The following is a 55,385-nucleotide window of genomic DNA, read 5'->3' as shown; positions in this document are numbered from 1 at the left end:
GAGCACGTCGCGCGCGGCGCGCTTGGTGCCGACGAAGAGGATCTTGCCGCCGTTGGCGGCCAGCGAACCCATGAAGTTGACCGCCTCTTCATACAGCGGCAGGGTCTTCTCCAGGTTGATGATGTGGATCTTGTTGCGGTGGCCGAAGATGAAGGGGGCCATCTTGGGGTTCCAGTACCGGGTCTGGTGACCGAAGTGGACACCGGCTTCCAGCATCTGGCGCATCGTGATCTTGCTCAAGGTATTGCTTCCTGTGATATCGGGTTGGGCCTCCACGCATCCCACGCGACAACCTGCCAGGCAGGCACCCAGTCGCATGTGTCGACGCGTGTGTGAGCAGTGGTTTCGGCGGACGATCTCGGACGACGGACACAAGGCCCGTGCGCGAGAGTCAATCGCGACCGGCGCGTATCTTGGAGGTTTGACCTGAAAAACGACAGCGAAAAACCGCAGTCTTTCGCTTGGCAAGCCTGCCTCGCACCCTCACATGAACGGGCGAAGGGTCCATGCAGTTTGCGGCAACGCGCCGCATTTTATAGCATAGGCGGCTCACTACGAGCAATTACCGATACATTCGGTCCCGCGCTGCCGAGGCATCGCGGTGTTCCCGGGGACGGCGTGAACGGTCCCCGGCGCCTCGCCATTCCGGCTCGTCCGAGCCCGGGCGTCCTCCGCCGACACAAGCCCGCACCCGGCACCTGGCCGATGGCCCCCTGAAGAAACCGATTATCATTTTTACCTGGACTCCAGCGACCAGCCGATGAGTGTGCCGATCAAGACCCCAGAAGAAATCGAGAAGATGCGTGTCGCCTGCCGGCTCGCTGCCGACGTGCTCGACATGATCGAGCCGCACGTCCAGCCCGGCGTGACCACCGAAGAGCTCGACCGCATCTGTCACCAATACATCACCGAGGTGCAGCAGGCGATCCCCGCGCCGCTCGACTATCACGGCTTCCCCAAGTCGATCTGCACCTCGGTCAACCACCAGGTCTGCCACGGCATCCCCGGCAACAAGCGCCTCAAGAAGGGCGACGTGGTCAACATCGACGTCACCGTCATCAAGGACGGTTTCCACGGCGACACCAGCAAGATGTTCTTCGTCGGCGAGCCCTCGATCCTCGCCCGCCGCCTGGTCAACGTCACCCGCGAGGCGCTGTTCGTCGGCATCGACCAGGTGCGCCCCGGCGCCACCCTCGGTGACATCGGCCACGCCATCCAGCGCTTCGTCGAGGGCAAGGGCTTCTCGGTGGTGCGCGAGTACTGCGGTCACGGCATCGGGCGCGGCTTCCACGAGGACCCGCAGATCCTTCACTACGGCTCGCCCGGCACCGGCCTGGAGCTGCGCGAGGGGATGATCTTCACCATCGAGCCGATGGTCAACGCCGGCAAGCGCCACATCAAGCAGCTCCCCGATGGCTGGACCGTGGTCACCAAGGATCGCAGCCTCTCGGCACAGTGGGAGCACACCCTGCTGGTCACCAGCGACGGCAGCGAGATCCTCACCCTGAGACGCGAGGAGCGCGAGGACTGAAGCCATGAGCGACACCGCGCCCACCCCCGCCCCACCCCAGACGCCCGACCCGCAGCCGCACCGCGCTCGCATCGACAGCTACCGGGAACGACTCAGGGCCGGGCGCGAGTCGCTCTACAGCCGCTTCGACCAGGGCACACCGGTCACCGAACTGGTGCTCGCCCACAGCGACCTCATCGACGGCGTGCTGCGCGACCTCTGGACCGAGCATCTCGGCGACACCGAGAGCGCGGCGCTGGTCGCCGTCGGCGGCTATGGCCGACGCGAGCTGCAACCGGCCTCCGACGTCGACATCATGATCCTGGTCGCGCCCGACGCCGAGTCCCGCCTCTCGACCCAGCTCGAGATCCTGCTCACCCTGCTGTGGGACATCGGACTCGAGGTCGGGCACAGCGTGCGCAGCATCGATGACTGCGTGCGCGAGGCCGATCAGGACGTCACCGTGATGACCAACCTGATGGAGGCGCGCCTGCTCGCCGGCGGCAGCGCGCTCTATGCCCGCATGCTCGAGGTCACCAGCCCGGCCCAGCTCTGGGACAGCGCCCGCTTCTTCGCCGCCAAGACCGCCGAGCAACAGGCGCGTTGGGAGAAATACGGCGGCACCGCCTACAACCTCGAGCCCAACATCAAGGAGAATCCCGGCGGGCTGCGCGACATCCAGATGATCGCCTGGGTGGCCAAGCGCCACTTCGCCGCCAGGACACTCCACGACCTGGTCCGCCACGACTTCCTCACCGAGGCCGAGTACCACACCCTGATCGAGGGCCAGGCGCTGCTGTGGCGCATCCGCTTCTCGCTGCACCGCCTCGCCGGGCGTCGCGAGGACCGACTGCTGTTCGACCACCAGCGCGCCCTGGCCCACGCCTTCGGCTTCTGCGACGGCCCCAACAACCTCGCCGTCGAGCAGTTCATGCAGCAGTACTACCGTACCGTGCAGGAGCTCAATCGTCTCAACGAGATGCTGCTGCAGCTGTTTCGCGAGGCGATCCTGCTGCGCGACGCGCTCGGCCCGCCCATCCCCATCAACCGTCGCTTCCAGTCGCGCAGCGGCTATCTCGAGGTGGTCAACTCACGGGTCTTCCAGCGCTACCCGCTGGCGCTGCTCGAGGTCTTCCACCTGCTCCAGACCCGTCCCGAGCTCGAAGGCATCCGCGCCAGCACCATTCGCCTGATCCGCGAGAACCATCACCGCATCGATACCCGCTTCCGCAACGACCTGCGCGCGCGCAGCCTGTTCATGGAGATCCTGCGCGAGCCCAACGGACTGACCCACGCGTTTCGACGGATGAACCGCTACGGCGTGCTCGCCGCCTATATCCCCGCCTTCGCCAACATCGTCGGGCGGATGCAGTACGACCTGCTCCACGTCTATACCGTCGACGAGCACACCCTCACCCTGATCCGCAACCTGCGTCGCTTCGCCATCCCCAAGCACGACGCCGAGTTCCCGCTGTGCAGCGCCATCGCCCGGCGCATCCCCAAGATCGAACTGCTCTATCTCGCCGGGCTGTTCCACGACATCGCCAAGGGGCGCGGCGGCGATCACTCCCAGCTCGGCGCCCGCGACGCCTGGGACTTCTGCCAGCAGCACAGCCTCAGCGCCTTCGACAGCCGTCTGGTGTCCTGGCTGGTGGAGAACCACCTGGTGATGTCGATGACCGCCCAGCGCAAGGACATCAGCGACCCCGAGGTGATCCAGACCTTCGCCGAGCGCATCGGCGACCCCAACCGGCTCGACTATCTCTACCTGCTCACCGTCGCCGATGCCCGCGCCACCAACCCCGAACGCTGGAACGGCTGGAAGGACGCGCTGCTGCGCGAGCTCTATCACGGCACCCGTCGTGCCCTGCTGCGCGGACTCGACAACCCCCAGGCGCAGGACGAACTGATCCAGCAGAAACAGGTCGAGGCGCTGCGACTGGTCGCGCGCTACGGCGCCGACCCCGAGGCCTGCCGCCGGCTGTGGAGCAAGTTCAGCTTCGACTTCTTCCTCCACAACTCGCCCGACGAGATCGCCTGGCAGAGTCGCCAGATCCTCTGCTCCGCCCCCGAGACCCTGCCACTGACGGTGATCCGCCCGGTGACCGCGCGCGGAGCCAGCGAACTCTTCATCTACACCGCCGACCGCACCAACCTGTTCGGTCGCACCACCGCCATGCTCGACCAGCTCGGACTGAGCATCATGGACGCGCGAGTCATGACCACCGACGACGGCATGGCGGTGAGCAGCTACCAGGTGCTCGACCAGGGCGGCAACCCGGTCGACGGCGCACTGCGCATGGAAGAGATCCGCACCGCGCTGACCGAGGAGCTGCGGCACGAGGAGGACAGCGAGATCCGCGTCGCGCGCACGCTGCCGCGCCGTCACCGCTGTTTCCCGGTCGACACCCGGGTGAGCTTCTCCACCGACGAGCCCAACCGCCGCACCATCATGCGCCTGAGCACCCTCGACTGCCCCGGCCTGCTCGCCGAGGTCGGTGCGGTGTTCCGCGACTGCGGGGTACGGCTGCAAAACGCCAAGATCGCCACCGTCGGCGCCGAAGTCGACGACGTCTTCTTCATCACCGACACCGACGACACCCCGATCACCTGCGAGAACGCCCTCGCCTGCCTGCGCCGCGAGGTGTGCAAGCGTCTCGAACAACACACTCGGGACGAGCGCTGACCCAGGCGGCCAGCGGGAGTTTGAACCACAAAGACACGAAGACCGCAAAGGGATTTGGATATGCAAGACGCCGACGCCGCTGGCGGCTGGTGGCTGGCGGCTGGTGGCCGCTGACCGCTGACCACTGGCCGCTTTCCCCTTCGCGTCCTTGGCGGCTTTGCGGTTCAATCCGCTGACGGCGGCGCCCCCATGGAGCCGCCCCCGCCCTTGGCCTATACTAGACGCTTTTTCCCAGCGCCCAACGTGTCCATGCGGCCCGTCGGCGAGCAGGCCTCTTGCCCCTATGAACCCGGATCTGGACCGTCTCCAATCCTATCCCTTCCAGCGTCTCGCGGCCCTCAAGCAGGGGCTGGAGCCGCCGGTCGACCGCGATCACATCGCACTCTCGATCGGCGAGCCCAAGCACCCCACGCCGAGCCTGGTCAGCGAGGCGCTGATCGCGCACCTGCACCGACTCTCGGGCTATCCCACCACCCGAGGGCTGCCGACGTTGCGCGAGGCGATCGCCGACTGGCTCGGCCAGCGCTTCGCCCTCGGCGCGACGGTCGACCCCGAGCATCAGGTGCTGCCGGTCAACGGCACCCGCGAGGCGCTGTTCGCCTTCGCCCAGGCCTGCGTGACGCGCACCACACCGGCCCCGCTGGTGCTGATGCCCAACCCCTTCTACCAGATCTACGAGGGCGCGGCGCTGCTCGCCGGCGCCGAGCCGTGCTACCTGCCCTGCACCGCCGAGACCGGGTTCCTGCCCGATTTCTCGGCGGTCGATGCGGCGACCTGGGAACGCTGTCAGCTGCTCTATCTGTGCTCACCGGGCAACCCCACGGGCGCGGTGGCCGACCGCGAGACCCTGGCCGAGCTGATCGCCCTGGCACACCGCCACGACTTCGTCATCGCCTCCGACGAGTGCTACTCCGAGCTCTATCTCGACGAACAGGCGCCACCGCCTGGGCTGCTGGAGGTCTCGGCGGCGATCGGCAACCCCGATTTCTCGCGCTGCGTGGTCTTCCACAGCCTCTCCAAGCGCTCCAACGCGCCGGGGCTGCGTTCGGGCTTCGTCGCCGGTGACGCCGAGGTGATCGAGCGCTTCTTCCTCTACCGCACCTATCACGGCTGCGCCATGCCGCTGCACCATCAGCACGCGAGCATCGCCGCCTGGCGCGACGAGACGCACGTGCGCGAGAATCGCGCGCGCTATCGCGAGAAGTTCGCCGCCGTCGCCGAGGTGCTCGACGGCGCGCTCCCGCTCAGTCTCCCCGAAGCGGGCTTCTATCTCTGGCCCGAGACCCCGATCAGCGACACCGAGCTGGCGCGCCGGCTCTATGCCGAGGAGCACGTCACCGTGCTGCCGGGCAGCTTCCTCTCGCGCACCGTCGATGGCCACAACCCGGGCGAGCGGCGTATCCGTCTCGCCCTGGTGGCCCCGCTCGACGAGTGCGTCGACGCCGCCCGACGCATCCGCCGCTGTCTCGCGCGACTGTGACCCGGCGCACCCGACCGAATCCGTTCCAACCTTCAGCAACGAGAGAACCGAACCCATGACCGAGCAACAATCCATCATCGTCGAGGCCTTCGAGCGCCGCGCCGAGATCACCCCGCGCGCGGTCGAGACCCATGTGCGCGACGCCATCCAGGACACCATCGAGCGGCTCGACCGCGGCGAGCTGCGCGTGGCCGAGAAGCGCGACGGCGACTGGGTGGTCAACGACTGGGTGAAGAAGGCGGTGCTGCTGTCCTTCCGCATCACCGACAACGAGTTCATGAAGGGTGGCTTCACCAACTACTACGACAAGGTGCCCTCGAAGTACGCCGACGCCAACTCGCGCGAATTCCGCGCCGGCGGGGTGCGCGTGGTGCCGCCGGCAACCGCGCGCAAGGGCGCCTACATCGCCCCCGGCTGCGTGCTGATGCCCTCCTACGTCAACATCGGCGCCTATGTCGACTCCGGCACCATGGTCGACACCTGGGCCACGGTCGGCTCCTGCGCGCAGATCGGCAAGAACGTGCACCTCTCCGGCGGCGTCGGCATCGGCGGTGTGCTCGAGCCGGTGCAGGCCGCGCCCACCATCATCGAGGACAACTGCTTCATCGGCGCGCGCTCGGAGATCGTCGAGGGCGTGATCGTCGGCGAGGGCGCGGTGATCTCGATGGGCGTCTATATCGGCCAGAGCACCAAGATCTACAACCGCGAGACCGGCGAGATCTGCTTCGGCCGGGTGCCGCCCGGCGCCGTGGTGGTCCCCGGCAGTCTGCCCGCGAAGGACGGCAGCCACAGCCTCTACTGCGCGGTGATCATCAAGCAGGTCGACGAGAAGACCCGCGGCAAGGTCGGCATCAACGAGCTGCTGCGCGACATCTGATGACCATCGTGCTCTACGGTATCGCCAACTGCGATACCGTACGCAAGGCACGCGCCTGGCTGCAGGCGCGTGCCATCGATCATCGCTTCCACGATCTGCGCGCAGACGGCATCGACCCCGAACGGCTCGACACCTGGCTCGAGACGCTCGGCTGGGAGCAGCTCATCAACCGCCGCTCGGCGACCTGGCGCCAGCTCCCGCCCGAGCAGCGCGCCGATCTCGACACGACGCGCGCCCGCGCGCTGGTGCTCGCCCACCCCACCCTGATCCGCCGCCCGCTGCTCGAGCACGGCGCGACCATCCGGGTCGGTTTCAGCGCCACGGACTACGAGACCTGGTTCCAGCAATGACCCTCTCCCCCACCCTACAGCTCGCCCACGAGCTGATCGCCCGCCCCTCCGTCACCCCCGACGACCAGGGCTGTCAGCAGCTGCTCGCCGAGCGTCTGACCGCGCTCGGCTTCCGGATCGAGACGATGCCCTGCGACGGCGTCACCAACCTCTGGGCCCGTCGCGGCGACCAGGGGCCGCTGTTCTGCTTCGCCGGGCACACCGACGTGGTGCCGCCGGGGCCGCTCGAGCAGTGGGACTCGCCCCCCTTCGAGCCGAGCATCCGCGACGGCCTGCTCTACGGGCGTGGCGCGGCGGACATGAAGGGCTCGATCGCCGCCTTCGTCTGCGCATTGGAGGCGTTCATCGCGCGTCATCCCGATCACCACGGCTCGATCGCGTTGCTGATCACCAGTGACGAGGAGGGGCCTGCGACCGCAGGCACGGTGGAGGTGATGCGCCGGCTCAGGGCGCGCGGCGAGCGCATCGACTATGCGCTGGTCGGCGAGCCTTCGAGCAGCGCACGGCTCGGCGACACCATCAAGAACGGTCGACGGGGGAGTATCAGCGGCTTTCTCAAGGTGCGTGGCAAGCAGGGACACGTCGCCTATCCGGCACTGGCGCGCAACCCCTTCCACGAGAGCGCCCGGGCGTTGGCCGATCTCGTCGCCGAGGTGTGGGACCAGGGCAACGCGCACTTCCCGCCGACCAGCCTGCAGATCGCCAACCTGAACATGGGCACCGGGGCAGAGAACGTGGTGCCGGGCGAGCTCTGCGCACAGTTCAACCTGCGCTTCTCCACCGAACTCGACGCCGCCACCATCCAACGCCGGGTAGGCGCCATCCTCGACGCCGGCGGCTTCGACTACACGCTCGACTGGCGACTCTCGGGCGAACCCTTCCTCACCCCCAGCGGCGCCCTGGTCGAGGCCGCGCGCTCGGCGATCGCCGAGCACTGCGGCATCGCCACCGAGCTGTCGACCGCCGGCGGCACCTCAGACGGGCGCTTCATCGCCCCGAGCGGCGCCCAGGTGGTCGAGCTCGGCCCGCGCAACGCCACCATCCACCAGGTCAACGAATGCGTCGGGGTCGACGAACTCGACCTGCTCAGCGACGTCTACGCCGGCATCCTCGAGCGCCTGCTCGGGGACGCGGACTGAGGCTTCGGCAGGCAACAGCGGCGGGCGCGTTCAGGGCGCCAGCCGCTGCTGCGCCGCCTCCGGCAACACGATGTTGAGCTCCAGCACCTCGTGGGCGTCTTCCTGCTCGTAGTTCACCGAGACCGCGTTCATGTCGACATCGACGTACTTGCGGATGACGTCGATGATCTCCTGCTGCAGCTTGGGCAGATAGGAGGGACGGTCGCGTGCGGCTCGATCGTGCGCCACCAGGATCTGCAGCCGTTCCTTGGCAACGTTGGCGGAGCCCTTCGGCTGCGAGGAGCGGAAGTAGTCGAGTAGGCCCATGGGTCACCCTTTGAATAGACGGCTCAGGAAGCCCTTCTTCTCCGCTTCGGTGAAGCGGTGCGGGATATCCTCCCCAAGATAGCGCGATACCGTGTCAGCGTACGCCTGGCCGGCATCACTGTCATGGTCGAGGATCACCGGGATACCGGCATTGGAGGCGCTCAGCACCGCCTTGGACTCGGGGATCACCCCGATCAGGCTCAGCGACAGGATCTCCTGCACGTCCTCGACACTGAGCATGTCGCCGTTGTCGACCCGACGCGGATCGTAGCGGGTGAGCAGCAGGTGCTCGCGGATCGGCTCATCGCCGTTCTCGGCGCGGCGCGACTTGCTCGACAGGATGCCGAGCATGCGATCGGAGTCACGCACCGAGGAGACCTCGGGATTGGTGACCACGATGGCGTCATCGGCATAGTACATCGCCATGGTCGCGCCATGCTCGATCCCGGCGGGCGAGTCGCAGACGACGAAGTCGAAGCTGTCGGAGAGCTCCTCGAGCACCCGGCCCACCGCATCCTTGGCCAGCGCATCCTTGTCGCGGGTCTGCGAGGCCGGGAGGATATAGAGATGGTCGCTGCGCTTGTCGCGGATCAGCGCCTGGTTGAGGGTTGCTTCCTCCTTGATGACATTGACGAAGTCGTAGACGACACGTCGCTCGCAACCCATGATCAGGTCGAGGTTGCGCAGTCCCACGTCGAAGTCGACCACCGCCGTGCGCTTACCCTTCAGGGCCAGCCCCATGGCCAGCGCAGCAGCAGTGGTCGTCTTGCCGACCCCGCCCTTACCCGAGGTGATTACGATGATTCTCGCCAAAGTTGCAGCCTCCTAATGGGGAGTGTTCCGTTTGTCGGTCCCCGGATCGATTCACAGTTTCTCGATGCGCAGGATCTTCTGATCGAGAAAAATCTGCACCGGGACCCCCTGCAGCTCGGCGGGGATGTTCTCGCTCACCCGGTAGTGGCCGGCGATGGCGACCAGCTCGGCCTGCAGGTCCTGGCAGAAGATTCGCGCCTCCAGGTCACCGTTGACACCCGCCATCGCGCGACCGCGCAGCGGGCCGTAGACATGGATGTTGCCGTCGGCCATCAACTCGGCCCCGGAGCTGACCGCCCCGACCACCGAGAGGTCGCCGCCGGCGGCATAGTGACGCTGTCCGGAGCGCACCGGACGGGCCACCAGCATCGAGGCGTGGACCGCCTCATCGGCGGCGGCACGCTCGGCGTTCTCGGCGTTGGCGGGACTCGGACGCGCGGCACGAGAATAGGTCTCGCCCAGCACCGCCAGCTCCATGGTCTCGGCGCTGGCGTGCTGCGCCTTGCTGCCGCCGCGCACACCGAAGGGGATCATCCCGTAGCCACGCAGCAGCCCCACCAACAACGGGAACTCGACCTCGCCGCCGGCAAAGTCGCCGAGATCGATCACGATCGGGGTGTTGCGGAAGAAATCGGGGGCCTGGCCGACCTTGGCGCTGAGTTGATTGGCCACGGCCTCCATGTCGTCACCGAGCAGTCTGAAGATCGGCAGGGTGAACCCCGCCGCCTTGAGCTCGAAGGCCGCTGCGGCCTCACCTTCGAGCGATTGTGGATTCGCTGCCATAGTGTGATCTCGAGCGTCTCGCGCCCCCAGGTCTCCATGCTGTAGTCCCGCCGGCCGCTGCAGCGCGGACGACCACCCTGTCGAGCGGCAATGCTACCCGTTCGACGCGCGCCGGCATAGAGTGAGAGGGACGAACCGTCGCCACGCGCCCGCCAGTCGGCGGTGTGACGCGACGCCACCTCCCGTCAGCCCATCGCCCTCAGCCGGGCGGCCATTGCAGCGCGCGACCACCGAGCACATGCAGGTGCAGATGGAACACCGTCTGCCCGGCACCGGCGTTGCAGTTGATCACGGTGCGATAGCCACCCTTGGCGATCCCGGCCTGCTCGGCCACCTTGGCGGCGACCAGCAACAACTTGCCGAGCAGCTCGGCATCCTCCGCACCGGCCTCGCTGAGGGTCCGGATCGGTTTGCGCGGGATCACCAGCAGATGGGTGGGCGCCTGCGGGTTGAGGTCGCGGAAGGCGACGACGTCCTCGTCCTCGTAGACGAGGTCGGCCTCGATTTCACCACGGGCGATCTTGCCGAAGATGGTATCGGTCATCCTGATGTTCGCTCCCAAGATCGAGATATCGCCCCGCTCGGGGCGGATGACCGGCGCGGCACTGGCCCGCCGGTCCCTTCAGAAGGCGCGGCGCCCGGCAAGGGCGAGCGCCAGGGTGCCACCGTCGAGCGCGTCCAGATCGCCGCCCAGGGGCACGCCCTGGGCGATCCGGGTGACCGCAACACCCTGCGCCGCGGCCAGCTCGGCGACGAACTGGGCCGTCGCTCCGCCCTCGACCGTGGGGCTGATGGCGAGTACCAGCTCGCGCACCCCGCCCTCGGCCAGCAGCGCCTCGAGCCGGTCGAGCCCGAGCTCGGCCGGACCGATGCCGTCGAGCGGCGAGAGCCGCCCGCCGAGGACGAAATAGCGCCCGCCGAAGTCGGTGGCCTGTTCGATGGCGACGACCTCGGAGGGCTGCTCGACCACGCACAGCAATCCGGCATCGCGACGGGGATCGGCGCAGATCGCACAGCGCTCGCGCTCGGTCAGGGTGCGGCAGCGATCACAGTGGCCGATGCGGGTCATCGCCTCGGCCATCACCCGCGCCAGCCGCGCCCCGCCCTCACGATCACGCTCGAGCAGGTGGAAGGCGATGCGCTGCGCCGACTTCGGCCCGACCCCGGGCAGACAGCGCAACGCATCGATCAGCTGATCGAGCAGGGCCCGCTCGCTCATGCGCGCTCGACCAACGGGCTCAGAAGGGGAACTTCATGCCCGGGGGCAGCGGCATGCCGGCGGTCACCGACGACATGGTCTCCTTCATCTTCTCGGCGACGCGCTGGGTGGCGTCGTTGATCGCCGCGGAGATCAGGTCCTCGAGCATCTCCTTGTCGTCGCCGAGCAGCGAGGGATCGATCTCGACGCGCTTGGCCTGGTACTTGCCGTTCATGGTCACCTTGACCATACCGCCGCCGGCCTCGCCGGTCACCTCTTCCTCGGCCAGACGCGCCTGCGCCTGCTGCATCTCTTCCTGCATCTTCTGCGCCTGCTTGAGCAGGCCACCGAGTCCAGCTTTCATCTTGGATCTACCTCGTTGACGGATGATTGGGGACATCGCGCCCCCGGCAAGGGACAGCGCATGACGGAGCGCTGGCCCGGGGCGGTGTGCGCGTCGCGACCGGACGCAAGGATACATGGCTCGAGCGGACGCGGGGAGGCATGACAGCGGCCAGCGCCCGGCATGCGCGGACTCAGCCCTGCGGCTCGATACTGCCCGGGACCCAGTCGGCGGCGAACTGCTCGCGCATCCGCTCGGCCACCGGATCGGCGTGCATCGTCTCCTCGGCCGTGCGCTGACGCGCCTCGGCCTCGCGCACGCGGCGCTGGGCGAGCGTCTCCTGTTCGGGGCGGGCAACCTGGAACTCGAGGCGCACCGGTTCGCCGAGCGCGGCCTCGAGCGCCTCGCGCAAGCGACTCTCGGCCGAGGCCACGCGCAGATGCTCGACCGCCGGGTCCAGACTCAGCAGCAACCGGCCATCGGCCCAGTCGAGAAAACCACAATTGTGCGCCAGCTCGCCGGCGATACCGCGCACCCGCAGCCCGGCGACGAGTTGCTGCCACTGCGCCGAGGAGCCGAGATCGGCACGGGCGGCGGCAGGCGTGGGCGGCGGCGCAACGGGCTCGGGCGCGGACGGCTCGGGGGCCGGGCTCGGGTCGGCGACCTCCCAAGGCGGCACACCAGCGGCGGGCGCACTGCCCGGCGAGGGCGCAGCTGGCGGCGCCGCGACGGGCGCAGGCGCCGATGGCTCGGGAGCCGGGGGCGGTGCCGGGGCGGCAACCTCCCAGGGTGGCGTGCCAGAGGCGCTCGAGCCACGGCTCGGCGCTGGCGCGCTCGGACGGGGCGCGGCCTCGGGGACGGGGCGCGGATCGGGCGCCCGCCGCGCGGCAGGCGCGCCATCGGGCTGCCCGGCGGGCGAGGCGGGGCGGAAGGCGAGCGCGCGCAGCAGCACCATCTCGAGTCCGGCGCGCGGGTCCGGGGCGAGGGCGAGATCGCCCTGCCCGGTCAGCGCGACCTGGTAGTAGAGCTGCACATCCTCGGGCGAGAGGCGCGCGGCCAGGGCGCGGAGACGGTCGCCATCGGGATCGTCGGCGGCGAGCAGCTGCGGCACCTGCTGGACCAGCGCCAGACGATGCAGCAACGCGATCAGTTCGCGCAGCAGCTCGGCGTAATCGGGGGTGAGCGCGGCGACGCGCTCGACCTCGGCGAGCAGCGCGGCGCCGTCGCCACCGGCCAGCGCCTCGACCAGCGCCAGCACCACCTCGCCATCGAGGGTGCCGAGCATGGCGCGCACCTCGGACTCGACCAGCCGACCGCCGCCGAAGGCGATCGCCTGATCGAGCAGGCTCAGCGCATCGCGCATGCTGCCGTCGGCGGCGCGCGCGAGCTGGGCCAGCGCCGGCGTCTCGAATCCCAGCCCCTCGGTCTCGAGCACATGACGCAGGTGCGCGCCGATCTCATCGGGCAGCAGGCGGCGCAGGTTGAACTGCAGGCAGCGCGAGAGCACGGTCACCGGCAGACGCTGCGGATCGGTGGTGGCGAGCAGGAACTTGACGTGCGGCGGCGGCTCCTCGAGCGTCTTCAACAGGGCGTTGAAGCTGTGCGCCGAGAACATGTGCACCTCGTCGATGAGATACACCTTGCAGCGACCGTGCGCCGGCGCATAGGGGACGTTGTCGAGCAGCTCACGGGTCTGGTCGACCTTGGTGCGCGAGGCCGCGTCGACCTCGATCAGATCGACGAAGCGCCCGGCATCGACCTCGCGACAGGTCGCGCACCGACCACAGGGGTGGGCGCTCACGCCCTGCTCGCAATTGAGCGACTTGGCGAGGATGCGCGCCAGGGTGGTCTTGCCAACCCCGCGGGTACCGGTGAACAGATAGGCGTGATGCAGCTGGCCGCGATCGAGCGCATTGGCGAGCGCCCTCACCACATGCTGCTGGCCGACCATCTCGTCGAACGACTTGGGGCGCCACTTACGGGCGAGCACCTGGTAGGACATGCGCGACTCGAATCGGTCGAAACTCTGTTGCAGGGCGCGCACGCTGGCGAGCGCGGGGAGCTTCCTAAGGGTGGCGTCTGGCGTCGCGGACCGAGGCCGGCGTCAGCGCGGAATCTGGGGCGGCAACCCGCGCCAGCCACACCCCGGCACACGCTTCAACCGCTGCGGCTGCTCCCTTCCGGGCCTGACCGGGTTCACGATCTCACGTTGCGAGGGGACCGACACGGGTCACCATAACGCTCTTGCAGCCATCAGACGATGACGACAAGAGCACGAGAGATTAACAAAGTGCGCCACGGAAGACAAACGGCATACCAGCGCCCAGCTGACGCCGACGGGTTGAACCACAAAGGCGCCAAGGCCGCAAAGAGGTGTGAGGGCTGTCAGCCTCCAGTCATCAGCCGCCAGTGGGCGCTTGCTTTCAACCGTCGTCATCATCGGCCGGCCGCCTCTTCACTGGAGGCTGACGGCTGGTGGCTTTTTCCCTTCGCGCCTTTGTGGTTCAACCTTCCCCATCCTCATCTCGGCAAGCGCGCGCGGCGCTGCTAGAGTGGGGCGAGTTCCGCAACCGCCCGACTCCGACCGCCATGCGCCCGATCTTGCTGACCCCACTGCTGTTCGCATTCGCCCTGCCCGCGCCGAGCCTGGCGCAGGAGGCGGAGACCGATGCCTGGGAGCGCGCCCAGAGCACCGCCGCCGCGTGGTGGCAGCGCTCGCGCGAACTCGCCGACCAGGCGGCGGCCGACGCCCGACGACTGCTCGGCGATGATGACGACGATCTCGGTCGTGCCTGGGAGCGGGCGCGCCCCGAGCTGGAGGAGGCGCTGACCCTCACCGAGCGCCAGGCGACGCTGCCCGAGCGCGCCTGGTTCGGTCCCGACCGCGACTCCAACCAGACCGAGATCGACGCCCTGCTCGATCGTGCCGTCGCGCTGCTCTCGGTCTCGCCGGCGCTCGCCCAGCGCGCGCGCATCCGCGAACTCAACGCCCGCATCGTCGAGCTGCGCGCCCAGATCGCCGAGTCCAGACAGCAGCAGCTCACCGCCCCCGAGCAGTCGACCCTGCTCAAGACCCGCGCCGACCACGCCGCGGCGATCGCCCGCGACCAGCGCGAGATCACCGCGATCGAGGCCGAGATCGCCGCGATCGAGCGTGGCTTCGCCGCCGAGCTGCGTGCCATGGGGCTGGACATCGACGACGAACAGGTGCGCTTCCTGCTCTCGACCGTGGTCGGCGACAACGTCGTCGAGCTCGGCATCCTCTTCGACAACGTCCGCACCCTCACCGAACAGCTCGAACAGCTGGTCGCCGAGAGCGGCGAGGATCTGGAGAGCGCGCGTCGCTACTACGGACTCTACGTGGTGCTGCTGCAGACCCTGGAGCACCTCCACCGCCGCATCGAGCGCCAGATCGAGGACGACTACCTGCCGCGCATCGACGCCATCGCCGAGCGCGCCCGCACGCTCGCCGCCGAGACCCGCACGCTCAAGGCGCAGAACCCCGAGCGCACCGCGCTGCTCGAGGCCAACCTCGAGGCACAGCGCGTCACCGGCGAGGCGGCGGCGGTCTATCGGAGCTATCTCGAGGACCAGGCGCGTCAGATCCGCGCCGCGCGCGCGCAGCTCGCCGGCGACATCGCCACCGCCTGGAACACCTATCAGACAGTCAGCCTCTCGGGCGAGTTGGTGGGGCTGGTGCGCGCCAGCCAGCGCCTGCTCGAGGCGCTGATGGAGCGCCAGCTCCCGGCGCTGCGCCCGTTCGAGAACCTGGAGATGCAGCGCGAGATGCTGCGCCTGACCGAGCGTCTGCGCGGCCCCGATCAGGGCAGGTAGGGATAGGGCTCGGCGCTGCCCAGCGGGGCGTGGCCGAACACCAGCTGGCCGGCGGCGCCGTCGCTGAAGGCGAGCCGGCCGATACCGTTGCGACCGCTGAGATCGCGCACCAGATCCGCCCAGCCGCTGCGCCCGTCCTCGCAGTACAGCTCGTAGATCGCGGCGGGATCACCGGAGAAGGCGCTGTAACCACCGCGACAACGGGTCTTCGGGCTGGTCAGATTCAGCTCGCCAGTGAACAGGGTCGAACGGTAGTCACCGCTGAACACCTCGCCATCGACCACCGCCACCACCGGCCCCGAGGTCGAGCGACCCGGCGAGGGCACCTCGGGACGGGGACGTTCGAGATTGTCGATCACCTGACTGACGCAGGTGGCGTAGACCTCGATCTCGAGGTGCTCGCACAGCCGCCTGCCGTACTCCTCCGGCGGCACCTCGACGGCGATGCCACCGAGACGCTGCGGCGGGATCAGCGCACACCCTGCAAGCAGACCGAGCAACACGACGGGCACGACGATTCTGGACATGACGTTCTCCCTCGGCGACGGCGGCGCGGCCCGCGCCCGCCTCGACCCTCGACCGGCCGCGGTCAGGCGCGGCTCCCGAGCGCCCATTGTATGTCATGCGGATGCGCCGGGGCGCGATTGCCGCTACAGTGACCGCAACCGCGCCAGGGTCGAGGCGCGACCGTCACATCCCCGGAGCCTCCCGATGAGACTGCGCCAATCGTCACCGCATCCCTTTCGTCGAGCGCGACGTGGTGTCGTGCTGGCCCTGGCGCTGAGCCTGCTCGGCGCCTGCAGCGACCCGCTGCTGAAGGACCAGCCCCTGCCTCGTCAGCTCGCCATCGCCGCCTGCATCGGCCAGTGCGACAGCGCGCGCGAGCACTGTCGCGCGAGCGCGCGCGCCGACTACCGCGACTGCGAGGCCGACCATACCGAGGCCTTCCGCGACTATCGCTGGTGTCTCAGCGAGGTCGGCACATTCAACGATGAACTCGACTGCGGCTATCCCTGGTGGTCGTGCGCCGAGAACCTTTACGGTTACTGCACCAATCGCCATCGCGCGTGCCGCGAGGCCTGCGCCGCAGACCCGCACCAGCTGGTGCGCTGAGAGCCGCGGCGCCGCTCAGCCGCCGAGCAGCAGCGCCGCGAGCACCACCAGGGCGATCTCGGTCAGCTCGACTAGGGCGCCGGCGGTGTCGCCGGTGAAGCCGCCGAGCCGGGCGCGCATGGCGCGACGCGCCAGCCACAACACCGCCAGGGCACACCCGGCCAGCACCAGCCCCAGCCCACCGAGTACCAGCACACAGCCGAGGAAGGCCGCGCCGCTCGCCGTCCACGCCCAGGTGCGCCCGAGATGGGCGACCTGATCGCTGACGATGCCCTGCGCGCGCGCATAGGCGGTGGTGAGCATCAGCGGCGGCAGCACCGCGCGCGCGAGCAGCGGCACCCAGAGCAGCAGCCAGGCCGCCTCGACATCGAGGAGCAGCTGCAGCGCGCTCCACTTGAGCAGCAGCGCCAGCCCCAGCACCGCCACCGCCATCGGCCCGCTGCGCGGGTCCTTCATGATCTCCAGGGTGCGGGCGCGGTCGCCGAGTCCGCCGATCCAGGCGTCGGCGCTATCGGCCAGGCCGTCGCAGTGCAGCCCGCCGGTCGACCAGGTCCAGAAGGCGAGCAGCAGTGCCGCGCCGAGCAGCGGGTCGGTGTGCTGCGCGGCGAGCGCGGCGAGCGCGAGCAGCGCGCCGAGCACCAGCCCGACAACCGGGTACCAGGCCACCGAGCGGCCCTGGTCGACGGGGTCGACCACGCCGGGGTCGGGAAAGGGCAGCCGGGTCAACAGCCGCCCGGCGGCATAGAAGGGAACGAGATGGGACATCAGGGACCTCGATGGGTCACCAGGCTGGGGCGGCCCGGTGAGGGTGGGACACGGACGCGACTGCGCCCGGCATGGGCGACCTCGAGCAGGATCATCGCTCGCGGCGGCATCTCCAGCACCTCGGCGAGGATCGCGCGAATCACCCCGCCGTGGGTCACCACCAGCGCGTCCGGCCCGCCGCCCTCGAGCAGCGCGCGCCAGGCCGCGCGGGTCCGGGCGAGGAAGTCAGACATCGGCTCGCCCCCCGGCGGGGTGAAGCCGAGCGGGTCATCCCACAGCCGCCAGAGTTCATCCTCGGGGAGCTCGCTGGCCGAGCACCCCTCCCAATCGCCGAAGTGACGCTCTGCCAGCGCGGGTTCGAGCACCAGCTCGAGCCCGCGCTGTGCGGCCAGCTCGCGGGCGAAGGCCGCGCAGCGCTGCAATGGCGAGCTGACCACCAGCCGCGGCTCGTCGAGCCCGGCGGTGGCCGCGCGCAGCTGCGACCAGCCGCGCGCGCTCAGCGGATCATCGCAACTGCCGCGCAGGCGGCTCCCGCCCTCGACCTCGCCGTGACGCAGCAGGTCGATCAGCCGGCCGCGCAGGCTCAGCACGCGTTGCTCACTCCGGCCTCGTCAAAAGTCGCCATGTCGCGATGCACCGCACAGGCCAGACGCAGCAGCGGCACCGCGGCGCAGGCGCCGGTCGCCTCGCCGAGACGGAAGCCGAGATCGAGCAGCGGGTTAGCCTCCAGCGCCTCCATCATCAGCCGATGACCGGGCTCGGCCGAGCGATGCGAGAACAGCATCCAGTCGCGCGCCGCAGGCTGCAGACGCACCGCGGCGAGCGCCGCCGAGGAGACGATGAAGCCGTCGATCAGCATCACCACGCCACGCTGGGCGGCACGCAGATAGGCGCCGGCGAGCGCGGCGATCTCGAAACCGCCGAGCCGGCGCAGCATCTCCAGCGGGTCGCGCGGTTCGCTGGCGTGCAGCTCCAGCGCACGCGCCACCACCTCGGCCTTGCGGTTGACCCCGGCGCTGTCCAGCCCGGTCCCCGGTCCCACCACCTCGGAGGCGGCGCGATCGAGCAGCGCGCAGCCCAGCGCGGCGGCGGCGGTGGTGTTGGCGATACCGAGCTCGCCACCGATGATCAGCCGCACGCCCTCGGCGACGGCGCGATCGACCGCGTCGCGCCCGATGTCGAGCGCCCGCGCAAGCTGCTCGGGGGTCATCGCCGGCTCGCGGGCGATGTTGCCGCTCCCCGGCCCGAGGGGTTCGGAGCGCACGCCCTCGACGACCTCCGAGCCGGTGGCCAGGCCCAGCTCGATGATATCGAGCCTAGCGCCGACCGCCTTGGCCATCACCGCGACCCCCGCCCCGCCATTGGCGATGTTGCGGACCATCTGCTTGGTGACATCCTGGGGATAGCGCGACACACCCTCGGCGGCAACCCCGTGGTCGGCGGCGAACAACAGCACCCGCACCGGATCGACCTCCGGGGTGGCGGTGCGTTGCAGGCCGGCCAGACGCACCGCCAGCTCCTCGAGCCGACCGAGCGAGCCCGGTGGCTTGGTGAGCTGGTCCTGACGCGCGAGCGCATGCTGCACGGCGGTCTGATCGATCGGGGGACAGGGCTCGGCGAGCCAGTCGAGGGTCGGGGTCATGGGCGCACCTCATGGATGGGAGCGATGAGCGTCGCGCACTACCGGCGCGACGGGTCGAATGCCGCACGGGGCGGCGGGAAGGGATCGAGGACACGACGGCCTTGCTCGCCGGGCGGCCCCGCCCCGACGCGGGGCGGAGCGACGTCCGGGGTCAGGGCTGGTAGCGCAGGGTCAGGTAGAACGCGCGACCGGGCTGATTGTACAGATAGGCCGTTTCATAGGTCTCGTCGAGGGCGTTGGCGAGCCGTCCCTGGAGGCGCAGCGCCGGGTTGAAGGCGTATTCGAGACGCAGATCGAGCAGCGCATAGGCGTCGAGATCGACCTGGTTGGCGAGGTCGTCGTAGCGCTCGCCGACCAGTTGCAGGGTCGCACCGGCGCGCCAGCGTCCGAGCGTGCGATCGAGATCGAGCTGCAGGCTCTGCTCGGCGCGACGCGGCAGCAGATTGCCGTCGTTGGCGCCCTCGGAGCGGTTCTCGGGATCGAGCAGGGTGAGGTTGCCGGCCAGCGTCCAGTCGTCCCAGCGGAGATCGGCCGCGGCCTCGAGGCCGCGGATCCGCGCCGAGTCGACGTTGGCCGGGGCGAAGATGGCCGAGTCATAGGCGATCAGGTCGTCGATCTCGGTCTGGTAGAGGCTCAGCTGCCAGTCGCCGCGCATCCGCCCGGGCAGCGGCAGCGGGCCGTTGGCCATCAGCTCGATGCTCTCGGACTCCTCGGGATCGAGCGCGGTGTTGCCGAAGCCCGGGTAGTAGAGCTCGTTGAAGGTCGGCGCCTTGAAGCCGGTGCCGTAGGAGAGCGCGACCTGGATGTCGTTGGCGAACAGATAACCGAGCGCGGCGCTGCCGGTGGTGTGGCTGCCGAACTGCTGGTTGTCGTCCTGACGCAGGCTGAGCTTGAGATCGAAGGCGCCGAAGCTGCCCTGGTACTGACCGAACACGCCGAGGTTGTCGCGCGCGTCCTCGGCATAGTCGACGGTCCCGCTGACCCGATCGTCGACATAGTCGATCCCGAGGCTCACCAGCTGCCCGGCGGCGATGGTGACATCACTCTGCAGCGAGAGGCTGTCGCGCTCGGTCTGGAAGCGGTCGACGAACTGATCGAAGACCGCCGCGGCGGCATCGTCGTAGAACACCCGGTAATCGTCCCAGCTGCGCCCGGCGGTGAGCGTCAGGGTCCAGGCATCGAGCGGGCGCAGGGTGGCGTTGGCGCCGAAGACCTGCTGCGAGGAGCGGGCCTTGTTGCCGGAGAAGGCCGAGCCGTCGAAGTCGTTGGCACTCTCGGCGCTGAGCAGGTGGAATTCGACCTCGGCGCGCTCGTTGAAGGCATAACCGGCGCGGGCGCTGACGCCGTGACTGCTGTAGCCGTCGCGATCGGGCTGATCGACGCCGCAACCGGCATAGGGGAAGGGGCGACCGGCGCAGGCGTTGATGCCGTCGGTCTGCTCGAAGTTGGCGCCGAGGTTGAACCAGGCGTGCTCGCCGCCGCCGGAGAGCCCGCCGGAGACGCTGGCGGTGCCCAGCTCGCCGACACCGACGCTGAAGCGCGGGGTGAGCGCGCCGCCGCCGCGACGGGTGAAGACCTGGATGACACCGCCGATGGCCTCGGAGCCGTAGAGGCTCGAACGCGGCCCGCGCACCACCTCGATGCGCTCGATCTGATCGACCGGCAGGTCCTGCAGCGAGGTCGTGCCCAGGGTGGCCGAGCCGACACGCACCCCGTCGATCAGCACCAGCACGTGATCGGAATTGGTGCCGCGCAGCATCACCGAGGCCGACTGGCCGGGACCGCCGTTCTGGGCGATGCTCACGCCGGGCAGGGTGCGCAGCAGATCGGGCACCGAGCGGGCCTGACGCCGCTCGATCTCGGCGCGATCGATCACGCTCACCGTGGCCAGGGTCTCGCCCGCCGGCTCGGCGGTACGCGTGGCAGTGACCACCGTCGGCTCCAACACCTGGGAATCGGTCTGGGCCAGGACCTGGACGCTCAAGGGCGCGGCCAGCGCCGCCAGCATCAAGGGACTCTTCATCACATGCTCCTCACAGGACCCCGCACACCCGCAGGGGTCGACAACAGAGAGGGGCTGGATGCTCGGCGGGCAGGCGTCACCGGCCACGCGCTGGATGCGCGAGGAGCCGCGATCGCCACCCGGTCTACCCACGCAGCCCCGGCTTGACGGACCCGCCCGGCCTCGCTTTGCGGGCACTGCGGATCCTGATTCCGAGGCCGGTCTCCGGGCTCACGAGCGGGCCGGCATGGCCCCGGACGCGACGCCTTCCCGTGATCGACACAGTGGCATCAGGTCGCGCCCTGATTCGTCTACCGTTGCGGGGGCAGCGCCGGACTGACCGATCGCGGACGATCGGCGCACCGGTCTTCCCGTTTCAGCCCCGGGAACTGGGTCCAGGGGCCACCGCGGAATCGAGGGCGCCGATTAAGTCCGATCGGAAGGAGCAAGTCAACGCCCGCCCCCGCCACGGGACAGACTGACTGACCGGGGTCAAGCCGAGAACGATACCGCCGACGCCGCTCGCAGAGAGCGGGCGCCGCGGGGGGAGGGTCAGAGTCCGGAGACCTCGGGCAGCGCAGACTCGGGCGCGCGGACCGACTCGATCCGCGCCGCCTGGGCGCTCGGCCAGCGGGTGAGATACTCGTCGGTGAAGAAGAAGCGATCCTCGCCGAAGGCCGGCACCAGATCGTCGAGCCAGGTCGCCTTGGGGTCGAAGCGGGCGAAGAAGGGGCGGTTGACCCAGTCGGGGTTGCGTCCCTGGAGGAAGCGCAGCACGAACACCCGCTCGCCGGCGACCTCGGTCACGCCCTGGATCTCGATCTTGCCCGGCCCCGCACTCATGCTCGGACCGCGCGCGGTGCGAGCCAGCCCCGAGACCCCCTGGATCGCCTCGCGATAGATCTCCCAGGCACGCACCAGCGGCACCTCGAAGTAGTGCTGGGCGCCGGTATCGCGCTGCACGAACATGTAGTAGGGGATGATGCCGAGGCGCACCTGGGTGCGCCACATCCGCGTCCACACCTCAGGGTCGTCGTTGATGTGGGCGAGCAACGGCCCCTGGCTGCGGATCTCGGCGCCGGTGGCGCGCAGCCGCGCGATCGCCTCGCGGGCGGTCGCGGTCTCGAGCTCGCGCCAGTGGTTGGTGTGGGCCATCAGCGCGACGTGCTTGCCGTTGGCCACCAGCCGCTCGAGCAACGCCATCAGCTGGTCGCTGTCGGCGTCGCCGACGAAACGCTGGGGCCAGAAGGTCAACGCCTTGGTGCCGATGCGGATACTCTGGACGTGATCGAACTCGGGACGCAGCAGCGGCTCGAGATAGGCCTCGAGATGGCGCGCCTTCATCACCATCGGATCACCGCCGGTGATCAACAGATCGGTGACCTGCGGGTGCTGGCGCAGATAGGCGTGCAGCCCGGAGGCCTCGTTCGAGGCGATGCGCAGCGACTTGTCGCCGACGAACTGCGCCCAGCGGAAGCAGAAGCTGCAATAGGCGTGACAGGTCTGCCCCTGACTGGGGAAGAACAGCACGGTCTCGCGATACTTGTGCTGCAGCCCTTCGAGCGGGCGCTCGCCGTCGAGCTTGGGCAGGTTGCTCTCGAGCTGCCCGGCGGGATGGGGGTTGAGCTCGGCGCGGATCTCGCGCACCGCGGCCTCGAGCGCGGCGGGCGCGGCCTCGGCGCGCAGCAGATCGGCAATGCGGCTGAAATGACGCTCGCTGAGCATCCCCTGCTGCGGGAATACCAGCTGGAAGATCGGATCATCGGGGACATTGTCCCAGTCAATCAGTTCATCGATCACATAGTCGTTGACGCGAAACGGCAGCACGGTCGAGACCACCTTCATCGCGAAACGGCGATCCTCGGAGAGTCCACGCAGCGCATCGATGCGGTCGAGATCACGCTGGGTGTGGACACGGAACGGGCGGGCGGACTCGACCGCCACCGCCCGCTTGGGCTGGGCATTGTTGTAGGACATGACAAAGCTCCTCTGTGGATAGTCAGAAGAGGACGCTGAACCGAATGGGCACGGCTATCCAAAGGGGTTGGCGAAAGAAGTGACGGTATTCGTCGTACGCGCTTCGCCGGCGCCGGGCGCGTGAGCGCGCCACCAGAGGATCCGAGCAGCCGCCCGGACTGGCAAAACCATTGCAAAGGATTTCACCATCCTAACACAGGAACCCTGCCCGATCCGGCGCGAGGGACACGGATCGCATGACAGGGGCACAGTCACCCGCACCCGGACGATGGGTGCGCAATCATCGGGAGCGACATGGACAGGCATCGACAGCTGAGCGCCCGGGCGCTCCTCGGCGGCGCGCTACTCGGCGCCCTGCTCACCCCGTGCAACGTCTACGCCGGACTGAAGATCGGCTGGTCGTTCAACATCTCGATCGTGGCGCTGCTGATCGCCAGCGGACTCTGGGCACTGCTTGCGCGACTGCGCCTGAGCGCGCCGCTGGCCATCGGCGAGGGCAACATCACCCAGACCACCGCGTCCTCCGCGGCCAACATCATCTCCGGCGGGCTGGTCGCGCCGATCCCGGCCCTGGCGATGCTCTCCGGCGGCAACCTGCCCGCCGTCGAGCTGATCGCCTGGGTGTTCGCGGTGAGCTTCCTCGGCATCTGGGTCGCCTGGTATCTGCGCGCCGGGCTGATCGTGCGTACCCCGCTACCCTTCCCCACCGGTCGCGCCACCGCCGAGGCATTGCAGGAGATGTTCCGCCAGGGTCGCGAGGCACGGCTGAGACTGCGCGTCCTGCTCGGCGCCGGCGCCCTGGCCGCCGCGCTCAAGTGGCTCGACAGCGGTCGCTGGGCGCTGCCGCGTCCGGGACTCGGCGTCGAGCTGCCCGCCGCCGGCGCACTCGCCGGCGCCCCGGCGATCAGCGCCAAGAACCTCACCCTCAGCCTCGACCCCTCGCTGATGCTCGCCGGCTTCGGCGCCATCATCGGGGTCCGCGCCGGGCTCTCGCTGTTGCTCGGCGCGCTCATCGCCTGGGCGCTGCTCGGCCCGCTGGGGTTGTACCAGGGGTTCATCCTGCCGGGCACGACCGACCCGGCTGCGAGCTGGTTCGGGACCATGATCGAATGGCTGCTGTGGCCCGGGGTGGCGCTATTGGTGGCCGCGACCCTGACCCGGCTGGTGCTGCAACTGCGCGCCGCCCATGCCGCGGGCACCGGCACCGGGCGAAACGACGACGGGGCCACACTGCACCGCGCACTCGGACTGGCGCTCGCCAGCGCCCTGGTGGTGCTCGCCCAGACGCTGATCTTCGGCATCCACTGGCTGCTCGCGCTGCTGGCGGTGCCGATCGCCTTCGTGCTGGCGATGGTGGCGGCGCGCGTGGTCGGCGAGACCGGCATCCCGCCGATCGGCGCCATCGGCAAGGTCTCGCAGCTCGGCAGCGGCATCACCGCGCCGGGCGACCAGACGGCCAACCTGGTCGGCGCCAACGTCGCCGGCGGCGCGGCCGGTCAGAGCGCCGATCTGCTCAACGACTTCAAGGCCGGACACGCGATCGGCGCCACCCCGGGCTACCAGGTGATCGCACAGTGTCTGGGGGTGGCCGTGGGCAGTGTGGTCGGCAGCCTGGTCTATCTGCGCCTGATCCCGGACCCGGCGACCATGCTGATCACCGAGCAGTGGCCGGCCCCGGCGGTAGCAACCTGGAAGGTGGTGGCCGAGACCCTCGACCAGGGACTCGCCGCGCTGCCGCCGAGCGCGCTCGCCGCACTCCTCCTCGCCGCCGGCTGCGGGGTCGTGCTGACCCTGCTCGAACACCGCCACGGACCGCGCCGGGTACCGAGCGCGCCAGCGCTGGGGCTGGCGATGGTGATCCCGGCATCGCTCTCGCTCACCCTCTGTCTCGGCAGTCTGGTCGGGCACGCCCTCGCCCGCTACCGCCCACGACTGGCCGAGCGCTTCCTGCTCGCCGCGGCCGCCGGGCTGATCGCCGGCGAGAGCCTCAGCGGCGTCACCCGCGCCCTGCTCGGCGTCCTCGGCTGAGGCTCAGACCTTGAACCGCCGGGTGCGCTCCTGCTGCTCGGCGGCGAGCGCGGCGAGCGCCTCGGCGGCCTCGGCGATGCGTCGCGAGACGGCGGCGATCTCCTCCTCCTCGTGGCTGATGCCGGAGAGGTTGCGGTCGATCTCCTCGGCCACCGCGCGCTGCTGCTCGGCGGCGCTGGCGATCTGGCCGTTCATGTCGTTGACGGTGGCCACCTCGGCGGTGATCGCCTCGAGCGATGCACCGGCGCGTCCGGCCTGGGCAACGCTCTCGCCGGCCTTGGTGCGACCGTCGGCCATCACCGTGACCGCCTCACGGGCGCCGCCCTGCAGTGTCTCGATCATGCCCTGGATCTCGTGGGTGGCCGACTGGGTGCGCCCGGCAAGGCTGCGCACCTCGTCGGCGACCACCGCGAAGCCGCGCCCCTGCTCGCCCGCGCGCGCCGCCTCGATCGCGGCATTGAGCGCGAGCAGGTTGGTCTGCTCGGCGATGCCGCCGATCACATCGAGGATCCGACCGATCGACTCGGCATCGTCCGAGAGCCGCGCGATCACCGTCGCGGCGTTCTCCACCGCCGCGGCCAGGGACTCGATGGCGTCGATCGTCTCGCGCACCACCGCCGCGCCACCGCCGGCCTCGCGCTCCATGTCACGGGTCGCCTCGGCCGCGCGCGTGGCGTTGCGCGCGACCTCGGCGACGGTGGCGGTCATCTCGGTCATGGCGGTGGCGACCTGATCGGTGCCCGACTGCTGACGCTCGAGCTGAGCGCGGATCTGCTCGCTGGTCGCCGACAGCCCACCGGCCGCCTCGCTCAACCGATCGCCACCCCCGACCAGCTCCCTGACCAGGTTGTGGATACGGTCGACGAAGGCGTTGAAGGCCACCGCCAGCTCGGTCAGCTCGTTGCGACCGCGTGCCTCGAGGTGCTGGGTGAGATCGCCGTCGCCGTGAGCGATGTCGTTCATGCGCGTGGCAGCGGCGCGAATCGGCCGGGCGATGGCGCGACTCAGCAGCCAGGTCAGCACGGCGCCGACACAGAGCGCCAGCAGACTGAAGAGCAAGGCGTCGCGGATGGCGCGATTGAAGGCGCCGACGTCGTCGCTGCGATCGAGCAGCAGCTCGACCACCCCCACGGGCTCGCCGGCATAGTCGGTGATCGCTTGCGCCAGCAGCGCCATCGGCGTGTCGCGATAGAGGATCTGGCGCTGGATGCGCTCACCCGCGATGACCTGGCGCATCTCCTCGGCGGTCAGCCGGGTGCCGTCCTCGATGGTGCCGGCGAAGGGTTCGAAGTCCTGGCCGCGCCGCAGCGTGAGCTGGGCACGGGCACCGAAGCGCTCGGTGAAGTCGACGAAGAAGGGCTCGCCGAAGGAGAGCCCGAACTCGACCGAACCGCGATGGCGCCCGTCGGGCGCGAACATCGGCACGATGCCACGGATCCCCAGCCCGGCGCGCCCCTCCTCCAGGCCGCTGACCGGCGCGCGGGTGCGGTTGGCGGCGAGCACGGTGTGGCGAAACCCCGACAGGTCGTCGCCGAACTTCTCCGGCATGTGCAGCCGCAGGAAGGAGGTGGCCGGCGGGGTATGGAACTGGAACTGCACCAGACCGTATTGCCGGTGCATCCGCTCGAACAGCGGCAGGGTGAGTTCGCGCAGCCGCGCGCGATCGCCGGCGGCGAAGGCGGCGCGGACATCCGGGACGTTGGAGAGCGCCGCGGCGAGCGAGACGGCGCGTGTCGCCTCCTCATCGAGCGCCGAGCGCAGGGTGAGGAAGAGGTCCTGGAGCCGGCGCTGCTCGGCGCGCTCGGAGAGCGCGCCGAGGTTGTGGAAGACGCTGGGCAGGATCAGCGCCACCGTGACCAGGATCGCCGCCATGCCGCCAACGGCCAGCTGCACACTGATGCGGACTCTGCTCAGCACCTCGCCCTCCTCGCGGTTTCGTCGGTACCACAGGATTATGCTGGCGCAACATACACGAAAAGCGCACACCAGCGATCAAAACGACGCTAACCAAGGGGTATTTCAGGCTGACCCGGCACCGCTCACCGTGACGAACAGATAGCCTATATAAGCGAGATAGCTGCCGATCAGCACCACCCCCTCGACCCGGTTGATCCGTCCCTGACGGCGCCAGCCATAGCCGAACACGAACAGCGACAGGGTCAGCAGCACCATCACCGGGATATCGCGCGAGAGCACCTCGGGGGCGATTGCGATCGGCTGGATGGCCCCGGCAATACCGACCACGGCAAGGGTGTTGAACAGGTTCGAGCCGATCACGTTGCCCAGCGCGAGATCGTGTTCACCCTTGCGCACCGCGGCGATCGAGGAGGCCAGCTCGGGCAGCGAGGTGCCGATGGCGACGATGGTCAGCCCGATCACCAGGTCGCTGACGCCGAAGCCGTAGGCGATCTCGACCGCCCCCCACACCAGCAGCCGCGAGCTGGCCAGCAGGACCACCAGCCCCAGCGCGAGCAGCCACAGGGCACGACCGAGCGGCAGCGGATGACGCTCGAGCTCCTGCTCCATCTCGCCGCCGAGCGCATCGCCACGCCCGCGCATCCCCTGGACGATGGTCCAGCCCATCACCAGCGCGAAGACCGCGAGCAACCCCCAGGCATCGAGCCGCGACAGCTCACCGTCCCACAGCTGATAGACCGCCAGCGCGGTGATCAGCGCGAGCAGCGGCAGCTCGCGCCGCAGCAACCGCGAGTGCACCGCGATCGGACTGAGCAGCGCGGTGATACCGAGGATCAGCGCGATATTGGTGATGTTCGAGCCATAGGCGTTGCCGAGCGCGAGCCCGGGATTGCCCTGGGCGGCGGCAAAGCCCGAGACCACCATCTCCGGGGCCGAGGTGCCGAATCCGACCACCACCATGCCGATCAACAAGGCCGGCATTCCCAGATGGCCCGCGGTCGCCGCGGCCCCCTCGACGAACCGATCCGCGCTCCAGACCAGGAGTGCCAGACCGGCAATGACAGCGACAAAAGCCAAACTCATCAGTCTCTCTCAGACCTCGCAATCGTCTTCCGGTGATGCGCGAACGCGCCTGCACCGGGTTTTCGGTATGATTTCGGCGCCCGGTCACGACAACTGATCCGCCCGCGCGACCGGCCAAGCGCATCATTTTCTCACACGCCGAGGAGTCATCGCGATGTTTCGCCCCACGCCCCGCTCGATCTGGTACATCCTGGCGATCGGGGGGCTCGGCGTGGCCGCATTCAGCGTGGCGCTCACCGAGTGGCTGCTGCTCGACCCCTGCCATCTGTGCATCTTCCAGCGCCTGCTGTTCGCCCTCGCCGGGCTGTTCGCCCTCGCCGCGGCACTGGGCGCACGGGTGCTCGGTTATCTGACGGTGGCGAGCGCGCTCGGCGGGCTCTGGAGTTCGCTCTACCAGAGCTGGCTGCAACTGCAGCCGCCCGGCGCGGTCAATTGCATCGGCGGCGAACTCAGCCCCGTCGAGCGACTGGTCGAGTGGCTGGGTCAGCAGGCCCCCGAGCTGTTCCTCGCCACCGGTTTCTGTGAGGACCCGGGGCTGCAGATCCTCGGGCTGTCGCTGGCCAACTGGGGGGCGATCGCCTTCGCCCTCGGAGCCATCGCCGCCGTCTGGGCGCTCGTTGCGAGCGCCCAGCGCCCCTCGGCCCGTGCCGACCGGGGCGACTGATCGCGCCGGGAGCTTCCCGGACATCCCGACACCCAGAAGGCGGACGCATCGGACGTCCGTCCACCACCCTGGAGATCCTGATCGATGCCGCTGAGCCGCAGACACTTCAACCTCACCCTGATGGGCACACTGGGCGCCCTCGCCGCACCGCTGCCGGCCCGCTCGGCACCCTTGGTCGAGGGGCGGGACTGGCGTCCCATCGACCCACCGCAGCCGGGCGATGCCCCGGGCAAGATCGAGGTGCTCGAGTTCTTCTCCTACGGCTGCCCGCACTGCAGCGACTTCAACCCGATCGTCAAGGAGTGGGCCGCAGATCAGCCCGAGGACGTCGTCTTCCGCCGTGTCCCGGTCACCTTCGGGCGTACCGCCTGGGCCAACCTCGCCCGCCTCTATTACGCCCTGGAGGCATCTGAGGCCCTCGCACAGCACGATCAGGCGGTGTTCGATGCCCTGCACCGTGAGCGGCGCCGACTCTACAGCCCGGATGCCATCCTCGACTGGGTCGAGGCCCGCGGGCTCGATCGCGACGCCTTCGCCGCGCTCTTCGACTCCTTCGACATCCAGGCCAAGATCGCGCGCAGCGACCGCCTGGTGCAGCGCTATCGCATCCACGCCGTGCCGCGGGTGACGGTCGCCGGGCGCTATGCCGTGCTCGGCAAGGAGGCGAGCAGCTATCGCGAGCTGCTCGGCATCGCCGAGACCCTGATCGCGCAGACGCGCGAGCAGGGTCTGGCCGGCTGACCCGGACGGCGCGGAATGCGCCGGGCGGCGCGCCCTAGTCGCCGCCCGGCGCACCCGCGAGCAGCTGCTCGCGCAGGGTCGCGAGCAGCTGGCGCGGTCGCAGCGGCTTGGGCACATGGTCATCCATCCCCGCCGCCAGACAGGCCTCACGATCGCTCGCCATGGCATTGGCGGTCATCGCCACGATCGCGACCCGCTGCCCGGCACCGGACTCGCGCGCGCGGATCGCGCGCGTCGCCGCGAGCCCGTCGAGCACCGGCATCTGCATGTCCATCAACACCAGCTCGAAACGTCCGGGCGCAAAGCGCTCGAGCGCCTCGGCGCCGTGCTCGGCCAGCGTGACCACACACCCCCAGCGCTCCAGCAATGCCCGCGCCAGACGTTGATTGATCACATTGTCCTCGACCAGCAGCACCCGCACCTCGGCGAGCAGCGCCGTACCGCCGGGCGCGCCCGAGGGCGCCGGGCGCGGCCCATCCAACGCCCGCAGCAAGCCGGCGACCTCGCCCGGACTCACCGGTTTGGTCAGCACCGCAAAGCCCGCGGCGGCACAGCGTCGCGCCTCCTCGCCCTGCAGCCCATAGGAGAGCAGCGCCAACCGCTCACGTTCGACCAGCCCGGCCTCGACCAGCCGCTCGGCCAGGGCCACGCCACCGTCGCGCGCGGCGATCAGCGCCAGGGTCAACGGCCGCGCATCGCGGGCGCGCATCTCGGCCTCGACCGCAGCGGCACTCACCACACGCAACCCCAGCCGCTCGAGCCAGTCGACCAGGGTGAGGCGCGCACGCGGGTGCGGCTCGACCACCAGTGCCCATCCTCGAGACCGAGACGCCTCGGTCTCGGCTCCGGCGACGAGGGTCTCGTCGAGCGACAACGGCAACTCGACGGTGAAACGGCTCCCCCGACCCGGCTCGCTGTCGACCGTGATCCGCCCCCCCATCAGTTCCACCAGACGCGAGATGATGCTCAACCCCAGCCCGGTGCCGCCAAAGCGGCGGGTGATCGAGACATCGGCCTGACCGAAGACCTCGAAGATCCCCTCGAGCTGGTCGGGGTGGATGCCGACCCCGGTATCGGCCACCGCGAGCGCGACCCACTCGCCCTGGCCGGAGGAGAGGCGCTCCAGGGTGACCCGGATCTCGCCGGCGGCGGTGAACTTGATCGCGTTGTCGCAGAGATTGACCAGCACCTGGCGCAGCCGCGCCGGATCGCCGAGGCGCCGCCGGGGCAGCGTCGGGGCAAGCTCCAGGACCAGCTCGACCCCCTTGGCGGCGGCCCGTGTGCCGAGCGGCTTGAGGGCCCCGGCAAGGAGTTCGGCAAGATCGAAGGGGATGTGCTCGAGCTCGACCCGGCCGGCCTCGATCTTGGCGAAGTCGAGCAGGTCGTTGAGCAGCGCCAGCAGGGTCCCGGCCGAGGCGCGCACGATGGTGAGATAGTCGCGCTGGGTCGGATCCAGGTCGGTCTCGAGGGCCAGCTCGGTCATCCCGATGATGCCGTTCATCGGGGTGCGGATCTCATGGCTCATGTTGGCGATGAAGCGACTCTTCGCCGCGTTGGCCGACTCGGCCATGTCGCGTGCCTCGCGCAGCTCGGCCTCGACCCGCTTCCACGCGGTGATGTCCATGGCGACCCCGGTCATGCGCGGCGCCCGACCGTCGCCCTGATCGCAGGGGGTGGCCTGAACGCGATGATGACGCAGCTCGCCGCCGGGCAGCAGCACCCTGAACTCGGCCTCGAGGTCGCGCGCCTCGTCGAACGAGGCGCGCAACGCCGTCTCCATCCGCGCGCGGTCATCCGGGTGGAGACGGCGCAGCCAGGTCTCTACCCGGCCATCGAACTCGACCGCGTCGAGACCATGCAGGGCCAGCATGCGCGCATCCCAATCGAGTCGGTCCCCTTGCGGGTGCCACTCCCACACCCCGAGCCCGGCGGTGGCCGCCGCCAGCTCCAGGCGCGCGCGCTGATGACGCAGCTCGGTCTCGAACAGACAACCGCGTGCGGCATTGGCGAGACGACGCACCAGCGGCACGAAGGCCCGCTGGAAACGGGTCGAGAGCATGCCGACATCGGCCCCGCGCAGCAACAGCAGCACCCCGAACCCCTCGAGACGGAAGGCGTGGAGTGCACAGCGCGAATCGACCGCCACCAGCGGCAGGCCACCGGGCTGCTGGCGCAATGCCTGATACAGCCCCGGTGGCGTCCAGCGCTCCCAGAAAGCGGCATAGCAGGGGTTGCGCGCGAGGTTGCGCGGCAGCATGCAGCTCAGCGGCGGCGCCGTCGACGAGACCTCTTCGAGCTGGAGCACCGCCGCGCCGCTGCCCTCGAGCAGGCGCACCATGCTGACCAGGAAGCGGCGCACCATGGGCTCGAGATCGACGCTTTCACCGATGGCCACCGCGAGCGCGTAGAGCACCTCGGTCTCGTCGTTCGGGGAGGTCGCCATCACAGCGCTCCGCCGGGCGGCACGAAGGCGCGCAGCAGCGCTTCGAGCGAAGGTGGCGCCATCGGTCGTCCGATCAGATAGCCCTGCACCTGATCGACCCCGAGCGCCTCGACGAAGTCGCACTGACGCTGGGTCTCGATCCCCTCGGCGATCACCGTCAGCCCCAGGCTCTGCCCCATCACCGTGACCGCGCGCACGATCGCCCGCGCCCGCCGTCCCCGGGTGACGGTGGCGACGAAGGCGCGATCGATCTTGAGCACATCGAGCGGGAAGTGCTGCAGATACTCGAGCGACGAGTAACCGATGCCGAAGTCGTCGATCGCGACCTTGAGCCCGAGCGCGCGACAGCGACCGAGCAGCTCGACGGCGGCCTCCGGCTCCTGCATCGCCAGGCGCTCGGTGATCTCGAGTTCGATACGACCGGGGTCGACCCCGGTGTCGCCGAGCACCCGCTCGATCAGCGTGAACAGCCCGGGGTCGAGGAACTGACGCGCCGAGAGGTTGACCGCGACCCCCAGGCCCGTCCCCTCCCAGGCGACACACTGACGACAGGCCTGCTCCAGCACCCAGGCGCCGACCGGCCGGATCAACCCGAGCGACTCGAGCAGCGGCACGAAGCGCGCCGGCGAGAGATCGCCCCAGCGTGGATGGCGCCAGCGCAGCAACGCCTCGACCGCGACGATCTGCCCCGACTCGAGATCGAGCTGCGGTTGGTAGTGAAGATGGAACTCCTCGCGCTCGAGCGCGCCGTGCAACGCCTGCTCCAGCTCCAGCGCCTCGGCCAATCCCTGACGCAACCGCGGCGCCGAGGGCGCCTCCTCGCTCAGCGTGCCACGCAGCCGCGCCAGACGCTGCGCCTGCTCGGCGAGCGCGAGCAGCTGCTTGGCGTCGTCGCCGTGACCTGGATGACAGCAGAATCCACCGCTCAGGGTGAGCACCAGCTCGCGCCCATCGATCGGATAGGGCCGCCCCAGCGCATGCAACAGACGGGCGAAGCGCGCCTGCAACCTCGGCAGATCGGCCCCGCAGAGCAGCACCCCGAACTCGTCGCCACCAAGCCTGGCCGCAAGCTCCGACGGCCCGCCGGACTGTTCGAGCCGCTGCGCCAGGCTACCCAGCAGCAGATCGCCCGCAGGCTCGCCCAGGGCATCGTTGTGACGACGGAACTCGACCACATCGATCCAGCCGACCAGCAACACCGAACCCGTCACCACCGCCCGGCGCAGCGCCTGCTCGATCTGGCGCAGGAACAGCCGTCGATTAGCCAGCCCGGTCAACTCGTCGTGCAGCGACAGATAGTCGACCAGATCCTCGGTGCGGCGCATCTCGGTCACGTCCTGGAGCACGCCCAACACCCGCTCGGCGTCGTGCTCGGAGTGCTCGCCGACCACCCGCAGCAGCCGCTCGCCATTGTCGCCGCACAGCCGGAACTCGATCTCGAAGGAGCCCTTGCCGACGCGCGCCACCTGCATCATCCGCTCGAGCCGGGGGCGATCGGCGGGGTGGACCAGCGCCAGCACCGAGGACACCCGCTCGAGCGCCCCGGCATCGACCCCGAGCAACACGGCCGCGTCATCGGACCAGGACAGCGCATCATCCTCCAGCGACCATTGCCAGAAGGTCAGCCGCGCGATGCCGCGCGCCACCCGCTCGTGCTGACGATTGCGCCGCACCTGCAGGTTGAGTGCGCCGGCGTGCAGCGCATAACGGACCCGCTGGCTCAGCAGCGACCAGTTGATCGGCTTGACCATGAAATCGGTGGCGCCGGCCTCCAGCGCCGCCTCGATGGTCTCGACCTCGTCGGCCCCGGTGACCATGATCACCGGCGTGGCGATCTCGACCTCGAGCGCGCGGATCCGCCGGCAGACCTCGAGCCCGTCCATCCCCGGCATGCAGACATCGAGCAGCACCAGATCGGGCTGAATGCGGGCAAAGCACTCGAGCGCCTGGGCGCCATCGGCGGCGGCCTCGACGGCGAACCCCTGGCGGCGCAACGCGCCACAGATCAGCCCCCGGGTCGGGGCATCGTCATCGACGACCAACACCCGCCCGAGCGCACCCGTCCCCTGCGTATCCGCCCCCTGCGTCCCCATCTAGTCCTCCATCTCCCGATGGCCCGCGATCTAAGGTTGAGGCAGGAGCAACCGATACAAACCGTCGCGGCTCGAACGGCACCCAGTCAGCAGCCACAAGCCCGAGGTGATCATCATGCACCATGTCGACCCCGAGACGATCGCCGAGCTGCGCGACCTGCTCGACGAGGAGCTCGACGCCATCATGCTCGCCTTCGCCCAACAGCTCCCCGTCCAGCTCGAGCGCCTGGAGCAGGCCTCACCGAGCGAGTGCGGGGCGCTGGCCCATGCCCTCAAGGGCAGCGCCGGCAACATCGGCGCGACCATGCTGGCCAGCGCGGCCGGCGCGCTCGAACAGGCCGCGCGCGCCGGCGAGCCCGAGACGATCGCCGCGGCCCGCGCGCAATTACGCCCACTGGCCAACGCCACCCTGGACGAGCTGCGTGCGCTCGGCGCGCTGCGCGAGGCGCCCTGATGCCCACATCGCTCCAGAGCGCGGGCGCCATGCGCCCGGTCTTCGTCGGTCGCCAGCCGATCTTCGACGCCAGCGCGGGGATCGTCGGCTTCGAGCTGCTGTTTCGCGCCGGACACACCGACAGGGCCGCGATCGACGACAGCGACCGCGCCACCACCGAGCTGCTGCGTACCGTCTTCGTCGACATCGGCGTCGAGAACCTGGTCGGTGACCGGCTCGCCTTCATCAACCTCTCGCCGCGCTTCATCGGGCGCGAGGTGATCGCCGCCCTGCCCGCCGAGCGCACCGTACTCGAGTTGTCGGTCAGCGCCGGGATCGGTCCCCAGACCCTGGCCGCCATCCGTCTGCTCAGGGACCAGGGCTTCAGGGTCGCGCTGCAGTGCACGGGCGCGGGCGCGCTGCCGGCGCACGCGCTCGAGGCCGTCGATCTGGTCAAGCTCGACGCCCGCGCCACCGCGGCACCGGAGCTCGAGGCGCAGTGCGCCCGGCTCGCCGCCCACGGGCTCACCCTGATCGCCGAGAAGATCGAGGACGAGACCACGCTCGCCCGCTGCCGGGCGCTGGGCTTCGATTATTACCAGGGTTTCTATCTCTCCTACCCCAACGTGATCGAGGGGCAGCGCATGGCCGGCGCGGCGCTCGCGCTGCTGCGCCTGATCGAGACCCTGCAGCGCCCCGATACCACGGTGGCCGAGATCAACCGCAGCATCACCAGCGACGCGGCGCTCAGCCTGGAGATCCTCAGGCTCGCCAACAGCCCCCGTTTCCGTCGCCGCGAGCCGATCGAGTCGGTCGAGCACGCGATCGTCGTGCTCGGGCGCGACACCATTCGTCACTGGGCGCTGCTGCTCACGCTGCGCCGCACCCAGGGCTCGCCGGTGGCGATCGAGCAGATCCTGATACGCGCACGCATGGGCGAGTTGCTCGCACCCGTGCTCGCACCCGGTGATGCACCCCAGCGCTACTTCACCCTGGGGCTGCTCTCGGCGGTCGAGCGCTTCCTCGGCGTCGCGCTCGAGGAGATGGTGGAGCAGGTGCGACTGGGACCGGAGCTGCGCGCGGCCCTGTTCAATCATGAGGGGATCATGGGGCTGGCGCTGGAGATCATCGAGGGATTCGAGCAACCCGACACCCCCTTGCCCGACGACCTCACGGTCACCGCCGAGGCGCTCTCGACCCGCTATATTCAGGCCATCGACTGGGCGCGCGAGACGCTCGACACACTGAAATGAAGGACGATCGAATGGATGTGACGCGTCATTGCACCGCCGCGCTGCTCGGTGTCGCGCTCCTGCCGACACTCGCTGCCGGCGCCGGGTTCGACTGCGAGCGCGCCTCGACCCCGATCGAGCACAGCATCTGCGCCGACGCCGAGCTCGACGCGCTCGACGCCCGGCTCGCCGAGCTCTATCGCGCCGCGCGCGAGCGGCTCGCGCCCGCCGAGCGCGAGGCATTGCGCCAGACCCAGCGCAGCTGGCTCGCCGCGCGCAACCGCTGCGGCCCGGATCGAGACTGTCTGCGAGCGCAGTATCTGCAGCGCATCGAAGCGCTCGCACCACCACGGGTACGGATCACCCGCACCGGCCCGCACTACCAACTCGAGGCCAGTTATCCGGTGTTCGCCGGGGCGCCGGAGACGATCAACCGCGCGGTGCGTGCATTCGTCCAGGAGCAGGTCGATGCCTTCCTCGCCAGCACCGAGGAACTCCTGGCCGATCCCGAGCCGCCGCTCGGACCGGCATGGTCGTTCGCGCTCGAGGGCGAGGCCGGCCACCGCACCGACACCCTGCAGGTCGTCGCGTTCGAGGGCTATGCCTATTACGGCGGGGCGCACGGCATGCCGCTGTTCGCGCCGCTGCTGCTGGATCTGTCCGAGGCCCGCGCGCTCGACCCGGCGGAACTCTTCCGCGCCGACAGCGACTGGCTCGCGCGGCTCGCCCGACTCAGCCGCGCGGCACTCGCCGGACGCGACCTGCTCGGTGCCGATGCCGACTGGGTCAACCAGGGCACCGCGCCGGTGGCGGAGAACTATCAACTGTTGCTGCCCGGCCCCGATGGGCTCACGGTGATCTTCCCGCCCTACGCGGTCGCCGCCTATGCCGCCGGCGCACAACGGGTGCTGATCCCCTATGCCGAGATCGACGACCTGCTCGCACGCCCCCTGCAGGCGCCTTGAGTCAGGCGCGCCGGAACCGGACGCGATGGCGCGGGTCGAAGGCGATCGCCCGCATCCCGTCCCGCCGCTATTGCGAGACCGGCGGGGACGGGATGGGGGCGGCGATCAGAGCAGCACGCTCACCAGCTTGTAGGCCGAGCGCTCCACCGCCTTGTTGACGAAGGCGCCGACGAGCGCCTTGCCGAACAGGGTGCCGGCCCTGGTCGCCAGCTCACCGGAGCGTGAGTCGATCTCGACACAGCCATGACGCTCGAGGGCCTCGAGCAGCTGGGCACGACCGATGCGTGCCGGATCATAGAGCAGGGTCAGGCTCGATGCGCGCGGATTGAAGCGCACCTCGGTCACCCCCTCGAGCGCCTGCAGCTCACGCTGCGCCTCGCCGTCGAGCAGCGAGCGACAGCGCAGTGCCGCCGAGCGGATACGCAGTCGCCCTGGAACATGATGGATGTAGTGACTCATGGAACCCTCGGTACTCTCGTCGCTGGAAGGTCATCGATGTGCCTGGCCTGTCGCCGGCGCCCACCGGCCCGGGAACAACCGAATCCGTGCCGTCTCGCGTCGTCGCTGCGCTCCTGCAACGGCCTGTCGGAGTGTCGTCGTCCCGACGCCATCGCAAACGCGAACGGTTATCGATAATAGTTCTCGATCAGGCATTAAGCAAGGGTTGTGCGCGTTTGTTTCTTGCCGACAACCTTGCTATTTTCGATCGAATCAGCGGGATCGGCCCGCCCTCTTCCACCTCAAGCTCGCGGAGCGTTAGAACGATTTCATGAAAGAAGCAGACTGGCTCCTCTTCCAGCTCGACGACCTGGTCTCGAGCGTCGATCGCAACGGTGTCGCCTTCAAGGAATTCCTGCGCACCCCGTCGCTCTCCTGCTCGGTCTATCACCTCCCGGCAGGCTCCAAGGACATGGCCAGCGCCCATGAGGAGGACGAGCTCTATCTGGTGCTCGAGGGACGCGCGCAACTGCGGGTCGGCGACAGCGTGCGGCTGGTCGAGAAGGGCACGCTGATGTACGTGCATGCCGCCTGCAGCCATGCCTTCTTCGACATCGAGGAGGATCTCACCGTGCTGGCCTTCTTCGGCGCGCCGGTACGCGCACACCTGCAGCGCGGCTGACCCCGCTCTCAGTCGTCGACCGGCGGCGCGAGACGACGCTCCTCGGCACCATCGAAGTCCACCCCGCGCAGGGCGTTGAGCAGCACCGCCAGGGTGGTGCCGTTGTGCAGCACCGCGCTGGCCAGGGGCGAGACCCGACCGCTCGCCGCGCCGACCAGGATCGCGGTGTTGATGCCGACGGCGGCGCGGAAGTTGTTGCGGATCAATCGCATGGTGCTGAGCGCCAGGGCGCGCGCGTCGGCCACCGCATCGAGCCGATCGTCGGTGAGCAGGATGTCGGCCGTGGCGCGGGCGATATCGGCACCGCGCGGCATGGCGATGCCGACATCGGCGGCAGCGAGCGCCGGACCGTCGTTGACCCCGTCGCCGACGAAGGCGACCTTGGCCCCGGCATCCTGCAGGCGCATCAGGATCGCCGCCTTGTCCTCGGGCGCGACCTCGGCGTGCACCGCGTCGAAACCGAGCTCGCGACCCAACGCCTCGGCCTTGCTGCGGCGGTCGCCGCTGATCATCACCAGCCGCTCGATGCCGAGCGCACGCAGCCGCGCCAGCGTCTCCGGGGTCTCGGGGCGCAGCGTGTCGCGCAGCGCGATCAGCCCGACCGGGCCCTCGCGGTTGGCGACGAAGAGCAGGATCTTGCCGGCGTCGTGGAAGCTCGAGATACGCGGCTCGAAGGGCGAGAAGTCGATGCCCTCGTGCTCCTCGAGATAGTGACGGCTGCCGATCATGATCCGCCCCCCGGCGACATCGGCCGAGAGCCCGTGGGCGACCAGATAGTCGACCTCGCCGTGGCTGATGTGCTCGAGTCCGCGCGCCTGTGCGGCGTCGACCACGGCGCTGGCGATCGGGTGCGAGGCGTGCTCCTCGATCGAGGCGACCAGCGCGAGCAGGTCACACTCGTCGCAACCCGGGTGGGTGGCGAGCACCTCGACATCGGTGACCGCCAGCTCGCTGTGGGTCAGGGTGCCGGTCTTGTCGAACACCAGGGTATCGACCCCGGCGAGCTGCTCGATCGCCTCGCCACCACGCATCAGCACCCCATTGCCCGCCGCACGCGCCATCCCCGACTTGATCGCCACCGGGGTGCCGAGCTTGAGCGCGCAGGCATAATCGACCAGGAACACCGACTGCACCCGACGCAGGTCGCGGGTGGCGGCATAGACCGCCGCCCCCGTGCCCAGGGTCAGCGCCACGCGCTGATCGGCGAGCCGGTCGGCCTCGCTCTGGGTGACCGAGCGCTTGGTGAGCGCATCGCCGATGAAGCGCGCCACCCGCGCCGAGGTGGTCTCGGCGCCGACCTGGGTGGCCTCGATGCGCAGCCGCCCCTCGACCAGCACCGAGCCGCAGATCACCCGTCGGTAGACCGACTTGCGCACCGGCACGTCCTCGCCGGTGACCGCCGACTGATCGACCAGCGCCACCCCATCGATCACCCGACCGTCGACCGCGATGCGCTCCCCCGGCCCGACCTGAACGATCTCGCCGACCTCGACCTGATCGCCGGGCACGCGCACCAGCTCACCGTCGCGCTCGACCCAGGCCGGCGCGGGGTCCGGGCGCAGCAGCCGCGCCAGCATGCGATCGGAGCGACGCGCGGTGCGCTCCTCGAGATAGGCGCCGAGACGCAGCAGCAGGTCGGTGACGGTGGCGGCATAGACCTCGCCACGCGCCGCCGAGAGCCCTACCGCCACGGCATCGAGCACCTCGACCTTGACCCCTTCGTTGACCAGGGTGTCGACCCCGCGCGCCAGCGTCGGCGCGGCACTGGTCACCGCCAGCGCCAACCGCCAGCCCGGCGGCAACAGCGGCAGCAGCGCCAGCGCCAACAACGAGGTCGCCACCGGCGCCAGCCCCGAGTCCGGCTCGCCGGCGGACACCGGCAGCGCGTCGTGACCGACATGGGGCACATAGGCGCGCAGCCGCTCGATGACGCGAGCCCGCGCCTCGGGCGTGGGCGTGAACTCGATCACCAGCGAACCCGTCGCCACCCCGGTACGCACCTCGCGCACCTCGGGCAGGGCATCGAGCCAGAGTTCAAGGGTGTCCGGTGCATAACCGGGGGCGCCGAGGGCGGGGAGACGCAGCCGCAACCGACCGGGCAGCTGGTGAACGACGCGATAGCGCAGCGCGGGCAAGGAAGGGGTCACGAGATCAGGGTCCTGAACTGGGCGTGGGCGGGCGGACGCACCCGCCCACGTGGGCTGGGGGAGAGGGTGACGCTCAGGGATCCTGACGCTGCGAGGCGTGCCGCAGCTCGGCCTCGGCGTCGCCGAAACGCTCCTTGATCTCCTCGACCCCGCCCTGGACCATCGCCCAGGCGCGTACCATGCCGTTGATCGCCGTGCGCTGCACCTGCTCGTTGGTGAGCAGATAGGTCGCAGCGGCGCCGATCACCAGCCCCTTGAGGAAGCGGTCACGCGACAGCGTCGCCAGCGTGCCCTGCTGGTTCTGGGGGTTCCACTGGGGCTGCTGCATCGCCATGGGCGCATGATAGCCCTGGTAGTAATAGGCCTGTCCCTGAGGCGGAAGAGCCGCACCCTGGCCCTGGTGATACTGCTGATACTGCCCACCCTGGGCCTGTCCCTGGGGGGCACCCCCCGGTTGGCCCTGGGCGCCCTGCCCTGGATAGCCGTATTGATTGCTCATGCCGAGTCTCCTGTGGTCGGTCGTGCGTTGTTCGGTGCCGGTTGCCGGTTGCCGCGCGCCTTGACCAGGCCACGCAGCAACATCACCAGTGCCGCGCCGGTGATCAAACCGCCGATGCCCTCGGCGATGTTCTTCGTGACCCCGTGCTGATGACGTTGACGTTGATCAGTCATGCATATCCCCATCGGTCCATTGACGCAGCCCGTAGAAGACCGCCGACCCGGCCAGGAACATCAGCCCGAGCCGCAGCGCCCCCTGATCGGCGACGGTGGAGGCCACGGCGCCGGCCGCAGCGGTGGCCACACCCGCGGCCACCGCGCTCTTGCCGGTCTCGACCAGGGCCAGGTTGGGAAGCTGCTCGCCGGCCTGGATGCGATCGACCTGACGGGCCGCGGCGAGACTGCCGCCGATCACCGCACCGAGGGTGGCGAGCCGCACCAACGACCCGCAATCGCTGCTGATCGCCGGGGCCGTGGGCGCCGTGCCCGGCCAGAAAACGGGAGGCTGGCTCATGCCTTCTGCTCCTCGCCACCACCCTGACCCTTGTCGCCACCGAAGAGGGTGCGCTGGACCGAGCCGTTGGTGAACACCAACACGGCGGCGGCACCGAGCAGCGCGCCCTTCCAGAAGTCGGTGTCATTGAAGTCGATCAGCTTGGAGAGGCTGTTGAGTCCGTTGCCACCATTGGCCAGCTCATCGACCAGTTCCGCCACCCCGGCGCCGGCGCCGTGCTGGGCACCGAACCCCTGGTGCGCACCGGCCCCCGGGGGATAACCACCCGGCGCCGCGCCATGACCGGCCCACTCGGGCTGCCCACCCTGGTACGGCGCGCCCTGATAGGGCATGGCCCCAGGCGGCATGCCACCGGGCTGATAGCCGTACTGCGGCGGCTGCGCCCCCGGGTACGGCTGTCCCGGATACGGCTGCTGCGGCGGCATCATCCCCGGCATCCATTGCGGCTGGCCACCGGCCTGAGGCCCATATCCACCCTGCGCGGTCTGTGGTCCCTGGGGCTGGGCCGCGGCGACGCCCGGCGACGGCGCGCCCCAGGCCGGCTGCGGGGCCTGCTGCTGGCCGGGGTGCATGCCCATGCCTGGCTCCTGGCCCTGCGCCGACCAGGGTACGCCGGCGCCCTGGACACCCTGGCCCGCAGCGCTGTCGCAGCCCTCGGCCTGCCAGGCCTGCGCGCCCTCCTGGCCGCCTCCGGGCATATCCGGTCGCGCCTGCGCCTCTGACTTGTGTTCGCTCATGGTGACTCCGCTTGGATGGATGGGTTGCGGCACCGCACTCGAGACGGTGCTCATCGTCGTCCTCGACCTCGCGATGCACGGACCGCTCGATCGAGACCGCAGCGGTGGGGGCACCGCACTGCCACGGCGGACGGTCCCGACTGGAGAATAAAGTTAACGCAGCCGCCCGTCGTAAACAATAACGATTTACGTTTGCATGGAGAGCGGGGCGCGGTTAGACTCGGAGGGTCTGGAGATGGTTGGAGTATCCCCCGGAGGAACCAGCGATGCCGTCCGTACCCGCAGCACGCCAGGGGCAGCTGCCCCCGGTCTCGATCTGTCATCAGGTGCCGGGGCGCGTGCGGCTGCGCGTGCCGCTGCTGCTCGCCGAACCCGCTGCGGCGACGGCGCTGGTCAAGGCGCTGCGCGCCCTGCCCGGGGTGGAGGGCGTACGCAGCAATCCGGCCTGCGCCAGCCTGGTGGTGCGACATCATGCGTCCCAGCCACTGGCGGCGAGCACCATCCTCTCGACACTGACTCCATTGATCCATCAATCGCGTCCTCCGGCGGCCGCTCCTCTGGTCCATCCTATACGAAAAACGCCAAAGTGGAACAGGGCGCACCCCCAGCGCGTACAGCGCCGGCGCTCGCGTGCCGACTGCCCGCTGTGCCGGCTCAAGCTCAGGGCGGCGCGCTGGATCATGGCCGACGTGTGGCGCTGCTGGCAGGAGCGTACGCGCGCGCGCATTCGTACCCTGATGGTCACGGCGCTCTCGCCGCTGCGTCACTGACCGAGCCGACACCGCTCACACGCCCGGATGGCGATGCCATAAAAACTTAATATTCAGCGCATTGCCATATGACCTTGACGAGGCCCGGTGATGTCGCGGCGCCATGGCGCCATCACGCACCCACCTGACCCCACTCGGCCATCCTGTCTGGCCTTCCCCCCGACCATCGACTATCGTGATCACCTGAACTCACGCAATCACCGATTGAGGAGTCTGCAATGGTCACCCCCGTCGCGCATCCTGACGCGAACCTGTCCCCAGAGCTTTTGAAGCGGATCGACGCCTACTGGCGCGCCTGCAACTACCTGGCCGTCGGCATGATCTATCTGCGGGACAACCCGCTGCTGCGCGAACCGCTGCGCGAGGAACATCTCAAGCAGCGCCTGCTCGGTCATTGGGGCGCGAGTCCCGGACTGTCGTTCATGTACGTCCATCTCAACCGCATCATCAATGCCTACGACCAGCGCGCCATCTTTCTCGCCGGCCCGGGTCACGGCGCCCCCGGGGTGCTCGCCCCGGTCTATCTCGAGGGCACCTACTCCGAGGTCTATCCCAACAAGAGCGAGGATGAGGAAGGTCTGCGCGCCTTCTTCAAGCAGTTCTCCTTCCCCGGCGGCATCGGCTCGCACTGCACGCCCGAGACCCCCGGCTCGATCCACGAGGGCGGCGAGCTCGGCTACTCGATCTCGCACGCCTTCGGCGCGGCCTTCGACAACCCGGATCTGTTGGTGGCGGTCGCCGTCGGCGACGGCGAGGCCGAGACCGGGCCGCTGGCCACCTCCTGGCACTCGAGCAAGTATCTCAACCCGATCCGCGACGGCGCGGTGCTGCCGATCCTTCATCTCAACGGCTACAAGATCAACAACCCCACCCTGCTCTCGCGCATCCCCAACGAGGAACTGAGCAACCTGATGCGCGGCTACGGCTGGACCCCGCACTTCGTCGAGGGCGACGACCCGATGGAGATGCATCAGCGCATGGCCGAGACGCTCGATCGCTGCCTCGCCGAGATCCGCGGCTTCCAGCAGCAGGCACGCGAGAGCGGCCAGGCCAACCGCTGCCACTGGCCGATGATCGTGCTGCGCACCCCCAAGGGCTGGACCGGTCCGAAGACGGTCGACGGCAAGCGCGTCGAGGGTTTCTGGCGCGCCCATCAGGTGCCGCTCTCGGGGATGCACGGCAATCCCGCCCATCTCGAACAGCTCGAGGCGTGGATGCGCAGCTACCAACCCGAGGAGCTGTTCGACGAGCAGGGCCGGCTGCGCCCCGAGCTCAAGGCACTCGCGCCCCGGGGCGAGATGCGCATGAGCGCCAGCCCCCATGCCAACGGCGGCCTGCTGCGACGTGCGCTGCGCCTGCCCGACTTCCGCGACTACGCCCAGCCGATCAGCCGTCCGGCCACCGAGCGGGCGATGAACACCCGCCCCCTGGGGGCGATGCTGCGCGACGTGATGGCGCGCAACACCGACAACTTCCGTGTCTTCGGCCCGGACGAGAACACCTCCAACAAGCTCGACGCCATCTACGAGGTGAGCAAGAAGCTGTGGCTGTGCGACTACCGCGAGGAGGACGCCGACGGCGGTGAACTCTCACCCGATGGCCGGGTGCTGGAGATGCTCTCGGAGCACACCCTCGAGGGTTGGTACGAGGGCTATATCCTCACCGGGCGGCACGGTTTCTTCGCCACCTACGAGGCCTTCGTCCACGTCATCGACAGCATGTACAACCAGCATGCCAAGTGGCTGTCGATCTGCGAGGACATCCCCTGGCGCGCCCGTGTCTCCTCGCTCAACCTGCTGATCACCTCCACCGTCTGGCGCCAGGACCACAACGGCTTCACCCACCAGGACCCGGGCTTCCTCGACGTGGTGGTCAACAAGAACCCCGAGGTCACGCGGATCTACCTGCCCCCGGACGTCAACACCCTGCTCTCGACCGTCGACCACTGCCTGCGCAGCCGCGACGACATCAACGTGATCGTCGCCGACAAGCAGAACCATCTGCAGTACCTGGACATGGACGCGGCCATCAAGCACTGCACCAAGGGCATCGGCATCTGGGAGTGGGCGAGCAACGACCAGGGCGGCGAACCCGACCTGGTGATGGTCGGCTGCGGCGACATCCCCACCAAGGAGGCGCTGGCGGCCACCGCGCTGCTGCGCGAGCACTTCGCCGACATCCGCATCCGCTTCATCAACGTCGTCGACCTGTTCCGTCTGCAACCGGCCGGCGAACACCCCCACGGGCTCAACGATGCCGATTTCGACAGCCTGTTCACCAAGGATCGGCCGGTGATCTTCAACTTCCACGGCTATCCCTGGCTGATCCACCGTCTCGCCTACCGTCGCACCAACCACAGGAACCTGCACGTGCGCGGCTACAAGGAGAAGGGCAACATCAACACCCCGCTGGAGCTGGCGATCAACAACGAGATCGACCGCTTCAGCCTCGCCATCGACGCCATCGATCGGGTACCGCGGCTGCAGGTGGCCGGCGCCCACGTCAAGGAGCGGCTGCGCGACATGCAGATCGAGTGTCGCAACTACGCCTTCGAGCACGGCGTCGACAAGCCCGAGGTCGACGACTGGACTTGGCCCTATTGATCTGATCCGACCGGGGCGCGTTCACGCGCCCCGCCCCGACGCATCTCCCCTCTCCCCACACTGAGGCGTCACCGATGAGCAAGGCGCAACGACCCGAGTCACCCTGCGAGCCCCGCGAGCCGACCCGCACCGGGATGTCGAAGGAGGCGCTGAAACAGGCCTATATCGACAACCTGTTCTTCATCCAGGGACGCTTTCGCGAGGTCGCCACCCCCCATGACCTCTACATGGCCGCGGCCTACACCGCGCGCGACCGACTGCTCGAGCGCTGGGTGCGTTCGGCGCAGCTGTTCAAGTCGAGCCATGCGCGCACCGTCTGCTACCTCTCGGCCGAGTACCTGCTCGGTCCGCACCTGGCCAAGACGCTGATCAACCTCGGCATCACCCAGGCGGCGCGCGAGGCGGCCGAGGAACTCGAACTCGACTTCACCGCGGTACTCGAGGAGGAGGAGGAGCCGGGACTCGGCAATGGTGGGCTGGGACGGCTGGCCGCCTGCTTCATGGACTCGCTCGCAACCCTGCGCATCCCCGCCATCGGCTATGGCATCCGCTACGAGTTCGGCATCTTCGACCAGCGCATCGAGGACGGCTGGCAGGTCGAGGTCAGCGACAACTGGCTGCGCAACGGCAACCCCTGGGAGATCCCGCGACCGAAGATCTGCTTCCCGGTCTGCTACGGCGGGCACACCGAGCGCTATCGCGACGCCGATGACCAGTGGCGCACCCGCTGGGTACCGGCGATGGTGATCCAGGGGGTCGCCTACGACACCCCGATCCTCGGCTTCGGCACCGACAACGTGAACCTGTTGCGGCTGTGGAAATCGGAGGCGGCCGAGTCGCTCGACTTCCAGGCCTTCAACATCGGCGACTACTACGGCGCGGTGCACGCCAAGATCGAGGCCGAGACCATCTCCAAGATCCTCTACCCCAACGACGAGCCCGAGGCGGGCAAGGAGTTGCGGCTCAAGCAGCAATACTTCTTCGTCTCCTGCTCGATCCAGGACATGATCCGGCTGCACCTCAACACCGTCGGACCGATCGAGCAGTTCGATCAGAAGTTCGTCGCCCAGCTCAACGACACCCACCCGGCGCTGGCCATCGCCGAGCTGATGCGGCTGTTGCTCGACGAGCACGGGATGGACTGGGAGCAGGCCTGGGGGATCACTCACCGCACCTTCTGCTACACCAACCACACGCTGCTGCCCGAGGCCCTCGAGACCTGGCCGGTGGCACTGCTCGAACGGCTGCTGCCGCGCCATCTGGAGATCATCTACGAGATCAATCAGCGCTTTCTCGATCAGGTGCGGGTGCGCTTCTTCGCCGACGACGCGCGGGTGGCGCGGATGTCGTTGATCGGCGAGGACGGCGAGCGCCGAGTGCGCATGGCGCACCTCGCGGTGGTCGGCAGCCATCAGGTCAACGGGGTGGCGGAGCTGCACTCGGAGCTGGTGCGCACCACCATCCTGCGCGACTTCCACGACCTCTGGCCCGAGCGCTTCACCAACGTCACCAACGGGGTCTCGCCGCGACGTTTCATCATGGTCAGCAACCCGCGGCTGGGGCGGCTGATCAGCGAGGTCTGCGGCGGCACTGGCTGGGCGCGCGACCTCGAGCAGCTGCGCCGACTCGAGGAATACGCCGACGACCCCACCTTCCAGGCCCGCTGGCGCGAGATCAAGACCGCCGCCAAGCGCGATCTGGCCGACTGGATGGCCGCGCGCACCGGGGTCGACCTCGACCCGGTGCAGCTCTTCGACGTCCAGGCCAAGCGCATCCACGAGTACAAGCGCCAGCACCTCAACGTGCTGCACATCATCCGCACCTACCAGCGCATCAAGCAGGACCCCGATCACGACCTGGTGCCGCGCGCCTTCATCTTCGGCGGCAAGGCCGCACCCGGCTACTTCGCCGCCAAGCTGCTGATCAAGCTGGTCAACGCCGTGGCCGAGGTGATCAACCACGACCCCGAGGTCAACGGCACCATCCGCGTCGCCTTCATGCCCGACTTCAACGTCAAGAACGGTCAGCGACTCTACCCCGCCGCCGACCTCTCCGAGCAGATCTCGCTGGCCGGCAAGGAGGCCTCGGGGACGGGCAACATGAAGTTCTCGATGAACGGGGCACTGACCATCGGCACCCTCGACGGCGCCAACATCGAGATCCGTCGCGCCGTCGGCGAGGACAACTTCTTCCTCTTCGGCATGGACGCCGAGACCGTGGCGCACCGCCAGGCCGAGGGTTACCACCCCTGGGAGTACTATCGCAACGACCCGGAACTACGCGCCGATATCGACCTGATCAACTCGGGGCTGTTCTCGCACGGCGACACCAGCCTGTTTCGCCCGCTCACCGACCAGCTGGTCAACCACGACCCCTTCATGGTGCTGGCCGACTATCGCGCCTATGTCGAGGCCCAGGAGCATGTCAGCAGCGCCTACCGCGACCCCGCACGCTGGACGCGGATGTCGATCCTCAACGTCGCGCGCATGGGCCGCTTCTCCTCCGACCGCGCCATCCGCGAATATGCCGAGCGGATCTGGGCGGTCGAGCCATTGCCGGTGGAGAGCGGGGCGGAGACGACGCGCTGACCACTCATCCGGCCACGAAATGTGACGCTTGTCACACCGATGAGTCTTGACTTATAAGGGTTTCCTGATTGATAGCCCCGCATCGACAGATGCGGGGCGCTCCGGCATGGACCGCGACACCGGGCATCCGCTCGGCATACCCACCGCTCGCCGGCCATGACAGGCGAATACCACAGGGAACGAACGATGTCCGACACCCCCAAGGCGCTCTTCGACGTCACCGTGCTGACCGCGGCCATGGCCGCGGAGGACTCCCGCAACGGCCCCGCACGCGCGGCCTTCGGCCTGGTCACTGATGGACGCGTACGCGGCTATATCTGCGCCAGCGCGATCGACGCACTGCACGACTTCCTCTCCCGCACCCAGGGCCAGCGCCAGGCGCGCGGCGCGCTCGACCGGCTGCGCGCGCTCTTCGAGATCGCCCCGGTCGACGCCGGCATCGTCGACGCGGCCATGGAGCTCGGTTGGGACTATCTCGACGATGCCCTGACCCACGAGTGCGCCCGCGCCCAGGGACTCGACTACCTGATCACCGCCAACCCCGAGGACTTCCCCGGCAGCGCGCTCAAGGTGCAGCCGCCCGAGACCTTCCTGCGCGAACTCCACGGCTGACGCCAGCGCCGGCGGCGGGCCCTGGATCAGCGCTTGCGCACATCCAGATACTCGCGCTCGACCGCCGTCTCCAGCGCCTGCATGCCCTTGACCAGCTCCTCGTAGCGCATCCGCAGCGCATGCAGCCGCGCCACCGCCTCCTTGCCCGGCAGCTCGCCGTTACTCTTGGTGGCGATCTCGAACAGCGCCTGCAGATAGCTCGCGCGCGCACGCGCCACCATCTCGATCACCGGATTGAGATCGCTCAGGGTCAGCGCCGAGATCGCCGGATTGATGTGGCGGCGGTTGATCTCGCGGATCGCGGCGTCGATCTCCAGCAGCAGTCGACTGTTTTCGTTTGGCATGCTTGCTCCTCAATTCGCTCACAGAAAGCGTCCCGCTTCTCGCCTGCGCGGGGACCATACGTCACGCTGGCGCGCACGTCGATCGAGGCGCGATCTCCGGCACGAAGATGTCCGCATCCCCTATCATAGGCGCACCCGACCAACTCCCTTGTCTCCCCTCGCCGCCCGACATGACCGACCCAGACCGTATCATCAGCCCCCAGGCCGCCACCGACGACAATGCGCTCGATCGCGCCATCCGCCCCCGCACGTTGGCCGACTATGTCGGCCAGCCGGCGGTCTGCGACCAGATGGAGATCTTCATCGGCGCCGCCCGGGCGCGCGCCGAGGCGCTCGATCACGTGCTGATCTTCGGCCCCCCCGGTCTCGGCAAGACCACGCTCGCCCACATCATCGCCCAGGAGATGCAGGTCAACCTGCGCCAGACCTCGGGACCGGTGCTGGAGAAGCCCGGCGATCTGGCCGCGCTGCTCACCAACCTCGAGGAGGGCGACGTGCTCTTCGTCGACGAGATCCACCGTCTCAGCCCGGTGGTCGAGGAGGTGCTCTACCCGGCGATGGAGGACTACCAGATCGACATCATGATCGGCGAGGGTCCGGCGGCGCGCTCGATCAAGCTCGACCTGCCGCCCTTCACCCTGGTCGGCGCCACCACCCGCGCCGGGCTGCTGACCTCACCGCTGCGCGATCGCTTCGGTATCGTCCAGCGGCTCGAGTACTACTCTGCCGCCGACCTCACCACCATCGTCGAGCGCTCGGCACGACTGCTCGGCATCGCCGCCGACACCGCCGGCGCAAGCGAGATCGCGCGCCGCTCGCGCGGCACCCCGCGCATCGCCAACCGGCTGCTGCGACGGGTGCGCGACTATGCCGAGGTGCGCGCCGACGGCCATATCGACGCCGCCGTCGCCGATCGCGCGCTGGAGATGCTCAAGGTCGACGCCCAGGGCTTCGACCACATGGACCGACGCCTGCTCGAAGCGGTGATCGAGAAGTTCGACGGCGGCCCGGTCGGGGTCGAGAGCCTGGCCGCGGCGATCGGCGAGGAGCGCGGCACCATCGAGGACGTGCTCGAACCCTATCTCATTCAGCAGGGCTTCCTGATGCGCACCCCGCGCGGGCGCATGGCCACCCAGATCGCCTACGACCACTTCGGCCTGCGCGCGCGCCGCGACGCCGAGCCCGGGCTGTTCGATCAGCCGACGGAATGAGACGGCCCGCCCCCCTGGCGACGGAATCAGTGACGACATGCCCCAACTGCACATCCCGCTCGATCTGCTGATGTACTGCACCAGCCTCGCCGCGGTGGCGATGATGGCCGCCGCGGCGGTATTGGAGGCCGGGCGCAAGCGCTTCGACCTGTTCGGCATGGTGGTGGTGGCGCTCGCCGCCGCACTCGGCGGCGGCTCGCTGCGCGACCTGCTGCTCGATCGCCCGGTGTTTTGGATCGCCGACCAGACCTATTCGATCGTCGCCCTCGGCGCGGCGCTCTTCACCTTCTTCCTGGCGCGGGTGTTCTCGCTGCCGGCGCGGCTGTTCCTGATCCCCGACGCGCTCGGACTGGCGCTGTTCACCGTCACCGGCACCAAGGCCGCGCTCGCCTGGGACGCGCCCTGGTTGGTGGCGAGCTTCATGGGGGTGATCACCGGGGTGGTCGGCGGCATCCTCCGCGACGTGCTCTGCAACGAGGAGCCGCTGGTGTTCCAGGGCACCCTCTACGCCACCGCCTCCTGGCTCGGCGCACTGGTGCTCCTGGCGATGCTCGAACTGGAGATCAACCCCAGCATCGCCGCCGTCACCGGCGGCAGCCTGGTGTTCCTGCTCCGGCTGGCGGCGATCCGCTGGGAGATCAGCCTGCCCTACTTCACCACCAAGGAGTGATCGGCGCGCAGCGCGCGCCACGCCGGGTGCGCCTCGATCAGCGCCAGCGCCTCGGCCAGCAGGGTCTTGCCCGGCTCCATCTTGAACCAGGTCGAGGCCCCCGAGGAGTGCGGCAACGGGATCATGTCCGCCTCCCACCCGGCCGGGTCGCGATAGCGCCACTGCTGACCGACCACCTCGTTGAGCCGCTTGAAGTCCATCAACTGAGCGATGGCGAGCTTGCCCACCGGGATGATCAGCCGTGGCCGCAACAACGCCAGCTCGCCGCGCCACCACTCGGCGCAACGCGCGATCTCCTCGCCATCCGGCACCCGGTCCCCGCCCTTGGGGTTCTTGCCCGGGAAGCAGCGACACACGGCGCTGATCAGCAGCCGCTCGCGACAGACCGGCTCGTCCATGCCGATCGAGCCGAGCCAGCGGAACAGCGTCTTGCCCGCGGTCCAGCAGAACGGCAACCCCTGCTCGATCTCGCGGGTACCCGGCGCCTGACCGACCAGCATCACCGGCGAGATCAGGGTGGCGCTGTGCACCGAGGGGCCGAACATCGCCGGGCAGCGACGACAGTCCTCGAGCGCGTGGTGCAACCGGGTCAGGGCAGCGAGCCGGTCGGCCGGGGTGGCGTCGGCGGCGACGGTGAAGGGGGTTGAAGACATCGGACTCCTGAGACGGGATCAGTCGAGACGGCGCGCGATCCGCTGGATCTGCACGCGATGGATGCGGTTGTGCAGCGCCGCCAGGGCGTGCCACTGGCGAGCGCTGAGTGGGCCGAACCAGGGATGGGGATAGGGTTCACGACCATTGAGCACGCCGAGGCGTTCGATCACCTCGGCGTGGCGCTCGACGCTCGCGCGCAGCGCATCGATACGGTCGGGTCCGGCGTCGAGATGCGGGGTGACATCGGCCGGCGCGATCTCGACGCTGTGCCCCTGGCTGACACAGAGGGCATGGACCAGCGCGGTGACGGCGGTGTTCACCATCACCAGGTGATCGAGCACCATGTAGACCGACCAGTCACGTCCACCGGGCTCGAGTCCGGCGACGCGACGGATGCGCACCGCACGCCGCCCCTGCACCTCGTCGAGCCCGGCGGCGATGGCACAGGCCTGCTCGGCCTCGCGGCGAAACAGACGCAGCACCGACCCCGGCGACGACAGCGCGGCATAGGCGCGCAGGCCGAGATCGGCCACCAGGCGCTCGTGTGCCGGGAGGCGCTGACCCGTCGGATCGGTTGCGTCGGTCTCGCGTCTACTCACCCGTTACCCTTGCCCCAGCTGTCGCGCAGCCCCACGGTGCGGTTGAACACCGGGCGCTGCGCCGTCGAATCGGGATCGACGACGAAATAGCCCTCACGCTCGAACTGGAAGCGCTCGCCCGGCTGTGCCCCACCGAGGCTCGGCTCGAGCATGCAATCGACCAGCACCTCGAGCGAGTCGGGGTTGATGTCGTTGCGATAATCCTGCCCCTCGGCGCCGGGCATCGCAACCCGGAACAGACGGTCGTAGAGGCGCACCTCGGCGGCCACCGCGTGCGCGGCGGCGACCCAGTGGATCACCCCCTTGACCTTGCGCCCCTCGGGCTTGCAGCCGAGGGTGGCCGGGTCGATGCTTGCGCGCAGCTCGACGACCTCGCCGGCAGCGTCCTTCACCACCTCGTCGCAACGGATCACATAGGCGTTGCGCAACCGCACCTCACCGCCCGGCACCAGCCGCTTGAAGCCCTTCGGCGGGACCTCGGCGAAGTCCGCGCGATCGATATAGAGCTCGCGCCCGAAGGGGATCTCGCGGCTGCCCATCGACTCGTCCTTGGGATGGTTGGCCGCGCTGATGTTGAGCACCTCGTCCTCGGGGTAGTTGGTCAGCACCACCTTGAGCGGGCGCAGCACCGCCATGCGCCGGGGCGCGTGGGCGTCGAGATCGTCGCGGATGGCGCTCTCGAGCATCGCCATCTCCACCCGGTTCTCCGACTTGGTCACGCCGATGCGCTCGCAGAACTCGCGCAGCGCCGTCGGGGTGTAGCCACGCCGCCGCAGCCCGGCGATGGTCGGCATGCGCGGATCGTCCCAGCCATCGACGTGCCCCTCGGCGACCAGCTCGGTGAGCTTGCGCTTGCTGGTGACGGTGTACTCGAGGTTGAGCCGGCTGAACTCGATCTGACGCGGCCGGCTCGGCACCGAGACGTGCTCGACGCACCAGTCGTAGAGCGGACGGTGGTCCTCGAACTCGAGGGTGCAGAGCGAGTGGGTGACGCCCTCGATGGCATCGCTCAGCGGGTGGGTGAAGTCATAGGTCGGGTAGAGACACCAGGCGTCCCCGGTCTGGTGATGGATCACCCCGTGCTTGATGCGATAGAGCACCGGGTCGCGCAGGTTGATGTTGGGCGCGGCCATGTCGATGCGTGCGCGCAGGGTGCGCGAACCATCGGGGAACTCACCGGCGCGCATCCGCGCGAACAGCTCGAGGTTCTCCGCCACCGGGCGATCGCGCCACGGGCTCGGGCGACCGGGCTCGGTGAGGGTGCCGCGATACTCGCGCATCTGCTCGGCATCGAGCTCGCAGACATAGGCCAGCCCCTGCTCGATCAGCTCGACGGCGAAGCCATAGAGCCGCTCGAAGTAGTCGGAGGCAAACCGCGCCTGCCCGCCCCACTCGAAGCCGAGCCAGCGCACGTCGGTCTTGATCGCCTCGACGAACTCGAGGTTCTCCTTGTGCGGATTGGTGTCGTCGAAGCGCAGGTTGCACTGCCCACCGAGCGACTCGGCCAAGCCGAAGTTGAGCGCAATCGACTTGGCGTGGCCGATGTGCAGATAACCATTGGGCTCAGGCGGGAAACGGGTCACCACCCGGTCGTGGGTCCCGGCGGCCAGATCCGCTTCGACGATCTGGCGGATGAAGTTGGTGCGGGTCGGCTCGGCAGCGTCGGTCATGATGTCTCGGGCAGGCGATAGATTGATTGGACGACGAACAGGATATTTTATCGCGCGCGCCCCTGGGCGTCAGCCTGACTGATCGGTCGACAGCGGGCAGCGCTCAGCTGCCAGCCGCCAGTGGGCGTACAGACTCGACGAACGCAGCGGGCACGAACCACCCCACGCCGCCTCTCGCTGTCAGCCCCAAAACACAGCAGGACCTGCGTGATGCTCTTGCTGTTGATCTGCTCACCACCACCCACCGAGAGCGCCCCCCTTCGCGATTTTGCGATCCGCGCCCCGGCTACCACCATCCAACTGGAGGCTGGAGGCTGGAGGCTGGAGGCTGGAGGCTGGAGACTCTTCCCCTTGCCTCGTCTCCTTTGCGTCTTTGCGGTTCAATCCCCTGGCGACTGGCGACTGGCGACTGGCGACTGGCGACTGGCGACTGGCGACTGCTAGCCTAGCACTTCACCCGCCCATCATCGGAGCCGATCATGCTCGTTCATTTCCAGACCAGTGCCTATGCCACCATCACCATGTTCGGCGAGGTCGCCGTGCCCCTGATCAAGCTGATGGGGCACAGCGGCAGCGTGCCCGGCGCGCTGCTCGCCGCCGATGTCCCCCGGGCGCTGGAGCGACTGCGCGACGGGGTCGCGGATCACCCCGGGCTTTATCTCGATCCGCGGCGCGATGAGGACGACGGCGAGCGCCGCCATGTCAGCCTCGCCCATCGCGCCCTGCCGCTCATCGAGCTCCTGGAGGCGGCCGCGGCCGCCGAGGCCAATGTGATGTGGGACCACTGAACGGGCACTGGCGCACTCAAGGCGGCACGCCCGGAGTGGTAATCTGATCCGTTCTGGAGGGATTCCAGGCACGGGCGCGAAGGCGCCCGGTCCCCACCGCCGGGACCGGTCGGCGGCGATCACGACAACGATAAGCACATGCGCACGCACAGCAGACGACTTCTCGGCCTCACCCTCGGGCTCACCAGCCTGTCGGCGCTGGCCACACCGATCGACCTCTCCGGCTGGCAGGCCGAGGGACCCGGCAAGTGGCAACTCGGCGACCCGGGCAGCGTCACCCAGACCCGCAACGAGGCCCCCACCGTTTTCTTCAGCAGCGACCCGGCCCAGGGCTTGAGCCTCTCCGGACAGCTCCAGGTCGACTATGCCAAGGACAACGATGTCATCGGCTTCGTCCTCGGCTATCGAGCCGGCGATCTCGGCGCCAGCGACGTCGACTATCTGCTGATCGACTGGCGCCGCTCGGACCAGAGCCGCTACGGCGGGCGCGCCGAGGGCGGTCTGGCCATCTCGCGCGTCACCGATCGGCTCGACGAGAACAGCGGCGCCTGGTGGCACGACCCGGCTCAGGGCGTCGAGGAGCTGGCGCGCGGGCTCACCCTCGGCGATACCGGCTGGGACCCCTACACCAGCTACGACTTCGACCTGCACTTCACCGCCACCGGGGTCGAACTGTTCATCGACGGCATCAAGGAACTCGATCTGGCGGGCAACTTCGCCGACGGCGGGATCGGTTTCTACAACTACTCGCAGCGCAACGCGATCTACTCCGGGCTGCAGTTCACCGCGCTCGCCGCGGACGATAGCGGCGGTAGCATTCCGACGCCGACGAGCCTCGCCCTGCTGCTCGCGGGCGTCCTCGGGCTGGGGCTGAGTCGCCGCAGGCGCTGAGCCCGAACGCAAGCGCGCCGGGGCCCGCGAGGACCCCGGCGCGCGGGTCGTTCAAGCCGACGACGGACCGATCAGGCGGCGCTCTCGCGCTCGGCGATATAGGCGAGCGCCTTGTCGATACGACGCAGCGTCGCCTCCTTGCCGACCAGCATCAGCGTCTCCTCGATCCCCGGGGAGGCGGCGCGACCGACGATGGCCACGCGCAGCGGCTGGGCGACCTTGCCCATCTTCACCTCCAGCTCCTCGGAGACGCGCTCGACCACGCGCTTGAGATCGTCCGGGTTCCAGTCCTCGTAGGCCATCATCTCGAAGGCGGCGCGCAACCGCTCGAGCGCCTCGCGCGCGACCGGACGCAGGTGCTTCTTCGCCGAGGTCTCGTCGAACGCCTCGAAGTCCTGGTAGCAGAAGGCGCTGATCTCGGCCAGCTCGGCGAGGGTCTTGGCGCGCGCGGCCTGGGCCTTGACCACCGCGGCCAGCTCCGGGCCGGTGCTGGGGTCGATCCCCAGCCGGCCCATGTGCGGGCTGAGCAGACGGGCGATGCGGGAAGGCTCG

At 69.1% G+C, this 55,385-nt stretch carries 52 protein-coding genes, 1 other RNA gene and 1 riboswitch (2 of these 54 only partly in view); of the genes, 23 read left to right on the top strand and 30 right to left on the bottom strand.

Annotated elements, in window-relative coordinates:
- On the bottom strand, positions 1 to 225 hold the 5' portion of the coding sequence (rpsB, locus tag ACAM26_RS08575; RefSeq protein ID WP_123140432.1) for a 30S ribosomal protein S2. It extends 507 nt beyond the left edge of the window; the window shows 225 of its 732 coding nt (coding positions 1–225); it begins with the start codon at positions 223 to 225; the stop codon falls past the left edge of the window.
- A 535-nt stretch (positions 226 to 760) separates the two neighbouring features.
- On the opposite strand from rpsB, the gene map reads away from it, so the two are divergent.
- From map to dapE, 6 genes are all read left to right on the top strand, one after another.
- Positions 761 to 1,531: a type I methionyl aminopeptidase gene (map, locus tag ACAM26_RS08570; protein ID WP_123143076.1), complete on the top strand. Its 771-nt coding sequence runs from the start codon at positions 761 to 763 to the stop codon at positions 1,529 to 1,531.
- Between the two features lie 4 nt (positions 1,532 to 1,535).
- Positions 1,536 to 4,196: a [protein-PII] uridylyltransferase gene (gene glnD / locus ACAM26_RS08565; RefSeq protein WP_369613438.1), complete on the top strand. Its 2,661-nt coding sequence runs from the start codon at positions 1,536 to 1,538 to the stop codon at positions 4,194 to 4,196.
- Positions 4,197 to 4,479: 283 nt separating this feature from the next.
- Complete coding sequence (dapC, locus tag ACAM26_RS08560; RefSeq protein ID WP_369613437.1) at positions 4,480 to 5,676, top strand: succinyldiaminopimelate transaminase; 1,197 nt, start codon at positions 4,480 to 4,482, stop codon at positions 5,674 to 5,676.
- A 55-nt stretch (positions 5,677 to 5,731) separates the two neighbouring features.
- The gene (gene dapD, locus ACAM26_RS08555) at positions 5,732 to 6,553 is read left to right on the top strand and encodes a 2,3,4,5-tetrahydropyridine-2,6-dicarboxylate N-succinyltransferase (RefSeq protein ID WP_123140420.1); all 822 of its coding nucleotides are present in this window, start codon (positions 5,732 to 5,734) and stop codon (positions 6,551 to 6,553) included.
- Positions 6,553 to 6,903: an ArsC family reductase gene (locus ACAM26_RS08550; RefSeq protein WP_190287917.1), complete on the top strand. Its 351-nt coding sequence runs from the start codon at positions 6,553 to 6,555 to the stop codon at positions 6,901 to 6,903. Before dapD ends, ACAM26_RS08550 begins: the two co-directional genes overlap by 1 nt.
- Positions 6,900 to 8,042, top strand: a complete 1,143-nt coding sequence (dapE, locus tag ACAM26_RS08545; protein WP_369613436.1) for a succinyl-diaminopimelate desuccinylase — start codon at positions 6,900 to 6,902, stop codon at positions 8,040 to 8,042. Before ACAM26_RS08550 ends, dapE begins: the two co-directional genes overlap by 4 nt.
- A 30-nt stretch (positions 8,043 to 8,072) precedes the next feature.
- Here dapE and minE read toward each other — a convergent pair whose 3' ends face one another.
- The 8 genes from minE to ffs form a co-directional block, all read right to left on the bottom strand.
- Positions 8,073 to 8,348 (bottom strand): cell division topological specificity factor MinE, encoded by a 276-nt coding sequence (gene minE, locus ACAM26_RS08540; protein ID WP_005220349.1) that lies wholly within the window; start codon positions 8,346 to 8,348, stop codon positions 8,073 to 8,075.
- A 3-nt stretch (positions 8,349 to 8,351) separates the two neighbouring features.
- Positions 8,352 to 9,161: a septum site-determining protein MinD gene (gene minD / locus ACAM26_RS08535; protein WP_123140423.1), complete on the bottom strand. Its 810-nt coding sequence runs from the start codon at positions 9,159 to 9,161 to the stop codon at positions 8,352 to 8,354.
- Between the two features lie 51 nt (positions 9,162 to 9,212).
- Entirely contained in the window at positions 9,213 to 9,944 is a 732-nt protein-coding gene (gene minC, locus ACAM26_RS08530; RefSeq protein WP_123140424.1) for a septum site-determining protein MinC, read from the bottom strand.
- A 199-nt stretch (positions 9,945 to 10,143) separates the two neighbouring features.
- Positions 10,144 to 10,488, bottom strand: coding sequence for a histidine triad nucleotide-binding protein (locus ACAM26_RS08525; RefSeq protein ID WP_123140425.1), 345 nt, complete (start codon positions 10,486 to 10,488; stop codon positions 10,144 to 10,146).
- A 78-nt stretch (positions 10,489 to 10,566) separates the two neighbouring features.
- Positions 10,567 to 11,163 (bottom strand): recombination mediator RecR, encoded by a 597-nt coding sequence (gene recR, locus ACAM26_RS08520; protein WP_123140426.1) that lies wholly within the window; start codon positions 11,161 to 11,163, stop codon positions 10,567 to 10,569.
- Positions 11,164 to 11,182: 19 nt separating this feature from the next.
- Positions 11,183 to 11,506 (bottom strand): YbaB/EbfC family nucleoid-associated protein, encoded by a 324-nt coding sequence (locus ACAM26_RS08515; RefSeq protein WP_062275538.1) that lies wholly within the window; start codon positions 11,504 to 11,506, stop codon positions 11,183 to 11,185.
- A 172-nt stretch (positions 11,507 to 11,678) separates the two neighbouring features.
- Complete coding sequence (gene dnaX, locus ACAM26_RS08510) at positions 11,679 to 13,487, bottom strand: DNA polymerase III subunit gamma/tau (RefSeq protein ID WP_369613435.1); 1,809 nt, start codon at positions 13,485 to 13,487, stop codon at positions 11,679 to 11,681.
- A gap of 127 nt (positions 13,488 to 13,614) precedes the next feature.
- An RNA gene (ffs, locus tag ACAM26_RS08505) (signal recognition particle sRNA small type) lies at positions 13,615 to 13,711 on the bottom strand.
- A gap of 363 nt (positions 13,712 to 14,074) precedes the next feature.
- Here ffs and ACAM26_RS08500 point away from each other — a divergent pair.
- Complete coding sequence (locus ACAM26_RS08500; RefSeq protein ID WP_369613434.1) at positions 14,075 to 15,319, top strand: hypothetical protein; 1,245 nt, start codon at positions 14,075 to 14,077, stop codon at positions 15,317 to 15,319.
- Here the strand turns inward: ACAM26_RS08500 and ACAM26_RS08495 are convergent.
- Positions 15,307 to 15,846 (bottom strand): hypothetical protein, encoded by a 540-nt coding sequence (locus ACAM26_RS08495; RefSeq protein ID WP_123141732.1) that lies wholly within the window; start codon positions 15,844 to 15,846, stop codon positions 15,307 to 15,309. The genes ACAM26_RS08500 and ACAM26_RS08495 overlap by 13 nt on opposite strands.
- A 184-nt stretch (positions 15,847 to 16,030) precedes the next feature.
- On the opposite strand from ACAM26_RS08495, the gene ACAM26_RS08490 reads away from it, so the two are divergent.
- Positions 16,031 to 16,432 (top strand): hypothetical protein, encoded by a 402-nt coding sequence (locus ACAM26_RS08490; RefSeq protein ID WP_369613433.1) that lies wholly within the window; start codon positions 16,031 to 16,033, stop codon positions 16,430 to 16,432.
- Between the two features lie 15 nt (positions 16,433 to 16,447).
- Here ACAM26_RS08490 and ACAM26_RS08485 read toward each other — a convergent pair whose 3' ends face one another.
- The 5 genes from ACAM26_RS08485 to ACAM26_RS08465 form a co-directional block, all read right to left on the bottom strand.
- A complete protein-coding gene (locus ACAM26_RS08485; protein WP_062276559.1) occupies positions 16,448 to 17,197 on the bottom strand; it encodes an adenosylcobinamide-GDP ribazoletransferase in 750 nt (249 codons plus the stop codon).
- Positions 17,197 to 17,787, bottom strand: coding sequence for a histidine phosphatase family protein (locus ACAM26_RS08480; RefSeq protein WP_123141730.1), 591 nt, complete (start codon positions 17,785 to 17,787; stop codon positions 17,197 to 17,199). The genes ACAM26_RS08485 and ACAM26_RS08480 overlap by 1 nt, the downstream gene beginning before the upstream one ends.
- Complete coding sequence (gene cobT / locus ACAM26_RS08475; protein WP_123141729.1) at positions 17,781 to 18,839, bottom strand: nicotinate-nucleotide--dimethylbenzimidazole phosphoribosyltransferase; 1,059 nt, start codon at positions 18,837 to 18,839, stop codon at positions 17,781 to 17,783. The genes ACAM26_RS08480 and cobT overlap by 7 nt, the downstream gene beginning before the upstream one ends.
- A gap of 151 nt (positions 18,840 to 18,990) precedes the next feature.
- Positions 18,991 to 20,862 (bottom strand): TonB-dependent vitamin B12 receptor, encoded by a 1,872-nt coding sequence (gene btuB, locus ACAM26_RS08470; protein ID WP_369613432.1) that lies wholly within the window; start codon positions 20,860 to 20,862, stop codon positions 18,991 to 18,993.
- Between the two features lie 177 nt (positions 20,863 to 21,039).
- Positions 21,040 to 21,266: riboswitch (cobalamin riboswitch) on the bottom strand.
- 127 nt (positions 21,267 to 21,393) lie between these two features.
- Entirely contained in the window at positions 21,394 to 22,818 is a 1,425-nt protein-coding gene (locus ACAM26_RS08465) for a KamA family radical SAM protein (RefSeq protein WP_123141727.1), read from the bottom strand.
- Between the two features lie 294 nt (positions 22,819 to 23,112).
- Here ACAM26_RS08465 and ACAM26_RS08460 point away from each other — a divergent pair, with 294 nt between their 5' ends.
- Positions 23,113 to 24,846 carry an OPT/YSL family transporter gene (locus tag ACAM26_RS08460; protein ID WP_369613431.1) on the top strand — a complete coding sequence of 578 codons (1,734 nt, stop codon included), beginning with the start codon at positions 23,113 to 23,115 and terminating at the stop codon, positions 24,844 to 24,846.
- Positions 24,847 to 24,849: 3 nt separating this feature from the next.
- On the opposite strand, the gene ACAM26_RS08455 is transcribed toward ACAM26_RS08460, so the two are convergent.
- Entirely contained in the window at positions 24,850 to 26,763 is a 1,914-nt protein-coding gene (locus ACAM26_RS08455; RefSeq protein WP_369613430.1) for a methyl-accepting chemotaxis protein, read from the bottom strand.
- A 102-nt stretch (positions 26,764 to 26,865) separates the two neighbouring features.
- Positions 26,866 to 27,846, bottom strand: coding sequence for a calcium/sodium antiporter (locus tag ACAM26_RS08450; protein ID WP_123141724.1), 981 nt, complete (start codon positions 27,844 to 27,846; stop codon positions 26,866 to 26,868).
- A 154-nt stretch (positions 27,847 to 28,000) separates the two neighbouring features.
- On the opposite strand from ACAM26_RS08450, the gene ACAM26_RS08445 reads away from it, so the two are divergent.
- Together ACAM26_RS08445 and ACAM26_RS08440 are read left to right on the top strand one after the other, a co-directional pair.
- Positions 28,001 to 28,510 carry a disulfide bond formation protein B gene (locus tag ACAM26_RS08445; protein WP_369613429.1) on the top strand — a complete coding sequence of 170 codons (510 nt, stop codon included), beginning with the start codon at positions 28,001 to 28,003 and terminating at the stop codon, positions 28,508 to 28,510.
- A gap of 84 nt (positions 28,511 to 28,594) precedes the next feature.
- On the top strand, positions 28,595 to 29,251 hold the full coding sequence (locus tag ACAM26_RS08440; RefSeq protein ID WP_123143062.1) for a thiol:disulfide interchange protein DsbA/DsbL: 657 nt from the start codon (positions 28,595 to 28,597) through the stop codon (positions 29,249 to 29,251).
- A 34-nt stretch (positions 29,252 to 29,285) separates the two neighbouring features.
- Here ACAM26_RS08440 and ACAM26_RS08435 read toward each other — a convergent pair whose 3' ends face one another.
- Together ACAM26_RS08435 and ACAM26_RS08430 are read right to left on the bottom strand one after the other, a co-directional pair.
- The gene (locus ACAM26_RS08435) at positions 29,286 to 31,694 is read right to left on the bottom strand and encodes an ATP-binding protein (RefSeq protein WP_369613428.1); all 2,409 of its coding nucleotides are present in this window, start codon (positions 31,692 to 31,694) and stop codon (positions 29,286 to 29,288) included.
- Positions 31,694 to 33,787 (bottom strand): putative bifunctional diguanylate cyclase/phosphodiesterase, encoded by a 2,094-nt coding sequence (locus tag ACAM26_RS08430; RefSeq protein ID WP_369613427.1) that lies wholly within the window; start codon positions 33,785 to 33,787, stop codon positions 31,694 to 31,696. Before ACAM26_RS08430 ends, ACAM26_RS08435 begins: the two co-directional genes overlap by 1 nt.
- A 115-nt stretch (positions 33,788 to 33,902) precedes the next feature.
- On the opposite strand from ACAM26_RS08430, the gene ACAM26_RS08425 reads away from it, so the two are divergent.
- From ACAM26_RS08425 to ACAM26_RS08415, 3 genes are read left to right on the top strand one after another with little or no spacing between them, the layout of a single operon-like run.
- Entirely contained in the window at positions 33,903 to 34,241 is a 339-nt protein-coding gene (locus tag ACAM26_RS08425) for an Hpt domain-containing protein (RefSeq protein ID WP_123139900.1), read from the top strand.
- Positions 34,241 to 35,473 carry an EAL and HDOD domain-containing protein gene (locus tag ACAM26_RS08420; RefSeq protein ID WP_369613426.1) on the top strand — a complete coding sequence of 411 codons (1,233 nt, stop codon included), beginning with the start codon at positions 34,241 to 34,243 and terminating at the stop codon, positions 35,471 to 35,473. Before ACAM26_RS08425 ends, ACAM26_RS08420 begins: the two co-directional genes overlap by 1 nt.
- Positions 35,470 to 36,417, top strand: a complete 948-nt coding sequence (locus ACAM26_RS08415; RefSeq protein ID WP_369613425.1) for a DUF3298 domain-containing protein — start codon at positions 35,470 to 35,472, stop codon at positions 36,415 to 36,417. Before ACAM26_RS08420 ends, ACAM26_RS08415 begins: the two co-directional genes overlap by 4 nt.
- A 105-nt stretch (positions 36,418 to 36,522) precedes the next feature.
- Here ACAM26_RS08415 and ACAM26_RS08410 read toward each other — a convergent pair whose 3' ends face one another.
- Positions 36,523 to 36,876 (bottom strand): HMA2 domain-containing protein, encoded by a 354-nt coding sequence (locus ACAM26_RS08410; RefSeq protein WP_123139769.1) that lies wholly within the window; start codon positions 36,874 to 36,876, stop codon positions 36,523 to 36,525.
- A gap of 310 nt (positions 36,877 to 37,186) precedes the next feature.
- Between ACAM26_RS08410 and ACAM26_RS08405 the strand changes: the two genes are divergently transcribed.
- Positions 37,187 to 37,537, top strand: a complete 351-nt coding sequence (locus ACAM26_RS08405; RefSeq protein ID WP_005220313.1) for a cupin domain-containing protein — start codon at positions 37,187 to 37,189, stop codon at positions 37,535 to 37,537.
- Positions 37,538 to 37,545: 8 nt separating this feature from the next.
- Here ACAM26_RS08405 and ACAM26_RS08400 read toward each other — a convergent pair whose 3' ends face one another.
- From ACAM26_RS08400 to ACAM26_RS08380, 5 genes are all read right to left on the bottom strand, one after another.
- Positions 37,546 to 39,684 (bottom strand): heavy metal translocating P-type ATPase, encoded by a 2,139-nt coding sequence (locus tag ACAM26_RS08400; protein WP_123139770.1) that lies wholly within the window; start codon positions 39,682 to 39,684, stop codon positions 37,546 to 37,548.
- Between the two features lie 73 nt (positions 39,685 to 39,757).
- Complete coding sequence (locus ACAM26_RS08395; protein WP_123139771.1) at positions 39,758 to 40,183, bottom strand: hypothetical protein; 426 nt, start codon at positions 40,181 to 40,183, stop codon at positions 39,758 to 39,760.
- Positions 40,180 to 40,356 (bottom strand): hypothetical protein, encoded by a 177-nt coding sequence (locus ACAM26_RS08390; RefSeq protein WP_062276597.1) that lies wholly within the window; start codon positions 40,354 to 40,356, stop codon positions 40,180 to 40,182. The genes ACAM26_RS08395 and ACAM26_RS08390 overlap by 4 nt, the downstream gene beginning before the upstream one ends.
- On the bottom strand, positions 40,349 to 40,696 hold the full coding sequence (locus ACAM26_RS08385; protein ID WP_132230531.1) for a magnetosome protein MamC: 348 nt from the start codon (positions 40,694 to 40,696) through the stop codon (positions 40,349 to 40,351). The genes ACAM26_RS08390 and ACAM26_RS08385 overlap by 8 nt, the downstream gene beginning before the upstream one ends.
- Positions 40,693 to 41,433: a hypothetical protein gene (locus tag ACAM26_RS08380; RefSeq protein WP_148040264.1), complete on the bottom strand. Its 741-nt coding sequence runs from the start codon at positions 41,431 to 41,433 to the stop codon at positions 40,693 to 40,695. The genes ACAM26_RS08385 and ACAM26_RS08380 overlap by 4 nt, the downstream gene beginning before the upstream one ends.
- A gap of 266 nt (positions 41,434 to 41,699) precedes the next feature.
- On the opposite strand from ACAM26_RS08380, the gene ACAM26_RS08375 reads away from it, so the two are divergent.
- The 4 genes from ACAM26_RS08375 (at position 41,700) to ACAM26_RS08360 (ending at position 48,006) form a co-directional block, all read left to right on the top strand.
- Positions 41,700 to 42,203 (top strand): HMA2 domain-containing protein, encoded by a 504-nt coding sequence (locus ACAM26_RS08375; RefSeq protein WP_369613424.1) that lies wholly within the window; start codon positions 41,700 to 41,702, stop codon positions 42,201 to 42,203.
- Between the two features lie 218 nt (positions 42,204 to 42,421).
- A complete protein-coding gene (locus tag ACAM26_RS08370) occupies positions 42,422 to 44,806 on the top strand; it encodes a phosphoketolase (RefSeq protein WP_123139774.1) in 2,385 nt (794 codons plus the stop codon).
- A gap of 74 nt (positions 44,807 to 44,880) precedes the next feature.
- Complete coding sequence (locus ACAM26_RS08365; protein WP_369613423.1) at positions 44,881 to 47,394, top strand: glycogen/starch/alpha-glucan phosphorylase; 2,514 nt, start codon at positions 44,881 to 44,883, stop codon at positions 47,392 to 47,394.
- A 186-nt stretch (positions 47,395 to 47,580) separates the two neighbouring features.
- Positions 47,581 to 48,006 (top strand): PIN domain-containing protein, encoded by a 426-nt coding sequence (locus ACAM26_RS08360; protein ID WP_123139776.1) that lies wholly within the window; start codon positions 47,581 to 47,583, stop codon positions 48,004 to 48,006.
- Between the two features lie 26 nt (positions 48,007 to 48,032).
- Here the strand turns inward: ACAM26_RS08360 and ACAM26_RS08355 are convergent, their stop codons facing one another.
- Positions 48,033 to 48,350 carry a hypothetical protein gene (locus ACAM26_RS08355; RefSeq protein WP_123139777.1) on the bottom strand — a complete coding sequence of 106 codons (318 nt, stop codon included), beginning with the start codon at positions 48,348 to 48,350 and terminating at the stop codon, positions 48,033 to 48,035.
- A gap of 170 nt (positions 48,351 to 48,520) precedes the next feature.
- Here ACAM26_RS08355 and ruvB point away from each other — a divergent pair, with 170 nt between their 5' ends.
- On the top strand, positions 48,521 to 49,561 hold the full coding sequence (gene ruvB / locus ACAM26_RS08350; RefSeq protein WP_123139778.1) for a Holliday junction branch migration DNA helicase RuvB: 1,041 nt from the start codon (positions 48,521 to 48,523) through the stop codon (positions 49,559 to 49,561).
- A 37-nt stretch (positions 49,562 to 49,598) separates the two neighbouring features.
- Complete coding sequence (locus ACAM26_RS08345) at positions 49,599 to 50,231, top strand: trimeric intracellular cation channel family protein (RefSeq protein ID WP_005220290.1); 633 nt, start codon at positions 49,599 to 49,601, stop codon at positions 50,229 to 50,231.
- Here ACAM26_RS08345 and ACAM26_RS08340 read toward each other — a convergent pair.
- The 3 genes from ACAM26_RS08340 to ACAM26_RS08330 are packed head-to-tail and all read right to left on the bottom strand — an operon-like array spanning position 50,210 to position 53,154.
- Positions 50,210 to 50,884, bottom strand: a complete 675-nt coding sequence (locus ACAM26_RS08340; RefSeq protein ID WP_369613422.1) for a uracil-DNA glycosylase family protein — start codon at positions 50,882 to 50,884, stop codon at positions 50,210 to 50,212. The two genes, ACAM26_RS08345 and ACAM26_RS08340, sit on opposite strands and share 22 nt — an antisense overlap.
- A gap of 18 nt (positions 50,885 to 50,902) precedes the next feature.
- Positions 50,903 to 51,484, bottom strand: coding sequence for a DinB family protein (locus ACAM26_RS08335; protein WP_123139780.1), 582 nt, complete (start codon positions 51,482 to 51,484; stop codon positions 50,903 to 50,905).
- Positions 51,481 to 53,154, bottom strand: coding sequence for a glutamine--tRNA ligase/YqeY domain fusion protein (locus ACAM26_RS08330; protein ID WP_123142553.1), 1,674 nt, complete (start codon positions 53,152 to 53,154; stop codon positions 51,481 to 51,483). The genes ACAM26_RS08335 and ACAM26_RS08330 overlap by 4 nt, the downstream gene beginning before the upstream one ends.
- A gap of 479 nt (positions 53,155 to 53,633) precedes the next feature.
- Here ACAM26_RS08330 and ACAM26_RS08325 point away from each other — a divergent pair, with 479 nt between their 5' ends.
- On the top strand, positions 53,634 to 53,942 hold the full coding sequence (locus ACAM26_RS08325) for a DUF1840 domain-containing protein (protein WP_123139782.1): 309 nt from the start codon (positions 53,634 to 53,636) through the stop codon (positions 53,940 to 53,942).
- Positions 53,943 to 54,080: 138 nt separating this feature from the next.
- Positions 54,081 to 54,833 carry a PEP-CTERM sorting domain-containing protein gene (locus ACAM26_RS08320; protein ID WP_123139783.1) on the top strand — a complete coding sequence of 251 codons (753 nt, stop codon included), beginning with the start codon at positions 54,081 to 54,083 and terminating at the stop codon, positions 54,831 to 54,833.
- A gap of 71 nt (positions 54,834 to 54,904) precedes the next feature.
- Here the strand turns inward: ACAM26_RS08320 and gltX are convergent, their stop codons facing one another.
- On the bottom strand, positions 54,905 to 55,385 hold the 3' end of the coding sequence (gltX, locus tag ACAM26_RS08315) for a glutamate--tRNA ligase (protein WP_369613421.1). Its footprint extends 935 nt past the window's final position; only the last 481 of its 1,416 coding nucleotides appear in the window; its start codon lies off the right edge, out of view — the gene reads right to left on this strand; it ends in the stop codon at positions 54,905 to 54,907.

Source organism: Marichromatium sp. PS1 (assembly GCF_041155115.1).
Taxonomy (GTDB): Bacteria; Pseudomonadota; Gammaproteobacteria; order Chromatiales; family Chromatiaceae; genus Marichromatium; species Marichromatium gracile.
The sequence above is the reverse complement of the archived record's forward strand: the minus strand, read 5'-3'. Positions and strand labels throughout refer to the sequence as shown.

What these genes read in the sequence shown, in the direction of transcription:
- minE (WP_005220349.1), bottom strand. Translation starts at nt 8,348, where the DNA reads ATGGGCCTACTCGACTACTTCCGCTCCTCGCAGCCGAAGGGCTCCGCC.
- ACAM26_RS08320 (WP_123139783.1), top strand. Translation starts at nt 54,081, where the DNA reads ATGCGCACGCACAGCAGACGACTTCTCGGCCTCACCCTCGGGCTCACC.
- ACAM26_RS08445 (WP_369613429.1), top strand. Translation starts at nt 28,001, where the DNA reads ATGTTTCGCCCCACGCCCCGCTCGATCTGGTACATCCTGGCGATCGGG.
- ACAM26_RS08345 (WP_005220290.1), top strand. Translation starts at nt 49,599, where the DNA reads ATGCCCCAACTGCACATCCCGCTCGATCTGCTGATGTACTGCACCAGC.
- ACAM26_RS08370 (WP_123139774.1), top strand. Translation starts at nt 42,422, where the DNA reads ATGGTCACCCCCGTCGCGCATCCTGACGCGAACCTGTCCCCAGAGCTT.
- ACAM26_RS08525 (WP_123140425.1), bottom strand. Translation starts at nt 10,488, where the DNA reads ATGACCGATACCATCTTCGGCAAGATCGCCCGTGGTGAAATCGAGGCC.
- ACAM26_RS08330 (WP_123142553.1), bottom strand. Translation starts at nt 53,154, where the DNA reads ATGACCGACGCTGCCGAGCCGACCCGCACCAACTTCATCCGCCAGATC.
- ACAM26_RS08485 (WP_062276559.1), bottom strand. Translation starts at nt 17,197, where the DNA reads ATGTCCCATCTCGTTCCCTTCTATGCCGCCGGGCGGCTGTTGACCCGG.
- ACAM26_RS08440 (WP_123143062.1), top strand. Translation starts at nt 28,595, where the DNA reads ATGCCGCTGAGCCGCAGACACTTCAACCTCACCCTGATGGGCACACTG.
- btuB (WP_369613432.1), bottom strand. Translation starts at nt 20,862, where the DNA reads ATGAAGAGTCCCTTGATGCTGGCGGCGCTGGCCGCGCCCTTGAGCGTC.
- ACAM26_RS08375 (WP_369613424.1), top strand. Translation starts at nt 41,700, where the DNA reads ATGCCGTCCGTACCCGCAGCACGCCAGGGGCAGCTGCCCCCGGTCTCG.
- ACAM26_RS08515 (WP_062275538.1), bottom strand. Translation starts at nt 11,506, where the DNA reads ATGAAAGCTGGACTCGGTGGCCTGCTCAAGCAGGCGCAGAAGATGCAG.
- ACAM26_RS08355 (WP_123139777.1), bottom strand. Translation starts at nt 48,350, where the DNA reads ATGCCAAACGAAAACAGTCGACTGCTGCTGGAGATCGACGCCGCGATC.
- ACAM26_RS08550 (WP_190287917.1), top strand. Translation starts at nt 6,553, where the DNA reads ATGACCATCGTGCTCTACGGTATCGCCAACTGCGATACCGTACGCAAG.
- ACAM26_RS08360 (WP_123139776.1), top strand. Translation starts at nt 47,581, where the DNA reads ATGTCCGACACCCCCAAGGCGCTCTTCGACGTCACCGTGCTGACCGCG.
- ACAM26_RS08435 (WP_369613428.1), bottom strand. Translation starts at nt 31,694, where the DNA reads ATGGCGACCTCCCCGAACGACGAGACCGAGGTGCTCTACGCGCTCGCG.
- ACAM26_RS08420 (WP_369613426.1), top strand. Translation starts at nt 34,241, where the DNA reads ATGCCCACATCGCTCCAGAGCGCGGGCGCCATGCGCCCGGTCTTCGTC.
- ACAM26_RS08465 (WP_123141727.1), bottom strand. Translation starts at nt 22,818, where the DNA reads ATGTCCTACAACAATGCCCAGCCCAAGCGGGCGGTGGCGGTCGAGTCC.
- ACAM26_RS08380 (WP_148040264.1), bottom strand. Translation starts at nt 41,433, where the DNA reads ATGAGCGAACACAAGTCAGAGGCGCAGGCGCGACCGGATATGCCCGGA.
- ACAM26_RS08325 (WP_123139782.1), top strand. Translation starts at nt 53,634, where the DNA reads ATGCTCGTTCATTTCCAGACCAGTGCCTATGCCACCATCACCATGTTC.
- ACAM26_RS08340 (WP_369613422.1), bottom strand. Translation starts at nt 50,884, where the DNA reads ATGTCTTCAACCCCCTTCACCGTCGCCGCCGACGCCACCCCGGCCGAC.
- ACAM26_RS08430 (WP_369613427.1), bottom strand. Translation starts at nt 33,787, where the DNA reads ATGGGGACGCAGGGGGCGGATACGCAGGGGACGGGTGCGCTCGGGCGG.
- recR (WP_123140426.1), bottom strand. Translation starts at nt 11,163, where the DNA reads ATGAGCGAGCGGGCCCTGCTCGATCAGCTGATCGATGCGTTGCGCTGT.
- ACAM26_RS08415 (WP_369613425.1), top strand. Translation starts at nt 35,470, where the DNA reads ATGAAGGACGATCGAATGGATGTGACGCGTCATTGCACCGCCGCGCTG.
- ACAM26_RS08495 (WP_123141732.1), bottom strand. Translation starts at nt 15,846, where the DNA reads ATGTCCAGAATCGTCGTGCCCGTCGTGTTGCTCGGTCTGCTTGCAGGG.
- minC (WP_123140424.1), bottom strand. Translation starts at nt 9,944, where the DNA reads ATGGCAGCGAATCCACAATCGCTCGAAGGTGAGGCCGCAGCGGCCTTC.
- cobT (WP_123141729.1), bottom strand. Translation starts at nt 18,839, where the DNA reads ATGACCCCGACCCTCGACTGGCTCGCCGAGCCCTGTCCCCCGATCGAT.
- ACAM26_RS08460 (WP_369613431.1), top strand. Translation starts at nt 23,113, where the DNA reads ATGGACAGGCATCGACAGCTGAGCGCCCGGGCGCTCCTCGGCGGCGCG.
- ACAM26_RS08490 (WP_369613433.1), top strand. Translation starts at nt 16,031, where the DNA reads ATGAGACTGCGCCAATCGTCACCGCATCCCTTTCGTCGAGCGCGACGT.
- dapD (WP_123140420.1), top strand. Translation starts at nt 5,732, where the DNA reads ATGACCGAGCAACAATCCATCATCGTCGAGGCCTTCGAGCGCCGCGCC.
- glnD (WP_369613438.1), top strand. Translation starts at nt 1,536, where the DNA reads ATGAGCGACACCGCGCCCACCCCCGCCCCACCCCAGACGCCCGACCCG.
- dapE (WP_369613436.1), top strand. Translation starts at nt 6,900, where the DNA reads ATGACCCTCTCCCCCACCCTACAGCTCGCCCACGAGCTGATCGCCCGC.
- map (WP_123143076.1), top strand. Translation starts at nt 761, where the DNA reads ATGAGTGTGCCGATCAAGACCCCAGAAGAAATCGAGAAGATGCGTGTC.
- ACAM26_RS08390 (WP_062276597.1), bottom strand. Translation starts at nt 40,356, where the DNA reads ATGACTGATCAACGTCAACGTCATCAGCACGGGGTCACGAAGAACATC.
- ACAM26_RS08410 (WP_123139769.1), bottom strand. Translation starts at nt 36,876, where the DNA reads ATGAGTCACTACATCCATCATGTTCCAGGGCGACTGCGTATCCGCTCG.
- dapC (WP_369613437.1), top strand. Translation starts at nt 4,480, where the DNA reads ATGAACCCGGATCTGGACCGTCTCCAATCCTATCCCTTCCAGCGTCTC.
- ACAM26_RS08365 (WP_369613423.1), top strand. Translation starts at nt 44,881, where the DNA reads ATGAGCAAGGCGCAACGACCCGAGTCACCCTGCGAGCCCCGCGAGCCG.
- ACAM26_RS08500 (WP_369613434.1), top strand. Translation starts at nt 14,075, where the DNA reads ATGCGCCCGATCTTGCTGACCCCACTGCTGTTCGCATTCGCCCTGCCC.
- ACAM26_RS08450 (WP_123141724.1), bottom strand. Translation starts at nt 27,846, where the DNA reads ATGAGTTTGGCTTTTGTCGCTGTCATTGCCGGTCTGGCACTCCTGGTC.
- ACAM26_RS08425 (WP_123139900.1), top strand. Translation starts at nt 33,903, where the DNA reads ATGCACCATGTCGACCCCGAGACGATCGCCGAGCTGCGCGACCTGCTC.
- ruvB (WP_123139778.1), top strand. Translation starts at nt 48,521, where the DNA reads ATGACCGACCCAGACCGTATCATCAGCCCCCAGGCCGCCACCGACGAC.
- ACAM26_RS08385 (WP_132230531.1), bottom strand. Translation starts at nt 40,696, where the DNA reads ATGAGCCAGCCTCCCGTTTTCTGGCCGGGCACGGCGCCCACGGCCCCG.
- ACAM26_RS08405 (WP_005220313.1), top strand. Translation starts at nt 37,187, where the DNA reads ATGAAAGAAGCAGACTGGCTCCTCTTCCAGCTCGACGACCTGGTCTCG.
- ACAM26_RS08395 (WP_123139771.1), bottom strand. Translation starts at nt 40,183, where the DNA reads ATGAGCAATCAATACGGCTATCCAGGGCAGGGCGCCCAGGGCCAACCG.
- dnaX (WP_369613435.1), bottom strand. Translation starts at nt 13,487, where the DNA reads ATGTCCTACCAGGTGCTCGCCCGTAAGTGGCGCCCCAAGTCGTTCGAC.